The sequence below is a fragment of the Arthrobacter sp. SO3 genome, assembly GCF_020532825.1.
GTDB lineage: Bacteria > Actinomycetota > Actinomycetes > Actinomycetales > Micrococcaceae > Arthrobacter.
Window position 1 is genome coordinate 1 of the sequence record NZ_MQTS01000040.1, and the last position, 43,301, is coordinate 43,301.

At 61.2% G+C, this 43,301-nt stretch carries 40 protein-coding genes; 24 read left to right on the forward strand and 16 right to left on the reverse strand.

All coding sequences use genetic code 11. The annotated features are described in order from the left end of the window. Positions 1-59: 59 nt before the first annotated feature. Genes BJQ90_RS04545 through BJQ90_RS04570 form a run of 6 tightly spaced genes read right to left on the reverse strand, consistent with a single transcriptional unit; the run spans position 60 to position 6,002 of the window. A complete protein-coding gene (locus tag BJQ90_RS04545) occupies positions 60-1,658 on the reverse strand; it encodes an ATP/GTP-binding protein (RefSeq protein ID WP_226759118.1) in 1,599 nt (532 codons plus the stop codon). Next, on the reverse strand, positions 1,658-3,169 hold the full coding sequence (locus BJQ90_RS04550) for an SCO6880 family protein (protein WP_226759119.1): 1,512 nt from the start codon (positions 3,167-3,169) through the stop codon (positions 1,658-1,660). Before BJQ90_RS04550 ends, BJQ90_RS04545 begins: the two co-directional genes overlap by 1 nt. Position 3,170: 1 nt before the next feature. Beyond that, a complete protein-coding gene (locus BJQ90_RS04555; protein ID WP_226759120.1) occupies positions 3,171-4,535 on the reverse strand; it encodes a hypothetical protein in 1,365 nt (454 codons plus the stop codon). Next, a complete protein-coding gene (locus tag BJQ90_RS04560) occupies positions 4,535-5,260 on the reverse strand; it encodes a hypothetical protein (protein WP_226759121.1) in 726 nt (241 codons plus the stop codon). The genes BJQ90_RS04555 and BJQ90_RS04560 overlap by 1 nt, the downstream gene beginning before the upstream one ends. 11 nt (positions 5,261-5,271) lie before the next feature. After that, positions 5,272-5,559 carry a hypothetical protein gene (locus BJQ90_RS04565; protein ID WP_024366463.1) on the reverse strand — a complete coding sequence of 96 codons (288 nt, stop codon included), beginning with the start codon at positions 5,557-5,559 and terminating at the stop codon, positions 5,272-5,274. A 14-nt stretch (positions 5,560-5,573) separates the two neighbouring features. Further along, positions 5,574-6,002 carry a DUF6668 family protein gene (locus BJQ90_RS04570; protein ID WP_226759122.1) on the reverse strand — a complete coding sequence of 143 codons (429 nt, stop codon included), beginning with the start codon at positions 6,000-6,002 and terminating at the stop codon, positions 5,574-5,576. A gap of 308 nt (positions 6,003-6,310) precedes the next feature. Between BJQ90_RS04570 and BJQ90_RS04575 the strand changes: the two genes are divergently transcribed. From BJQ90_RS04575 to BJQ90_RS04640, 14 genes are all read left to right on the forward strand, one after another. Further along, positions 6,311-6,580 carry a helix-turn-helix domain-containing protein gene (locus tag BJQ90_RS04575; protein WP_024366461.1) on the forward strand — a complete coding sequence of 90 codons (270 nt, stop codon included), beginning with the start codon at positions 6,311-6,313 and terminating at the stop codon, positions 6,578-6,580. Positions 6,581-6,604: 24 nt separating this feature from the next. After that, complete coding sequence (locus tag BJQ90_RS04580; RefSeq protein WP_226759123.1) at positions 6,605-7,672, forward strand: CHAP domain-containing protein; 1,068 nt, start codon at positions 6,605-6,607, stop codon at positions 7,670-7,672. A gap of 11 nt (positions 7,673-7,683) precedes the next feature. Then, positions 7,684-8,199 (forward strand): hypothetical protein, encoded by a 516-nt coding sequence (locus BJQ90_RS04585; RefSeq protein ID WP_226759124.1) that lies wholly within the window; start codon positions 7,684-7,686, stop codon positions 8,197-8,199. Between the two features lie 10 nt (positions 8,200-8,209). Continuing rightward, positions 8,210-9,664, forward strand: coding sequence for a MinD/ParA family protein (locus BJQ90_RS04590; RefSeq protein ID WP_226759125.1), 1,455 nt, complete (start codon positions 8,210-8,212; stop codon positions 9,662-9,664). Between the two features lie 55 nt (positions 9,665-9,719). Continuing rightward, entirely contained in the window at positions 9,720-9,941 is a 222-nt protein-coding gene (locus BJQ90_RS04595; protein ID WP_226759126.1) for a hypothetical protein, read from the forward strand. A gap of 857 nt (positions 9,942-10,798) precedes the next feature. Then, complete coding sequence (locus BJQ90_RS04600) at positions 10,799-11,239, forward strand: hypothetical protein (protein ID WP_226759127.1); 441 nt, start codon at positions 10,799-10,801, stop codon at positions 11,237-11,239. A gap of 774 nt (positions 11,240-12,013) precedes the next feature. Further along, entirely contained in the window at positions 12,014-12,280 is a 267-nt protein-coding gene (locus BJQ90_RS04605) for a glutaredoxin family protein (RefSeq protein WP_226759128.1), read from the forward strand. 30 nt (positions 12,281-12,310) lie between these two features. Continuing rightward, the gene (locus BJQ90_RS04610; protein ID WP_226759129.1) at positions 12,311-12,715 is read left to right on the forward strand and encodes a hypothetical protein; all 405 of its coding nucleotides are present in this window, start codon (positions 12,311-12,313) and stop codon (positions 12,713-12,715) included. Between the two features lie 55 nt (positions 12,716-12,770). Continuing rightward, a complete protein-coding gene (locus BJQ90_RS04615) occupies positions 12,771-13,730 on the forward strand; it encodes a DUF3560 domain-containing protein (RefSeq protein WP_226759130.1) in 960 nt (319 codons plus the stop codon). Between the two features lie 143 nt (positions 13,731-13,873). Further along, positions 13,874-14,689, forward strand: coding sequence for a ParA family protein (locus tag BJQ90_RS04620; RefSeq protein ID WP_226759131.1), 816 nt, complete (start codon positions 13,874-13,876; stop codon positions 14,687-14,689). A gap of 4 nt (positions 14,690-14,693) precedes the next feature. After that, on the forward strand, positions 14,694-15,116 hold the full coding sequence (locus BJQ90_RS04625; protein ID WP_226759132.1) for a ParB family protein: 423 nt from the start codon (positions 14,694-14,696) through the stop codon (positions 15,114-15,116). 121 nt (positions 15,117-15,237) lie between these two features. After that, positions 15,238-15,840 (forward strand): DNA-binding protein, encoded by a 603-nt coding sequence (locus BJQ90_RS04630; RefSeq protein WP_226759133.1) that lies wholly within the window; start codon positions 15,238-15,240, stop codon positions 15,838-15,840. Between the two features lie 97 nt (positions 15,841-15,937). Beyond that, entirely contained in the window at positions 15,938-16,426 is a 489-nt protein-coding gene (locus BJQ90_RS04635; RefSeq protein WP_226759134.1) for a hypothetical protein, read from the forward strand. Between the two features lie 14 nt (positions 16,427-16,440). Continuing rightward, the gene (locus tag BJQ90_RS04640; protein ID WP_226759135.1) at positions 16,441-17,463 is read left to right on the forward strand and encodes a zeta toxin family protein; all 1,023 of its coding nucleotides are present in this window, start codon (positions 16,441-16,443) and stop codon (positions 17,461-17,463) included. Between the two features lie 170 nt (positions 17,464-17,633). On the opposite strand, the gene BJQ90_RS04645 is transcribed toward BJQ90_RS04640, so the two are convergent. The 4 genes from BJQ90_RS04645 to BJQ90_RS04660 form a co-directional block, all read right to left on the reverse strand. Next, positions 17,634-19,058 (reverse strand): hypothetical protein, encoded by a 1,425-nt coding sequence (locus BJQ90_RS04645; RefSeq protein WP_226759136.1) that lies wholly within the window; start codon positions 19,056-19,058, stop codon positions 17,634-17,636. After that, positions 19,055-19,627 (reverse strand): hypothetical protein, encoded by a 573-nt coding sequence (locus tag BJQ90_RS04650; protein WP_226759137.1) that lies wholly within the window; start codon positions 19,625-19,627, stop codon positions 19,055-19,057. Before BJQ90_RS04650 ends, BJQ90_RS04645 begins: the two co-directional genes overlap by 4 nt. 344 nt (positions 19,628-19,971) lie before the next feature. Continuing rightward, positions 19,972-20,928, reverse strand: a complete 957-nt coding sequence (locus BJQ90_RS04655; RefSeq protein WP_226759138.1) for a hypothetical protein — start codon at positions 20,926-20,928, stop codon at positions 19,972-19,974. 559 nt (positions 20,929-21,487) lie between these two features. Next, positions 21,488-22,099: a recombinase family protein gene (locus BJQ90_RS04660; RefSeq protein ID WP_226759139.1), complete on the reverse strand. Its 612-nt coding sequence runs from the start codon at positions 22,097-22,099 to the stop codon at positions 21,488-21,490. A 431-nt stretch (positions 22,100-22,530) separates the two neighbouring features. Here BJQ90_RS04660 and BJQ90_RS04665 point away from each other — a divergent pair, with 431 nt between their 5' ends. Next, positions 22,531-23,529, forward strand: a complete 999-nt coding sequence (locus BJQ90_RS04665) for a hypothetical protein (RefSeq protein WP_226759140.1) — start codon at positions 22,531-22,533, stop codon at positions 23,527-23,529. Between the two features lie 106 nt (positions 23,530-23,635). Here BJQ90_RS04665 and BJQ90_RS04670 read toward each other — a convergent pair whose 3' ends face one another. Beyond that, positions 23,636-25,000, reverse strand: a complete 1,365-nt coding sequence (locus BJQ90_RS04670) for a hypothetical protein (protein ID WP_226759141.1) — start codon at positions 24,998-25,000, stop codon at positions 23,636-23,638. 220 nt (positions 25,001-25,220) lie between these two features. Then, positions 25,221-25,544 carry a hypothetical protein gene (locus BJQ90_RS04675; RefSeq protein WP_226759142.1) on the reverse strand — a complete coding sequence of 108 codons (324 nt, stop codon included), beginning with the start codon at positions 25,542-25,544 and terminating at the stop codon, positions 25,221-25,223. A 338-nt stretch (positions 25,545-25,882) separates the two neighbouring features. On the opposite strand from BJQ90_RS04675, the gene BJQ90_RS04680 reads away from it, so the two are divergent. The 3 genes from BJQ90_RS04680 (at position 25,883) to BJQ90_RS04690 (ending at position 28,511) form a co-directional block, all read left to right on the forward strand. After that, positions 25,883-26,467 carry a recombinase family protein gene (locus BJQ90_RS04680; protein WP_226759143.1) on the forward strand — a complete coding sequence of 195 codons (585 nt, stop codon included), beginning with the start codon at positions 25,883-25,885 and terminating at the stop codon, positions 26,465-26,467. A 346-nt stretch (positions 26,468-26,813) separates the two neighbouring features. Next, positions 26,814-27,767 (forward strand): abortive infection family protein, encoded by a 954-nt coding sequence (locus BJQ90_RS04685; protein WP_226759144.1) that lies wholly within the window; start codon positions 26,814-26,816, stop codon positions 27,765-27,767. Between the two features lie 126 nt (positions 27,768-27,893). Further along, positions 27,894-28,511, forward strand: coding sequence for a hypothetical protein (locus tag BJQ90_RS04690; RefSeq protein ID WP_226759145.1), 618 nt, complete (start codon positions 27,894-27,896; stop codon positions 28,509-28,511). Positions 28,512-29,450: 939 nt separating this feature from the next. Here BJQ90_RS04690 and BJQ90_RS04695 read toward each other — a convergent pair. Further along, positions 29,451-29,762, reverse strand: coding sequence for a hypothetical protein (locus BJQ90_RS04695; RefSeq protein ID WP_226759146.1), 312 nt, complete (start codon positions 29,760-29,762; stop codon positions 29,451-29,453). Between the two features lie 250 nt (positions 29,763-30,012). Between BJQ90_RS04695 and mobC the strand changes: the two genes are divergently transcribed. From mobC to BJQ90_RS04715, 4 genes are read left to right on the forward strand one after another with little or no spacing between them, the layout of a single operon-like run. Beyond that, positions 30,013-30,405 (forward strand): plasmid mobilization relaxosome protein MobC, encoded by a 393-nt coding sequence (gene mobC / locus BJQ90_RS04700; RefSeq protein ID WP_226759147.1) that lies wholly within the window; start codon positions 30,013-30,015, stop codon positions 30,403-30,405. Further along, a complete protein-coding gene (locus tag BJQ90_RS04705) occupies positions 30,405-31,964 on the forward strand; it encodes a relaxase/mobilization nuclease domain-containing protein (RefSeq protein ID WP_226759148.1) in 1,560 nt (519 codons plus the stop codon). Before mobC ends, BJQ90_RS04705 begins: the two co-directional genes overlap by 1 nt. An 18-nt stretch (positions 31,965-31,982) precedes the next feature. Further along, entirely contained in the window at positions 31,983-32,771 is a 789-nt protein-coding gene (locus tag BJQ90_RS04710; RefSeq protein WP_226759149.1) for a hypothetical protein, read from the forward strand. A gap of 33 nt (positions 32,772-32,804) precedes the next feature. Then, entirely contained in the window at positions 32,805-33,071 is a 267-nt protein-coding gene (locus BJQ90_RS04715) for a hypothetical protein (RefSeq protein WP_226759150.1), read from the forward strand. Positions 33,072-33,214: 143 nt separating this feature from the next. Here BJQ90_RS04715 and BJQ90_RS04720 read toward each other — a convergent pair whose 3' ends face one another. Continuing rightward, on the reverse strand, positions 33,215-34,060 hold the full coding sequence (locus BJQ90_RS04720; RefSeq protein WP_226759151.1) for a hypothetical protein: 846 nt from the start codon (positions 34,058-34,060) through the stop codon (positions 33,215-33,217). 260 nt (positions 34,061-34,320) lie between these two features. Here BJQ90_RS04720 and BJQ90_RS04725 point away from each other — a divergent pair, with 260 nt between their 5' ends. Together BJQ90_RS04725 and BJQ90_RS04730 are read left to right on the forward strand one after the other, a co-directional pair. Continuing rightward, complete coding sequence (locus tag BJQ90_RS04725; RefSeq protein WP_226759152.1) at positions 34,321-39,108, forward strand: DEAD/DEAH box helicase; 4,788 nt, start codon at positions 34,321-34,323, stop codon at positions 39,106-39,108. A 5-nt stretch (positions 39,109-39,113) separates the two neighbouring features. Further along, entirely contained in the window at positions 39,114-40,811 is a 1,698-nt protein-coding gene (locus BJQ90_RS04730; RefSeq protein ID WP_226759153.1) for a DUF262 domain-containing protein, read from the forward strand. A 208-nt stretch (positions 40,812-41,019) separates the two neighbouring features. Here the strand turns inward: BJQ90_RS04730 and BJQ90_RS04735 are convergent, their stop codons facing one another. Together BJQ90_RS04735 and BJQ90_RS04740 are read right to left on the reverse strand one after the other, a co-directional pair. Continuing rightward, entirely contained in the window at positions 41,020-41,445 is a 426-nt protein-coding gene (locus BJQ90_RS04735; protein ID WP_226759154.1) for a DUF4913 domain-containing protein, read from the reverse strand. Further along, entirely contained in the window at positions 41,438-43,207 is a 1,770-nt protein-coding gene (locus BJQ90_RS04740) for a type IV secretory system conjugative DNA transfer family protein (protein ID WP_226759155.1), read from the reverse strand. The genes BJQ90_RS04735 and BJQ90_RS04740 overlap by 8 nt, the downstream gene beginning before the upstream one ends. Positions 43,208-43,301 lie beyond the last annotated feature (94 nt).

Sequence of the window (43,301 nt, forward strand, 5' to 3'; positions counted from 1 at the left end):
GCATCCACACCGGCTGCAACCCCCGGGCATGCTCAAGTTCACGCCGAAAGCGTCAAAATTCACGCGAACTTCTCACTGTTATCGTGCCAGCGCTTATTTGTATCGTGCAGTGATTTTTCAACACTGGTTAGCTTCAACGCCACGGGAATCCCGGGGCGGCCGCCGACCTTGAAAAGGAACTTTCCCAGCCCGGGCCGTACCTGCTTGCGGGAGCCGCCAACGTCCGTCCACGATCCGGGGTCAGCCCAGGAAATGAGGCGGGCCTGTTCGGCGCGGGAGAGCGTGACAGCCTTGTTCAGCTTCTCCATCTCACCGCTGGGGAGCGCCCCGCAGACCACCATGCCCGAGCGCTCCACAAATCCGCGGGCCTTCATCCGTTCGGATTCGGTAGGCAGCGCCTCCAAGTCGCTCATGGTGTGAGTGATCATGGCCTGCCCCACACCCTCGGTACGGTTCAGGCGGGTCAGGGAGTCCACCCGGTCCACCATGCCTTCACCGGAGCGCAGCGCCCGCCACAGCTCATCCATCACCACAAAGTAGTTACGGCGCGGTTCCAGCCCGGCGTCTGCCAGGGCATGGGCAACCTGCACCGTGGCAAAGCCGGTAGACCAGCAGGCAAGCAGCGAAGCTGCCTGAATGTCCCGCTGGGTATCGGAGATCCCCGAGAGGTCGAAGACCACCGGCTTGGACAGGTTCATCGGCTGGTCCGTCGGCTGAGAGAACATGTCTCCGAACCGGCCCGAGCCGTTGAGGGAGTAGAGCGAGGTGCGCAGCTGGTCCGTGGCGTCCAGGTAGCGGGACATATCGCCACGGTCCAGGGCAATGTCGCGCAGCTCGTCGGGAGCGTCCTTAATGACCTCGATCAGATCCCCGATCAATGGCACCCGGTCCAGCCGTTCGTCCAGGATGTGCAGCGCCCGGTCGATCATGGATTCCTCGTGAGCACTAGGCTTCTGGTTCCGCACAATCGTAATCAGCGCTGTCACCATGTTCAGCCGCCGGTTGTGGGCGTCAGCCATGAGTTCTTCGGCCAGCTTCTCCGCTTTCGTCGCGTTGCCCAGCAGACGCTTCTTCTCGTTCTCATCCGTGGCCCTATTGGCCTTGGCCCGGTTCTCTTCAGCGGCGGTGAGCAGCCGGACCGCCGCGCCCGTTGCTTCCCCGGGATCAAGGACGTTCAGGTGGCCACGGCCAGGCCCCAGGCTAATGACCTGGCCGCCCATTGCCTTGATCAGGTCAACGTAGTCCGGCTTCAAGTCCCCCAGGATCAGGGGGTTAATGCTTCGGCCGGCGAGGCCCAGAACGATGTGCCTCACCAGCGTGGACTTGCCGTAGTGCGGCAGGCCCAGGACGAACATGGACGGGTTGTTGATCATCCCGTGCATGAACCAGCTGATCGGGTCTCCGCCGAACGGTGCGCCCGTGTCCGTGTGGACACCAATGGGCACACCGAGAATCGGTGTACCGCTGCCGCCAACAAAGGGCCACAGCCCGCAGACCTGCACGGAGGTGCCGCGCCACTCGTCGGCGGCCGTTACGTAGGCCGCTTCACCCTGGCCACGGCCGCGCCAGCCACGCAAGCCCGGGCGGCGAACGACGGCGGCAGATAGCGTTCGCGGGCCGGCGGTGGTCCTCTTGTGCTTGGTCTTGCTACCGAACATCACATGGCCTCGCGGATCTCTTCGGGAACCTTCAAATGCTTAGGCAGGACAAGACCGAGCGGCAGCGACGCCGCAAAAGCCGAATCCTGGGAGCCGTAGGCGCGGCGCATGAGCAGCCTGGCCGACGGGCCGAGGTTGCCTTCGACCGTGGCCACTGCATCGTCCAAGCCGTGAGCCGACAGCACCGTGGCCGTGACCACCATGCCGAAGTTGACCAGTCCGGCCCCTTTGGCCTCTTCCGCTGCGGTGGCCTGCGCTGCGCGGGCATCCACGAGTGAACGGGCCGTGGGCCGGTTCGTCGATGATGCCCTGGTCAATGCGTTTGTCTGGTCCGACTCGACAATGGCGGCCGCCCGTCCCGACTCAATGGGTCGGTACAGCAGCGTGACGCGCTTACGGTCGATTTCCGCATGCGGGGCAACCAGACGGGCCAGCACGGAGGACAGGATGTGGCCGCGCGGTGCGCCGGTCATGGTCCAGGACACCGAGTGCCCGGAGTCATGCCGGTACCCGGCCCAGTCCGCCTGATGGGCGGAAGGGCCAACCTCGCCCCACGTCAGGTCAACGGGCGTGCCCTGGTAGTGCGCTTCATCAATGAGGCGGGCGGCCGCCGGATCATAGGCAACCCGTACCACCTCGCAGAGCTCCTGAGCATTCAACGGAGCGCAGGCACCGGCACCCGTGGATTCGAGGCGTTCCGTCAACCCGGGAAGGCGGGAGGCCAGATCCCGTGCGATTTCTTCGGCCGTGCGGCGCTTACCACCCGACCGAGCCGCGGCACTGAATGTCAGCGCTACCCAAGCCCGGATCGTGGCCGATCCCTGCGGGTACGTTTCCAAGGCCTCGCGCAGCATGGCCTTGGCAATCGCCGGGGCATCGTCGTGAATGTTCGACTCGACTTCCCGGCGCAGGCGGGCGCCGGAATCCGGTGCCGTTTCGACCGTGACGGACGCAGCTACCACAGCGGGCTCATTGGACAGGCTGGCCAGCCAGCCGCCCCAGTTGGCCACCCAGGCATCCACCTGTTCGGGATCGACTAGCGACGCGCCGTCAGGCTGCGTGCCGAATACAACCGTGTAGTGGGCTGTTGACGGAAGGTGGATCAAGGCGAACGGGCGGCCGTAGGAGTCGTGGAACTCGTACAGCTTTGAGCCGGCCGCGATACCCGGCAGCTGGAACTCTCCCCAAGGCGTCAGCCCGAGCGGGCCGGAACGGTAGATGTTGGTCTTCTTACGGCGGGCCGAGTGGAACGCCAGACGGCCGAAGGCACGTTCGCCCAATGACTTGTTGTGCTTGTCGTTCACAGAGACGACAGCCAGGGCCAGGCCCAGCACAATCAAGGCAATCAGACCGGCCAGCCAGCCGCCGATGAAGAAGCAGATAACGGTAACGATCAGCCCCAGGAACAAGCCGGCCGTGGCCAAGCCTCCCAGTGTGCCGATGCCGGCCCTGCGCGGCCGCCGCCAGTTGCCGTATGTCGGTTCACGGTACGTATTTTCGATAGCCGCCATGTCAGGCACCCCCTGTTGATTCTTCACTCATGGTCTTGGCCGCCCCTGCGGCCGCCTTTCCTACCTCAACACCCGCAGCCACAGCAACACCTGCCGGCCCGGCCGCTGCGGCCGCACCACCTGCAGCTGCACCACCGCCACCAGCTGCGGCACCGCCGCCACCAGCTGCGGCACCGCCGCCACCAGCTGCGGCAGCTCCACCGCCTGCCGATCCGGCAGAAGACGCCTCAGCACCCGAGGCAGCAGGCGCACCGCCACTGGTCCCGGAACCGCCAGACTTGCCGGCCGTCCCAGAGGACCCGGCGTCGCCCTGGCTACCAGTGCCAGACGGCCCTTGCGATCCAGACGAATTGCTAGAACCAGCGTTGGAAACGCTGCCGGCAGAACCGCCACCACCTCGGCCAGCACTACCCATGTTGATTGCCCCCGAAGCCAGCCCGCCTACGGCTCCGGCAGCCATTCCGCCGCCCCCAGACGCTACGGCTCCAACCATCGGTGTAACGAACCGCATCAGGGCCGGCATGGCAAACAGGGCAACAACCATCAATGCCAACCCTGTGACCGTGGCCAATAAGGCAGAGCCGAACGTTGCACCGTCTCCCCCGCCTCCAAAGATGTCTGTTCCAACCAGCCTGAAAGCTGTTGCGTAGACGATTGCCGCCGCCGGCTTATAGAGAATGAAAGCAATCAGCCACGCCGTGCACTTCTGGAACCAGCTCTTGCCTGCCTCCGTATTCGTGAAGGCAGCCGCTGTAGGGAAGATGCCCGTCAGAATGACTAGCAGGCCGCCCCGAACAACCATGAGAACGATCTGGATCACAGAGGCAAAGATCGCGATTAGGCCGAGCAAAATAATCATGATCGAGCCAAGCGGGCTCGTAGACGAAAGTGCCAACATCGTCCCGATCTTGTCGTTGAACGACGTTCCTTGGGTGGAGTTGGTGATGATCCACGCGGAGAATTGATCGGCCGCAACGGTCAGCAGTCCTACGGCTGCAACACCCGCGCCGGATACGACAACGAGAGTCGCCAGGGACCGGCCCAGATCACGCATTGGTGCGCCCCTGCGCTCAATGATCATCTTGGCCGACCCCACCAGCACAGACAGAACCGCCAGAGCAGCCGTCCAGAACCACAAGCTGTTCTGCAAGAACTGAACGGGATCGCTCGCAGTGCTTCCTCCAGGCGAGGCAGTGAGATTCGGAGTGCCGACGTTGACCCAGAACGTACCCAGAGTCTTGACAGTCTGTCCCACCGCATCAGCAATGGCTTTGGCCATGTTCTTGATGGCATCCCCGGCAGCGTCCTGGACGACTTGGCCGACCTGGCAGCCCGGATTAAAGAAGTCCCAGCCAGTGCAAGCCATTACACACCGGCCCACGGGACATAGCCGCTGATATCTGGAATCTGGCCCGCGCCGGTACTACCGGTTGCTGGGACAATGATCTTCCAATCGCCGGCATGCCACTGGAGGGGAACAGGGATGGAAACAAACGCCCCGTTGTCTCCCTTAAAGGCCAAGTCGATTACTGCCTTATCAGAGCTATAAGAACGAATCGCAAATCCGGCCAGTTGAGCCGTAGAAGTGGACAATGCAGGCTCTTGCTGCTTGAGAAGGGCATCTCTTTCCGCACTGGGAACGGCCAGATTTTCCAACACGAGCCGTGTTTTGCCGACTGCTGAAAGAGTCGTGACATTCGCAGCTGCGTACAGCGCTCCCGTGGGCGAATGTGCAAAGCAGGTGCGAAGTCCGGTGGGCGCCGTCTTGCCCGGGCCGTAGCGTTCGGGCGAAGTCGGAGCCGCAACCTTCCCTACAAGTTCCCACTTCGTGTCTGTCGGGGCCGTCGCCGGCTTGGACTGGTCCCCGTCGGGAAGCCCACAAACACTCGCCGCAGGTCCAGCACTGGACTGTGCGCTGGTGGACGGGCTGTTGCTGGAAGATGCAGCTGGCGCGGCTGTCCCTCCGCCCTTCGGAAGTACCGCCAGGATGATGCCCAATGCAACAATTATCGCCACGACAACGGCCGAGATGATGAACTTAGGCTTCGTCAGTGGATTCTGGTCTTCGTTCGTTTCTGCCGGTTCAGTCATGGCTCTACTCCTTAGACCAGTGCGCCTACAACGCCGGATGCGACGCTGGCGAGAATGCAGCCGCCGAGCACCCAGGCCAGTCGGCCCGCGTGCTCGCCACCTTCACCGCGACGGTTGTTCACCATCATGGTTCCGGCACAAGTGAGGATGCCGACGACGGCGAGGGCAAAGACAATCCAGGCGATCCACTTCAAGATCGTCAGAAGGCCGGCTGAGCCGGGAGGTGCCTCACCCGTTCCTGGGTTGGGAACCTCCGTGATCACGTAGCTGGACCAGTACATGGCCTTGGAGAGCAACATGGTTTTCCTGCTTTCTATTTGGCCGGGAATCCGGCTGTGGTTGTTGTGGCAGCGATACGCACCTGTTCAAGCACGATGCGCATATCTTTGGGGAGCAGTTCTTTGGGGACCTCGTGGCCCAAGCGCCACTCCTCGACCCAGGGGACGTTCCACAGATGTGGCACTCCCCCGCCGACGACCCGGGCGAATTCGCGGATCTCTTTGGGAAGCCTGCCCGGAGCGTCGGCCATGACGACAAGGCCGGCTACACGGATGCCCGGCAATGAGCCGGAGGCCCATTCAGTCGCGGCCCGTTGGGCGGCCCTGAGGCCGTGCATATTGGATCGGGCTACGAGGACGACGGTTGAGCCGGCAGCGGTCTGCGGCCAGTGATGTTCAGCCGCCCTGGTGTGCTTGCCCAGACGGGCCAGCGAGGATTCGCCCGCCCCGCCATGGACGCCCAACCACCAGTACTCCGGTGTGCCGTCAGAGACGTTTCGGCGTGGAAGCCGGTCAACGTGGTCCGGCTGCGGAACACTGAGCTGGGGTCTTGTTGGTCCCGTGGGTAGGAGCGCTGAGGGCTCATCTATTTCTCCGGGTGCTGGATCGTCAACGGATTCACTGCTGACACTTACCCAGCGGTTCTTTGAGACTGGCATTTAACATCCCCCTGTTATGTCCGCAATGATCGTATCTGTAAGCACCGTCAGCAGGAGGCCCCCATGTACTCAATCATACTAGATCGTACTGATTTATGCTGTATTATCTATCCATGGAGTGGAGTAATGCCCTAATGGATAGGAAGTACTTGGATGCGTTATTCGCTGCTTACCCCGAACGCATCAACGTCCAGCAACTAGCAGAAGCGCTCAACCAGTCGAAGCAGACGACGTACAAGTGGCTTCAGCACGGGGTCATTCCTGCCTATCAAATCGAGAAGACATGGCTCATCTCGCGCGACGAGGTCAGGGACTGGGTGTGGGAGAACCGCAATACGCTCCGCGAAGGGAAGACCCCGGAGCCGAACGCGGATCAGGTCTAACGCCAATGAATGTGAGGGGGACACATGCAATCTCATAAGGGCGGACCATTACTGATCATCGCGGCAATCGCCATGCCGGTCGTCCTGGTTCTATCCATCATTCTGTTCGGCGGCGGCTCCAAAGCCGCCGCCGATGTCTGCACACCCGGCGGCGGCAGCGTCACCGTAGACGAAAGCAAGCTCCCCAAGGTCCCAGTGGCCGGCTACCAGGGCGAACAGCTGAAAAACGCTGCCCTGGTCATCAACGCCGGCAAGACTCTCAAACTCTCCGCCCGTGGCCAGACCATCGGCGTCATGACCGCCATGGGCGAATCCAGCCTGAGAGTCCTCGACAACGGGGACGGCCCCGGCCCGGACTCCCGAGGCCTGTTCCAGCAGCGCGCCAACGGCGCATGGGGCAGCTACGCGGACCGCATGAACCCCACTATTTCAGCCGCGAACTTCTTCAAGGCCCTGCAAAAGGTCGACGGCTGGGAACAACTCGACCCCACCACGGCAGCCCACCGAGTCCAGCGGAACGCGGACCCCTACCACTACCAGAGCTACTGGCCGGCAGCCGTAGAAGTCGTGGCCGCCCTTGCCGGCGTTCCGGCCACTGATGCAGGCGGGGAAAGCTCCTGCGGCATCCCCGGCGAGTCCGGCAAGGGTGACGACCTTCCGTGGCCCAACGCCCCTATCTACCAGCCCAGCCCACTGGGCATGTACAACCGCGAATGCGTTGACTTCGCCCTGTGGCGCGTCAACCAACAACTGGGCAGCACCAGCGCACCGTACAAGGTACTTAACGGCACCTTCCGGCCCGATAGTGCCGTGCTCGGCTCGGCCCTGACGTGGAAAGACGGCTGGGATGCCAAGGGTTGGCCCACCGGCAACACACCCCGCGTCGGCGCAGTCGTCTGGTACGCCCCCGGAGCCGGCGGCGCAGACGCCACGTTTGGCCACGTGGCCGTCGTCAAGGCAGTCAACGGCGACGGAAGCTATCTGGAAGAGGGCTACAACGGCAACCCCGCCCCCAACGATCACAACTATTACACCCGCACGGTCCAGAACGGCGTTCCTAGCGCTTTCCTGTATCTGCCCGGCAGCAAGTAAACGGAGGAACCATGAAACGACCACTGACAGTCTTGGCAGCCGTGCTGCTGTGCACAGCTTGCGCGCCAGCATCCAACACCACGCCCGCGGAACAGTCCCCGACAGGCACAGCGACGGCCCCGGCCTCACTCAGTGCCGGCGGCAAGTCCCAGGCCCCTGGCGGAACAGCCCCGGCAACCTTGGGTATCGCCTGGGACGAGACGAGCAAGAAAGCGGCACTGGACACCGCTACCCGGGCCATGACCCTCTACGCGCGCCCCACAGTCACAGACAAGGTGTGGATTCAGGAGCTCGGACAGATTCTGACTTCCCAAGCCGTGGCTGATTACCAGTACGTTGACCCGGCCAACATTCCGGTGAAGAAGATCACCGGCCCCGGCCAGTTGAAGGTCGATGAGAACAACGGTTTCGGCTGCCATGTCGTGTTCGCGACCGACGTCGGCAACTATGACGTGCAGCTGCTGCGCAGCGCGGCCGACAAGCCATGGCAGGTCAACCGATTCACACCCCCAAACGGCACCAAGTAAAGGAATGACGATGGAAACCCAAACACTGGACTTCCCCAAGATCGCCGCCGTTCTGCGGGCCAACGGAACCGGCGAAGTCACCATCAATGGCACGTCGCACCCCATTCAGGCAGCTGACGAAGCGGCCGTGCTGCGCGAAGCGCTGCGCCTCATCACCGACACAGCTGCCCAGTTGGGCAGGCCCGTGAAAGTCACCACCACAGATCCCGACGGCCAAGGGCAGATCGTTGTCTCCCCCGAGGGCACCGTGAGCGAACACGCCCCGGTTAAGACCACGCCACGGCGGCAGAAAGACCCCGTGGTGGCCCCTCCGATCACTTCCGTACCGGAAGCCACCCCCGCTCCCGTTGAGCCTGCGCCGGCCTCTGTGGCCGTCCCTGTGGAAGCAGTGCCGGCCCCGGCAGTCGTGCCCGCTCCTGAACCGGCCGCGCCGGTCACGTTCGCCTCAGCCGTGGACCGGACCCAGGAACCCGCCCACGCAGCAGCGCCGGCGGCGCCGGATGTAGTCACCAGGCGCAGCCTCAAGGAAACCTCCTTCCTTGTCAGCGCCCCCGTGCTGGAACCGGCCTCAAGCGGCTGGCGTGGCGCGCTCACCCGGCTTGGATTCCGCATGGAACCCTCCCCCGAAGAACTGGCAGAGCGTGAAGACATTCGCACCGTAAGCCAGCACTGGCCCGGCCCCCGCACGGTGGCCGTCGTCAACCGCAAGGGCGGAGCGAACAAGACACCCACCGTCGTTATGCTCTCGGCAGTCCTGGCCCGCTACAGCGGGGCCGCCACCGTCGCTTGGGACAACAACGAGTCCCAAGGCACGCTGGGCTGGCGCACCGAAAAGGGCGGCCACGACAACAGCGTTCTTGACCTCATCGACTCATCCCAGACGCTGCTCTCCCCCAGCACCAACGCCGCCGAAATCGCCCAGTTCGTCCACCACCAGACATCGGACAAGTTCGACGTCCTGCGCTCGGACGAAAACGAAGAGGGCGACCACGAAGTGACCGCCGAGGAAGTGGATATTGCCCACCAGGTACTGACCCGCTATTACCGGCTCATCGTCATGGACTCCGGCAACACGGCGAGGGCCGCGAACTGGCGGCAAATGATCCACCACACCAACCAGCTGGTGGTGCCCGTGACGGCCATTGAAGACCGGGCCGAAGCGGCACGACTGACGTTGCAGACGCTGGAATCCCGTGGTGGCCACGACGCCGAACTGGCCCGCAACGCCGTCGTGATCGTCTCCGAATCCACCGACGCCAAGCGCACCATGAGCGGCGACGCCCTCAAACGCGCCAAAGCAGAAGCCCAGCGGATCGCTGACGGATTCGCACCCCACGTCCGGGCCGTCGTCCGCATCCCCTACGACCCGGCCCTAGTGAACGGACCCATCCGGTATGACGCGCTCCAACCGGCCACGCAGCGGGCATGGCTCGCAGCTGCGGCCGCCGTCGCCAAAGGATTCTGACGACACGCAGGTAGAAATCACTTTGATCTTACGAAAGTTAAGCAAGGATCGATCTATGGCACCGATGAAGAAGCGAATGGGCAGGCCCAGTCTCGGCCCGCGTGACGTCTTCACCGTCAAGCTCACCCTGAGCGACGGCGAACGGCTCCGCGAACTAGCGGACCTGCAAAACCTGTCGTATCAGGATCTCCTTGAAATGATCGTGAGCCGGTCCCTAGCCGACGTCGATCTGGAAAAGCTCAAAGACCAGGGGGCCTTATTCAGTAAGGCCAGTTAAACGAGGAAGGCCCGCCTAGGGCGGGCCTTCGTATCAAGTTATTCAAGCTCTTCACCCTCTTGCTTGGCGGCCGAGGTGAAGGGCTCCCATCCGCACACCCTCAAGTGTTAGGAATTATCGCTATTCTACATGCCCATGTTCTGGACGGTAGCCCCCCCGTCTCCGCGCCGCGCCTGCGCCGCGTCAACCGCGCACGTGAGACCGAATCGGCCGTGGTCCTGGCCGCCGTGCCTAAGGGCAGCGTGCGGGCCGCCCACGGCCGCCAGACCATGGCAGCGCTGCGGCACCATGAGTCTTTTGCCGTCCGCAACCGCAATGGCCAGGCCACCATCGTGGCCGTACTCCGTGCCTTGGTCGAGCGCACGGACTACGACACCATGACTACCCGCCCCGGCTGGGAAGCGCTCATAACGGCCACGGGGACGTCCAGGACGACCGTGGCGCGTGTCCTACGGCTTCTAGTCGCCTGGGGCATCATCGGCCGCGTTGCAGCCGGGCGGCAGGCCAAGTACGCCGCCGCCGGCCCCGATGGGGAGCGCATCAACGAAGCAGCCGTGTACGTGCTGTGCACGCCCTCGCCGCTGGCGCTTGTGGGCAAAGTTGGCACCCCTCCCGCCCTAGGCGGTTCTCACCTTAATAAGAAAGAGTTAACCCATACACGCGCACGAGAAAAACGCTTCAATCACGACATGGCTTCGCCACGACTCATTGTCGAAGGCGCCACAAACGGCGCACCTACCGCCCGGGTGCCATGGCGGCCAGAAATCCAGTGGCCAGCGCACCGAACGCCAAGACGCCGGATACAGCGTGTGGCCGCCGCTGCCGAGATTCGCAACCGGAGTTTTCCGCTGCGTTGCATGACGTCCAAGGACGTGGCCAGCTCGTGCCGAGACTTCTTCCTAGCCGGCTGGACTGTCGCTGACGTCCTGCACGCCCTGGACTGGATGCCTGACGGCACCCAGTGGCCGCACAGCGGTGCCCCCGATACCCGGGAGCCCTGGCGGATGCGCGGCTGGCTACGTCACCGTCTCGGAGCCTGGTGCACGGATGCCGGCGAGCCGCTGCGCTCCCGTGACCAGCAGGCAGCCGACCGCCACGCAGAGCAACGCCGGCAACAGGACGCCGAGCGCCGTCGGGTGCTGGAACGCCAGGCAGAACGCGCCGCCCGGCTCAGCCAGGGCGACACTCCCGCTAAGGTCACCGCTCTGGCGCAGATCCGGGCCATCTTCGACACCGGCCGCCGAAGCCACGGATCACCACTAGCTGCCTCTCGCCCACCTGTGCACAGCAAAAGCTAAATCCTCCGGGCTTTTCCTGCACACACATGGACGACAGGGACCACCTGACCAGCTGCACACAACCGCCAGGTCACCACGCGCAGGAACCTCACCGAAGACAACCGGCGGATGTGCACAGCTTCCTGAGAGGGGCTTATACCTCCGGCACTCCTGCTGCTCGCGCGGTCACGTTCCACTCGTCAATCCGAGAGCTGAGCATATCGCTCAGCTCTCGGGCAGTGGATGAGTGGAGGTAGTGCCGGACACCGTGGATCGTAACCTCGATGCATTCCCCCAGCTCGTCGCCGGTCAGCGCGACCCCCACATGGCCGTCCGGCCAATTGCGAGGTTCTGACGGCTCATGCGTCACTGTGACCTGCGTACGTTCGCTGTTTAGCCAGCTTGCGTTGCCCATCGTGCTCCCTCTTGAGATTCGGTCTAGCAAGTATCACTGACGGCGGAACAGTTCCCCATGGTCCACCACTCAACGTGGCCGGCTCCCCCGCCGCCTGGGCCGGGTTTTTTCAGCTTTGGACGACACGGGGAGGCAGGCCGCAGATACCCTGACCACGCACAGGAACCACCGGGCGGGATGAGTTTTCAGGCGCTGGGGGATTTGCGCTGAGGTTCTATCCGTTCTGACTCCGCACCTACCGAGCGCCGCGCACACCAGAAACGACACCACCAAGACCAGGTGCGGAGAAGAAAAGGCCCGGGAAATCAAGGAAAATCATTGACGTCTAATACTTCTAATAGTACTATTAGAAGTGAAAGGGAAACCAGAGGGAGATTGCCATGAACACGGAAACAGCAGTTGTCACGGTCTACACCAAACCGAGTTGCCCGCAGTGCCGCATGACGTACCTGGCGTTGGACAAGAAGGGCATCCGCTACGAGTCCGTGGACGTCACCACCTCCCCCGCAGCGCTGGAATACATCACGGAAGAACTCGGATACTCACAAGCCCCCGTTGTGGTGGTGGACGACGAAACCCATTGGTCAGGGTTCCGGCCCGACAAGATCGACCAGGTAGCCGCAGCACTCGCCGCCGCAGGCCACTAACAGTTCTATTAGAAGCGAAAGAGGCAAACCGTGAGTGACGCAATGCAGCAACTCACCCAAGCGGAAACCAACCGGCTGATCCGTGCAGACCTCAAAGCCACCCACACCGGAACCACCTTCACAGTCCGCGCTGCCAACGGTGCCGGCATCACGCACACCGTGATCGGCTGGGAAATCGGCTACCGGCCGACATCAGCAGACTTTGACGGCTACTACTCTCCCAATACGTGCGCCCTTGTCCCCGGCCCGACGGAATCCGACATCGACACCCTCGCAGCCCGCTACAGCTCCTGGGAATGGACCGGCGACGACGGCGTGAGGGACCACGCCGCCGACCGCCTGGTGGCCACCGCCCCCGGCCAGCTCCCCGCCGTCATCCACTACGGCGCCGGCAACGTCACCGCACGACCCCATTACAGAAACCTTGACCTCTAACACTTCTAATAGTACTATTAGAAGTGTTAGAGGTGCTTTCGAAAGGAAAAACGAAATGACGATCATCACCCACTCCCGCGAGACGGGAACACTCATCCGGGGCACCGCCAAGGGCGACGGCTCCAACACCATCCTTAAGGCCGGCGGCTGGCGATGGTCCCGCAACCTGGGCACCTGGTACGTGCCCAACACCCGCGACCGCGCCGCACGCGGCCACATCATCAACGGCACCGCCGAGCAGCTGCGCGCAGCCGGCTTCACCGTAGAAGTGGACATTGACGACACCGCCCGGCCGACGGCCGATGTCGAGCAGGACAAGGCCAGGCGTGCAGGGGAGAGGGCCGAAGCGCTGGCCGACAAGGCAGAGCGCAGGGCGGCAGCAGCCGACCAGGCGCAAGAAAGCGCACGCGCAGCAGACGCACGGCTGCCCGAAGGCGGGGAGCCTATCAAGATCGGCCACCACTCAGAGAGCCGGCACCGCAACGCAATCGCCAGGGCGGACCGAGCCACGCGCAGAGCAATGGATGCCGGCACCGAAGCCACGCAGGCAGCCGAGCGGGCCGAAACGGCAGCCCTGGCCACCGAACGCAGATACAACCCCGTTACTGTCGCCAACCGGATTGAGGCACTACAGGCTGACCAGCGCCGGGCAGAGCGCCGGCTCAACGGCCACAGTCGGACACTGTTCACGGTAGGGGAGCAGCGCTACACCGAGGACCACGACCCCGCCCAGGGGGAAGAGGCCCAACGCCTGCGGGCACGCATCCAGGAACTGACGGATCAGATCAACCACTGGGAAGGCGTACGGGCCGAGCAGATCGCCGCCGGCCACGCCAACAGCTACGGCCACGAGAACATCAACAAAGGGGACCAGGTGAAGTTTCGGGGCGGCTGGTACGAAGTCCGGCGCGTCAACCGCAAGTCGGTAACCATCCCATCCATGATCGGCGGCAGCTGGACGGACACCGTCCCCTATCACGAGCTGTCCGGACACCAGCCGGCGGCAGTGTTTTAAAAATTAACCTCTTACGCTTCTAATAGTACTATTAGAAGCGTAAGAGGTTCCCGGTAGAGTTTGCGTAACAATGGCGGAATGGCGCGGAATTGCTCGACACTTCCACTCCTAACGCTACTAATAGAAGTATTGGAGGTATTTATATGAGCGCGCAAATCATTGCCGTATGTAACCAGAAGGGCGGCGTCGGTAAAACCACCGTCACCGCAGGCCTGGCCGAAGTTCTTGCCCACCGGATGGGAAAGCGGGTGCTGCTTATTGACGTTGACCCGCAGTTCAACGCCACAAGCACTCTGGGAGTCAGCGACGCCGAGTTCACCCTGAACGACGTTTTGGCCGGGGGAGAGGGCAACGAGGTTATCCCCGGCGTCATGGCCGACGCGGCCGTCCACGCCAGCTCTGACTGGCAGGCCAACGCCGACAAAGGCCAAGAATGGCCGGCGGTTCACCTGGTAGCCTCCGAGCGCGCCCTCGCGGGCCGCGAGCAGGACCAGATGATGGGAAGGGAACACCGGCTACGGATTGCCCTGGACGGAGCCACGGAGGCCTACGACGTCGTTCTGCTGGATTGCCCGCCGTCGCTGGGGCAGCTGACCATCAACGCCCTGGTGGCCGCTGACAGCGCCCTCCTGGTCACGGAACCGCGCGCCTCATCCGTCGAGGGACTGTCGGAGATCGTCAAGACCCTTGGCAGCGTCCGCAGCCTGTTCAACCCGGGCCTGTCTCTGGCCGGCATCATCGTCAACCGCGTGAGCAAGCGCAAGAGCGACCAAGCCGAATGGATTGAGAAGCTGGAAGCTGACTACGGCCCCCAGCTGCTGCCGCCGTACCTGCCCGAACGTGAGGCGTTCGCCAAGGCGAATTCGGCTGCCGTGCCGTTGCGCAACTACGGCCCGAACGGGCGCGAGCTGCTGGACCGGCTGGAAGAAATCGCACGCACCATCACGAAGGAAGACTAGGACCATGGCAGAGAACCGACGCCGGGGGAGCGCCCCGGACAAGGAAGCCCTGGCAGCCCTGGGAACCGCCGGCACGTCACGGCTGCGCAAGGCGGCCGCAAGCGACGTCGTGACCGAGCTGGCAGGACAGCAAACCGCTGCGCCGGCTGCCCCCGCGCCCGCCACCCCCTCGCCGGCCAAGACGGCCCGGCCAGCGAAGGCCACGCCGAAGAAGACCAGCTTCTACCAAATGGAAGAGGACGCCGACCGGATGCGCGCCGCGTACCTGAACACGCAGATGCACACCCGCTACCGCTCCCTGAGCGAGTTCATCAACGCCGCCATTGACGAGAAAGTCAGTGCCCTGGAGAAGGATTACAACGGCGGCCAGGAATGGCCGCCCCTTGCCGCCCGCGAGATCCCCCAGGGAAAGCCCCTCGGCAGCTGACGCCCCCCCGCTGGCGTTGTGAAGACCAAGCCCCCATTTAAGGATGGCGGTGTGCCATCGGTGGTAACATGGGAAACGGGAAACATCGTAACTATTGTTTCCGACAACGAAGGAGAAGCAGATGACCGAACAGCAGATGACCGAACAGCAGACGCCGGAACAGCGCGCCACGGAGGCCGCCGAGGTTCTGGCTGCCGAAGGCGCCCCGGTCACTGCCCGCGCCGTGCGGGAGCGGTCCGGCGTGCGCATGACTGTGGCCGCCGAGGCGGCGCGTGCGTGGAATGAGCGGGAGGCGCAGGCCGAAGCGGTGCCCGGGCCGCCGGCCGCCGTTGAGGCGCGTTTCGCTGCACTGTGGCGCGAGGCCGTGGCAGTGGCCCGCAGCGAATTCGCGGAGGCCCGTACAGGCTGGCAAGCCAAGGTTGAGCAGGTAGAGGCCGAACGGGAGGCCCTGGCGGAAGAGGTTGAGCAGGTAGAGGCCGAGCGCGATCAGGCCAGGGCGGAGGCGGCTGCCATCAGGGATCAGGCTGCCGCAGAACGCAATCAGGCAGCCGCGGACGCCGCTTCGGTCTCAGAGGCTTTGGCCGAGCAGCGTTCCCGCGCCGACAAGTCGGAGGCTCGTGCTGAGGCCGTCGAGGGGGAGCGTGACCGTCTTATCTCGGAACGTGACCGGCTCCTGGTCGAGCGAGATGAGTTGCGGGATGCGATCCGCAAGCAGAAGGACTGACCCCGGGGGGAGGGCACCCCGAAATTCACCCCGATAAGTCGCTCGGCAATTAACCGGTTCGGGGGCTGATAAGCTTACTAATATAGGAGGTTTGGATATGACGATTACCAGCCCCGACCACGCAATTGACATGGCTCGCCGTGCGTTGGCCCGTGAGGACCTGGGCCGTCTGGACTATTTCAGGGCCTTGCGGGAAGCGGTGCAGCAGGGATTGCCGCAGCGCGACATAGCCAGTGCTCTGCACATCACCCAGTCCGCCATCAGCCAGGCGCTGACGAAGGCTGAATCCAGGGGCGTGAAGGCGATCCCGGAAGGTTTCAGCGGAGCCAGCCCCTACGAAATCGCGGAGCGTTACGCTGCCGGCGACATTGACCGTAACGAGATGATTCGCCAGCTGTCCGCGTGGCCCTATGTGAAAGCCCCGGACCACACGGAGCAGCTGGCCATGGAGTGGAAGGCGATCCTTCCCCCGAACCCTCCCGGAACATTCGAAGAGGTGGGGGAGGCTTTCGATAAGGGTCTGATCGATGGCGAGGCATACGACATCATCCTGGACGCGTCGGAGGACGCTCCTGACGGGCCGTGACTACGCTGTAGAGCGTGACTACTGACGATCAGGCCGCAGCGCACCGTGCCCATCTGGAACGCCTGTGCGCTGACGGCGGACCGCTGACGGCCCACTCCCGGTACGCGACGACCCAGAATCCGGAATGGTTTAACGTCAAGCGGCAGCAGCCGCGCCAGGTGCGACGCGGCCTGCATAACGAGATCCTTGCGGCCTTCGTCGCATCGCATCCGGAAGTGCTTCGGAACCGCAAAGCAATCGTCCTTGCCGGTCCCCCGGGGGCGGGGAAGTCCACCGCGCGAAATGCGCTTATCGCCGAGACACGGACGCGGCCGGAGCACTGGCTGTCAGTCAACCCCGATGACTTCAAAGACGAGCTGCTGGTGAAAGCCCTTGCCGACGGCAGTTATGACAGCTACATGGTTCCGGATGAGGTGCGCGAGCTGGAAGCAACGGGGGAAAAGTTCTACCCGCGCGAGTTGGCGGCTCTGGTCCACAATGAATCCTCAATCCTGGCCAAGAAAGCGATCAGGGACGCCATTGACCGGGGGGACAACATCGTCATTGACGGCACGCTGTCAGGTGAGAAGAACGCCCGTGCGCAGCTGGACGCTTTGCAGGTCGCCGGCTACGACGTGAAGGTGGCCGACGTCGAGACCATCCGGGCGGTCAGCGAGGCCCGCACCCTGGGGCGTTGGGAACGCGGCTACCTCGAGGCTGAGAACGCCACGGCCACAGGCCTTGACGCCGAGCTGGGAGGCCGTTGGGTTCCGCAGTCTTTCCCGGCCTCGCTCTTCACCACTGCCGATGCCAAGGAGTCCATCTGCGCGGCCAACGCCGCCGCCGTGGCAGCAGACTACGGATGCGTCAGCGAATACGTCGTGTACCGCGTGGCCGGCAAGGATGCCAGCCCCAAGCTGGAAACTACGAAGGGCCGCGCCAAGCCTGACGGGCCGCTGGTGGATGGGGAGACACTGGCGGCCGTGAGGGCCGCCTCAACGGTGCGTGCCGCATCACCTACAGCTCGCAGATCGTCCAGCAATGACTTCGGCAGATGAACCTACGTATAGTAGTCCCTTTTCGGATCGCATTGAAGCCGAGATCGGCGCGAGGAAAGATTGGCTCACCGGCGCACCTGAGGAACGCGCAATGCTGGGAGCCGCCCGGCCAACTGCCGCAGGCGGAGGTGGGCCATTCCTGCTTCGCGGGAGCAGTCAGGATCCAGTGTTTAGTAGCGAACTTGGCCGACGGACGATGTCCCGCCTGAATCCGAGCCCAGCACCTTTGTGAGATCCTCACCGCGCTGCTCGCGACCGTAACCAATTACATTGAGTCCAACTCGAGTAAGCGAGGCTAGTTCGGCTGGCTTATTTGTGGAGGCCAGAGAGCCTGCGAAATCCACCTCGACAGAAGTGAACTCGTTCTCCTCACCACCGGGGACGGATAAGTTCAGTTCAACTTTTTCGACAAAGTAGTCGTCCTCGACTGAGTCGGCTACTTTCGCAACGTCCTTGTTAATGTCGTCGCTTTGCTTGGCTTCAACTCTTAGCGAACGCTCAATTCCTGACAGACTGACTGACTGGAGTTTGTACTCGCTGAGGTGAGATTTAACCGTCTCCCAGCGCGGGGACGATGAACCGGGACGGCTCTTCAACTTGTTGCCGCTGTAACTCACCCTGACCATAAGTTCCCGTATCCCGAGCCCAAGCGTCCCGCCACTGAAACTCCATGTGGGATTTGCCGGGTAGGTCCCGTCCTCCGTTACGTTCAGACCCAGGTAGCACCTTCTGGCGGACCAGCGGTGCGCGTTGGCGCGAACCAGCGGCGTGACGTCGATGCCCTCTATATCAGAGGCTATTTGTTCGAGCTGCTCAAAGGTCATCATTGCGCCCAAGCGCTCCCAGAAGGTGGAATTTTTATTCGAGGTCTCTTGGCGAAGTATCCAAGGCAGCACGTTTCTGAGTTCTTCGGTAGACATGTGGCCTTCAAGGGCCAGGGAGTCTACGGCGCTGTCGTCTTCCGCATCTGCGAGAGCCCATTGCACAAGGGCAGCAGTTCGTTCCATCCGGAACACTGCATCGTCAAAGAACCTATCGCGAATTAGATCACTTACCCCCGTGCCTCCGACATGAGGAAGGCCGTGCACCAGCGCTTCGGCCACAGGCTCATCCACAAGGCCGCGTGCTCCGCGGAGGAAGTTCGACTTGACCACAGAAGCCAAGGGATTGGAGTTGTCTGCCGGAGCTGATATCTCCATCAATGCCGAAGGATCAGTAAGGAGGGTGTGCTTTGCGTTCTTAGTGGCTGCGACCAAATCTTGCTGAGTTATCTCAAAGCCTGGTTCGGCGTAGGTCTGCTGCTCATCCAGGGAAACGAAGATCGGGTCGCCAGTACGGATCTGTTCCGGCTCATTGGCGGCCATAATGGCCGCGTACGATGACCGAATATAGACGTCGCGGCGGTTCTTGCCGCCGTCCCAGGTCATGACAAAATCCGGTATGGCGCTGTGGTTGAAGTACAAAGTGTCTTCAATCTTTGCCCCATTTTGTAAGCCAGTGAGGTGATCTTCAACCAAGCGTTTAACTCGGGTTGAGTACTCGTCGCGGACGTGGCTACTGCGAACTTCTCGTAGCGCCTGTACTAAATCGTTCACAGCGTGCGCACCTTTCTTGCCAAGATTGGACGGATCTTTTCGAGCTCGAGTCGCGTTAGGCTCAGGTCCTCTTGTTTCGGGTTGAATACCAAAACGGTTACTCGCGTGGCGACCTGGGCGACAAGGTCATCATCGACGCTGTGGCCATTGACATACTCGGGATGCTTTGTCAGTGCCATCTTCATATGACTGACAGTCTCGAACTTTGACCAGTTATCGAGGTTGAAAGGATGAAAAGTTACCCAGAAGTAACGAGCCTCGCGAGAAGTGCCATACTCCTCGACCTCCTTCGCAGTGTGGGCGTATGCGATCGCGAGGAATTTTACGAACTCGTTGTACTGGCCGCCGGCGGACGTGTAGTTCTTAGATTCGATGATTACCGGGTTCTTGTCGCCTGCGAGCATATAGCCAACAAGATCGAACTGCTTCTTCCCCCCGAAGGTGTCGACCATGCAATCAATCTTGTTATTATACGCGTCGAACGGTAATTCGATGTACGTTGTGGCCTCTAACCATCGCTTGAGCGTTGCCGCACCTCGCCGACCAATCTCTTGGATTTCCTCTGCCATAGCATCACATTAGCGTGCGGAAACGTGTAGAGAGGTAGGAAAGCACCCGCCGCGGCGGCTCGTGCTGTCAGTCCCCTGCCAATTATCTGCGGACGGTGGCCCGGCTTAGACCGAGCATCCTGGCAATGTCGCTAGCGGGCCAGCGCCACGTGCGCCCGTTGGCGCGGCGCGTAGGTTTTTACGGCCAGCATCCGGGATAGGTGTATCTTTTGCCCGCCAGATCGTTGGGGTCAACCGAGCCGTCCTGCAGCCAGGGTTGTCCCACATGTGGATCCTTTATCGGGCACTTTGACAGCTTGGCGGGTGGCGTCAACGAAGCTGTGCGGGTCCTTAATCATTGAGTCTCAGTAGTCCATGTTTACAGCACGGTCATCAAGGTACGCGTTGTAGTCGACGTATTTTGAAAATCGTTCAGGGCTTTCCATGGCGTCGACGAGTTCAGCCCGGAAAGCAGGATCGAATCGGACCTGCAGGCCAGAGGTGATCCACTCCATGGCGTAACGCATACGAGTGTCACTGAGCCATGCGTCGAACTCATCGAACAGCTCGAAAACGGGGTTGATGTCTTCATCTGTCGCGTGCATGAAGAAGATGCCGACGCGCTCAGTTGCGGAGCTCAGCCCCACGGGGATGGCCCCAATCCCTTCATAGTGAAGGTAGACCGAAGAGCCGTGACCCTTCTCAAACCCCCCGTGAGAATAGGTGTTGCGCCAGCGCTCGACTACCTCAACCAGCCTGTCGTAGTAGCGTTTGTCATCCTTTCGCGTTAGATCAAAAATTTGCCCGTACTTATCTCCCCACCGGAAACCTATGAACTTTTCGAGAGAGTGCTTGGAAGGGTCGAAGCCTTGGAAAGGCAACGCCAGAACCATGTGGTGTTCGAGAAGACTGAGGTAGGCGTTAACCGAGGCAACCAAGTCATGGAACGAATTCAGCTGCATCAGCAGCTTCCCTGATTGAAAGGTCGTTCCACGTGCAATCCCATCCCCCGCACCGAAATGCTTCACCTCGTCTTCGATGACGGACGGATTTGATGCACGCTCACGAAAATACTCATAGGTCCGACGCAGACTCGTGTGCTGGTTGATTACAGTAGCCTCGCCGTTACGGAAGAGCCCGGAGGCAGTCGGGGCCAGGACTAAGCTCTCAACAGCCCGCATGCTGGAGCTGAGCTTCTTGACGATTTTGTTTGCCACTTGATTAGCCTGCGTTTCGTCGTTGTCGACGAGTTCGACGTACAACCGTAAGCCAAACTTCTCTAACGCAAGTTCGCATTGGCGGCCCTGAAACAGGAAGTTCACCCACCACGCCACCTTCTCACCAGGCCCGGCCGAAGGCAGACCGACTAGTTTTAGTGCGTACCGCGCCAACCCGGGAAGTGCTATCTCGTCGCGGGAAACTGGCCGCCGGTATCGCCGGTATCGTCTGGTCGTGTCCTTATCATTTTTAGGGTCTAGAAACTCGCGCAACGACGTCGCACTTAGCCGCTTCGCGGCATCCTCTGATCCGGCTAGTCGCGCTGATGTCATACAGGCAGTTTATTGGTGCCCTATGTCGCGAAAGGCATGAAAGGCATCCGTCGCCGTCATTCGATACGGGACGGAAGCAACCCAGAGATTAGTGCCCGCAAGCCGGTCCCCCGGCGGCGCAAGCAGCACCCAAATTTTGCGGATTAAAAATTGTCAGTTTCAGAAGTCGTCTGCACTGGATCCCGCGGAAGTACGGGGCGAGTGCAGAGGACTCCTGACACGGAGGCGTTCGAAGTCGTCTGCACCAACCGTCGTCTTGTCTGAAGTCGTGTGCACCAACCGTCATTCTGTCCGAAGTCGCCTGCACGAAACGCCGCCGACGTCCGGGATTTTAGGCGCTCGGCTGGGTCTCGGCGGTCAGCGTTTCCGGTGGACGGGGCGGGAGGTAGCGGTAGAGGCTGGAGCGTGTAATACCGGTGGCTTGGACGATCTTGGAGATGGACTGATTTTCCTGGTCGCGAAGGTGTGCGGCGTAGGCGAGTTTCGCTGGATCGACGACGCTGGGCCGGCCGATTCTTTTGCCCTTAGTAACAGCGACGGCGCGCGCGTGGGCTGCGCGTTCGATCGCGTAGGTTCGTTCCATTTGGCCGAAGAGCGCGAGCATCACCACTGCCAGCTGCGACATGGGATCCTCTGGATTGGCGGAATCAACCCGGATCGGGTCAGCCAGGTTCCGGACTCCGACGCCGCGGCCTGCTAGGTCGTGGATAAGGTTCAGGGTGTCCCGGACAGTGCGGCCCAACCGGTCTAGGGTGTGCACCACGATCACGTCGCCCTTGCGGGCCTGGTCGAGGGCTTCATGCAGTCCGGGCCGGTTTGTTGTGGATCCGGATTTCTTGTCCACGTAGATATGTTTGGCGGGGATCCCCTCGCCGCGCAGCGCTTCGATCTGCCGGTCGAGGTCCTGTTTCGCGGTCGAGACGCGGGCGTACCCAATATCCATGGGACCACTGTACCGATACTTATCCTGCACGCTCGGGGCGGGACACCGAAGTGAACATAGTTGTGGAACGAATTTTTGTGGCGTGTTGCAAATTTTTGAATGACCTCCCCAGGGCGTTCCACTTCCTAGGAACTGAGACGCCATACCTGCGTCGTAGGTCCGCATGGCGCGCTGAGTTCGCGGAGCAGACCGGGATGGAGACAGAGGCTACCGCCGAGTGTGAAGATGTCCGCATGACGGAGTCGCATGAAAGACCGCGGATGCCATGGCGGTTCAAACCGCGTTTTTGGTGGATCAGCGCCAGCACTCGGCTGAAATTGTGGCGTGTTCCCCGGCTAAATAGCACAGGCGGGGGGAGGAAGGGACGAGGAGCGTGGTCGAAAGCCACCCGTGCATGGTTCCGACGCGCCAGCCTCTTCTCGGCGGTAATCTTGTCCGTCGGACTTTCGCTCGCCATCGCCTTCGCGGCCTACCTCACCTTGAGGAGCCTCCTTCCTGCAGGCACGGATCCAATCCAGCCAAAAGATCTGACACAGTTCTCCTTGGTCATTGCGGCAGGCATCGGCGGAGTGGTGGCGTTGGTCGTCGCTTACCGACGGCAACAGGGCATTGAACTGGGTCGTTTCATTGAGCGGTTCGGCGCAGCTGCGGGCCAGTTGGGCCATCCAGACGTTGCTGTGCGCCTGGCAGGGGTGTATGCAATGGCCGGTGTTGCCGACGATACGCTGGGGCATGAGCGCCAGCAATGCATTGATGTCCTTTGCGGTTACCTGCGGCTGGCCTACTTCTCCGCGACTGGTGAGAATCATGAAAGCGAGCTCGTGCACAAGGTTCCTGCACGCGGCGGGGAAGTCCTAGAACACCGCTATCAGTACCGTCTGAACGATAAAGAAGTCCGGCAGACCGTCTTGCGCATCATCACCGCACATCTCCAGCTAGAAGCCCGAGAATCCTGGTCAGCCTGCGACTTCGATTTCACCGGCGTCTATTTTGAAGATGCCGACTTCTTTCACGCCATCTTCCGCGGCGGCACTACGTCATTCGCGCGGGCATCGTTAGCGGGCAAAGAGTCATCATTCGAGAACACGACCTTCGACTCTGGCTTTACTGATTTTTCCGATGCAACCTTTACCGCCCAGCGCACATCGTTCATGCTGGCAAATTTCCGCAACATAGTTGCCTTCGACAGGGCAACATTTGGCGGGAAGGAGACGCTCTTCAACCTGACGACCTTTAGCGGCACTAGCTTCTCGTTTCGGGCAGTCAACTTCGGCAAAGGAACGGTTTCATTTGTCCCACTGCACTGGACTCCGGCCCCAAAATTCGACTGGGACGAAGAACTTTCGGAAGCTGAGAGAAGACCGAAGCCCGACAATGTGGCTTTCCGCGATCGGGGGGATGGCGCTCGTTCCGTCAGGAGCGACAACTAGACGAACTGCGGAAAAGCGGTGCTGACACGACGCTTCTGCACAGACACGGATGAGACCAGGCCAAGCCCGCCAACATGAACAGCGGGCGGCGGCGTCCCAGGACCACTCATAAGTACTCGCGCCAAAAAAGTACTTGAGTCTCCAGCCGGTCACGGAGGGTGATGACTAGGACCTTTTCACCGCAGATAACGTACTGAGACCACAGGGCGTCCCGTCTCCATTTTCGCTCAGATGACGGGGGCTCGAACTCCTCATAGAGGCCGGCGTCGTTCTTCGCACAGTCCTCCTCGGGTACGTCATCTCCCCAGTCGCCTCGTTGGTGCCTTCTCAGTGCTTCATCGATTCCGCGGGCAAAGTCCGTGTCTGTACTGTAACGCGCGTAAACGCCCGGCAAAGCATGAATGCTCCCTAACTCGAACTTGTGCTCACCGGCAGTGCGGTTCACCCCGCGATAGTCCGCAGAAACCCTCATAAACATGAACCCACCCAGAACAAGCACCCCATTTTCGTTCAGGGCCTTACTTTCGGCGCTGGGGGGCACGTGATCAATCGTTGACAGTGCAGCGTGCATCCTGTCTCCGTATCTGTTCTCGACCATGTGCATGACCGAATGAACGTCGCCTATCTCTAATTTCGAGCCCCGGCCATGCATCTCAAGAACCTTCGGTAACACCTGGGGGAGAAGCACATTCAAGCAACGCTGACGCGTGGTGACAGAAGCCTGCGGCGTCTTCGCTCCCGGCGCTCTGCCCGCCACCCACTCATCAATTCCCAGAATCGTTTCGAGATTCGAGAGTGCCAGGCGAGAGCACGCTGCGGCCATGATGGCCGTCCATCCGCGCTCATTGTTGTGGGCTTCGAGTGCAACTGCTAGACCGCTGAGCAGATCGCAGATGACTTCCTCTTTGGTTGTGATCGGACCGGCCTCCAGGACCTCGACCGCTAAGGCGGCCTCTTCTGCCCAACTTTGGCACGAGATGACTTGTCGAGAGTAACGATTGTTGTCGAAGAGATACCACGCATAAGGGTCCAAATCTCTTGCGTAAAGAGCGGTCATCTCCGCGGACTCGATGTCAGTCGATAAATCAGCAGAAAAAATCGTGGGAGGATCGCTCATTTGCAGCGCGTTGCGCGCTGTTTCCAAGGCATATCGGGTGAACGTTTCGAACGCGGCGGGGTCGACTTCCTTCAAAAAGTGGGCCAATTCATGGCCGAGTGCAAACCGTTCCTGCATCTCCGTCAGGAGGAAAACCTCAAACTGGTCTTCCGCGTCAACCCTCATTTGATATGTGCGGTCAATGGGCGTCATTTCAAGTAGTACCCGTGCCTCAACAACTTGCGCCGCGGCTTCCTGCAGACGGCCCACCAGAAGGAAGCGGATACCTGTGATCCTTCGGAGCAGAGCTTCGATGACTGGAAGCGGCTGGTCATAGGGCATCGGGAAAGCCAGTGCCTCGAAAAGAGTTCCCAAGCCGGCGTCCCAGACCAGTACCGGTCGCTCACCCGGAGGTCTTAATAGAGCAGGAAGAGCACGGGGGCTATGCACTTCCGTAGTCTGTGGTTCTTCGACCTGGCTTTGGAGTATGAGAGACAGTGCCCCCCAAACATCCCTCAGCCGCGCGTCGCACCGCTGAAGCTGTTCCGCGGGGAGGTCGTCGAACGCATGGATGCCCCATCGCGCTTCGATGAAGTCACTCGTCGCCATCTTCAACTGTCACATTTTCGGACAGCATACTGATGATGCGCTCCGAGTCCTTGGCGGTCATACCTGTGATCTCAATTCCTCGACAGGCGACGCGGGTTGCCTTGAGGATGTCGGCCCTTGCACGTATCCAGGCCCGTAGCGTTGCCCATGCAGCCGCAGAGAGAACCATGGGAACTATCACCTCGATATAGGCCGCGCCATCGAAGTATCGCTGCTCGGAAAAGTCCTGCGAGGTGCCAAGTTGATCACTCAACTTTGACAGATCGTCGGATTCGCTAACGGGTACTCCGATGATGAAAATATCGCTCATGTCAAAAGCAAAGCACAGCGACGGGAACAATCGCGGTAAAGGCACTTGGGAATAGCGAGGCGGATTCGAACGATCGTCGCATCGGAGCCAGCCGCGACACCAGGTACCGGTACCGTGAGCATGAAGGTCTGAAAGCAAATACGCATGGTGAAGCGTTGGATCTCAGATGGCTCGTCGGGCCGCTCCGCGTCATCCGCGGTGCAGAGGACTTCGGACATCCTGTGCAGACGACTTCTGAAACTGACAAAAATCGGCGCGTTTCCGCAGCCCTTCGATTCCCGTAAGACCCGCCCGCAAAAATGCCCGGTGAAGGGGGGACAACCGGTACATTCAAAACCATGACCGGACTGCTGATCGGATACGCGCGTGTATCCACCAACGACCAAGACCTCACCGCCCAAAAGAATGCCTTGGTTGCCCTTGGGGTGGCGCCGGAGAAGACGTTCACAGATCAGGGCCTGACCGGCGCCAACCGGGCGCGTCCCGGACTCAGGGAAGCGTTGGCTGCCTGCCGGGACGGGGACACCCTGGTTGTGACCAAACTCGACCGCCTTGCCCGGTCGCTGCGCGATGCGAAGGACATTGTCGATGAACTCACCCGCCGCGAGGTCAAGCTGAGTATTGGCGGCTCCGTCCATGACCCGGCCGATCCCGTGGGCCGGCTCCTCTTCAATGTCCTGGCCATGGTCGCGGAATTCGAAGCCGACTTGATCCGGGCGCGTACCCGGGAAGGCATGGCCGTTGCCAAGGCGAAGGGCCGGCTGCGGGGGAAGCAACCCAAACTCTCCAAGAAGCAGGAAGCCCACCTGGTCTCGGTTCACCGAGCCGGGACACACACGACGGCGGAACTTGCCGAACTCTTTGCCGTCGCCCGTTCAACCGTTTACCGCTCCATCAAACGCGCGGGCGACGCCACCGGTTAGATCCGCAAAATTTCACCGTTCACGCCGGAAACCACACCAATCCACCCTTAGCGTGAATTTTCGTACCGATCCTCCTCAGACCCCAGGGCTCCAACGACGTTCCACCTGAAGACCGATGTGGTCGCCAACTGCTAAGGGCACCACTTAGCGCTGCGGAAAGAAGGCCATTTAGAGCTGCGATTCACACGGGACCCACGAAGGAAATAATCGAGGTGTGTCAAAAACGGCCGACCGTTTTTGACCCCATCGCGGTTTAACCGCCTCCTCGATGTCAACGCAACTAGATTTGGAAGCAACAGAGGTCTCCCGTGCCGGGCGCCTCGCTTCTATGGAGGTCGCAGGAGCAGTGTCAGGTCAGATCACGGAAGTCACTAGACGCCACATAATCGACGCCTTCCCTTTGCAGCGCATTGGCTGGTCAGGAAGGCTTTCTGAGCCCGAGTTCTTGGCGCGGATTTACAACCTGAGTGAACTTCCAAGCAATGATCGCCGTTACGACAATGCTTATGAGGACATTCAGCAGCACCGGGTCCGGAACCCTAACGACTGGGAAGACGACTACGTCTTCACGGATGGCCGGTTCAATATCTTGTGGGGAACCGACGAGAACTTCCTTCGCTTCCTGGAGATGACCGTCCACCCTCTAGTCCGTAGCGCTGAGGCCGCTGCACAGGTCTTGGACGTCTACAACACGGCTCTCCGCCCTGATGGCTACCATCTTGTGCAGGAGGGGGATATCAGCGGCCAGCCTGTATTCAAGGCTCGGCTCGTCCAAGGCTCCTTCCACGGCGACATGCCAAAGGCGATTGCGACGCAACCGCTGCTGACGGATGACGGTGTCCTTCATGAGCATCTCCGGCGAATCAACGACAGCCTGACACGAGATCCGGCCAACGCGATCGCTTCGTCGAAGGAGCTGCTGGAAAGCTTGTTTAAGTTGATTCTTAACCAGGAGAACGTGGAGTTTGCCCGGTCAGACGAGCTCCCAGCGCTTTACAAGAAGGTTGGCGAAGCCTTGAACGTCAATGCCGAGAGCGTCCCAGCCAGCGCACGGGGAAGCCAAACTATTCAGAAGCTGCTGCGCACCCTCGCGACCACGGTGCAGTCCATTGCTGAGTTGCGGAACGAGATCGGCACGGGTCACGGACGTACAGTTCCCAGTATCGCAACGGAGGTGCACGCAAGGCTGGCCCTGAATGGCACCGTGGCAGTAGCGGAGTTCCTCCTGGGCACCTTGCACCAGCGACGTACGAACACGCTGAGAGAGACAGCGGGGCGGCAAAGGACGGGCAGTCCATAAACGCGTTGTGAATTGCCCTGGCACCCGTGGGGAGAGACTGCCGGCGCACCTGGGTTTCTTGGCGAGGCTGCTGTCCGTCAGCTTGGGTTCATATTTGTGCCTCGGCACACGAAGGAGACGAGAACAATGACGGAGTCCGCAGAGCCATTCGGCGGTCGTTCCCCAGAAGAGTATGAACAGCGGCTGATGGCAAAGCTGCAGCCCGCGGCCATTCGTTCGACACTGTCGTTCGCCGGGCTCTACCAAATGACTCACGAGATGCTCAAGCACGCCATTCTGGAGAAAGTACGCAACTTCTACTGCATAGGCTTCGACCAGAGCGGGTTTACTTTCGACGAGCGCGAATATCAGGGTCACGTCATTGACGCGGCACGTACTGAAGGGTGGATCAAGAACAACAACCAAAAGTTCGATGCCTCCGCCGCGTGGCTTGTCCGTATGGACGCCATCACGGCTGAGCAGGCCAAACGCCTCCAAGACATTTACAACCACCGCCATGAACTGACTCATGATCTGATGAGCTTCATCGTTGACCCCGATCGAGACCTCGACACGCAGATGTTCATCGACGCCGTTACGATCCTCCATGACGTCCACCGCTTCTGGGTAAGCGTTGAGAGGGATATTGGGATGTTCGAGCACCTGGGCGATGTCTCACTGGACGACGTCACCCCGGCGTCCCTGGCGCTGCTCCAGCAGTGCATCAACGCCTACATCGAGGATCCCCAGAACCAGAAGGCATAGGGCCGTGGGACCTTCAATTTCGTGGGCGACGAGAACCCTTGGAAGCATCCAAAAGGTTGGTTCAGAGAATATCTACGCAATCGCCAGAACTTGGATCTGTTCCTTGCACTTGCATTAGGACGAAGGAACCCAGCCATCAGCGCGATACTACGCCGCAACGCCGCCAGCCTCGCCCTGGAACCGCCATTTCAAGCTGCGCTTTAACCGCCAAATGGAGTTAACAGTCACAGCGGGGGAGTGGTGGTCTGGTTGGTGTCCCGGAACCAAGGAAATAAGACGCGCCCCGTTGTACTCGCAGCCAGCGTAGTCTCACAGGCATGGAAGCTAAGTCCTTGGAACAAGAGCCGGTCGGCTGGTGCCACGGCTGCGGCACCATGCAGCTCAAATCTGAGATGCCAACTGATTATGTGGAATGGAAAGATGACGTGGTTCCCGTGTGCCTGGATTGCGGCGCGGAGCTTTGGTCTACGGGAGTCTGGGATAAAGGGACGCATGACCCTTCCTGCTCCTGGCATGCCGCAGCACGTCAGCGGGTGGTCGATTGGACACCTGCCTTTAGCTGCACCTGCTAGGAGACCATCTACGGCCCGGACCCCGCCATCACAAGGGGCCTCTCTTGTGAACTCATGCAGTCTTGCCCGCATCCCGATACAGGCCGTCCTGTCTGTTCCTGGCGCGCGGTCCAGGGTGGGCCGGCGGCCCATCACGCAGTGACGCGAAGCGCCCTTGACGGTGCACCAGGAACAGCGAAAATGTGAGGCCGGGATGTGGCAGACCCAAGGGAGGCTGTGCACATCCGCTGGTTGCGTTGGTGACGTTCGCGCCCGTGGCGACCTGGCGGTTGTGTGCAGCTGGTCAGGTGGTCCCTGTCGTCCATCATGGGTGCAGGAAAAGCCCGGAGGATTTAGCTTTTGCTGTGCACATGTGGGCGAGAGGCAACTAGTAGTGATCCGTGGATTCTGCGGCCGGCGGCTGCTCGGCAGCCGCCGGCCGACGCGTTGCGCGCTTGCGGACACGGAGCTTCTTTTCGGGTTCCGGGAGGCCCGAGGCGCGTAGTTCGTCAGCGGTCCAGCCCGCGCTCAGTGCTGCCTGGTAGTGGCGTGCGTCTTCGTCTTCTGCGTTGCTTAGCGTGTCCCGGGCGTTCGCCACGGACTGGCGGGATTTCACCAGTGCTCGCACCGAGTCCATGCGGTTGTTGAGCCGCTGTTGCAGCTCCCGTTCGATCTTCTCTGCATCAATGTGAGTAGCCATAGCGGCCAGTCTAGTAGAGCGGGTTTTCAGGCCTGTCGGGGCTGCTAAAGAGAAAGAGCACAGCGAAGCAGTCCACTTACCATCCACGAAGGCTGATTTTCCATAGTGCCAGTTTCAGACGGAGCAAGCTATACACTTATGTGCCATAAGTTGGCTTGATCCTCGACTTCGTGTCGAGGATGCGTCACACTACAGGTGTGATCCCGGAGATTCCGGGGCGCTGCGCTGGGCATGGAGAGGCGGTACGGCAATGGCTGAGGAACAGAGTTCCAGCCGTCGTTTGAACCGTCGTCGCCGTGCGAACATTGACGGTCTGACCCAGTACGTGCGCGTGTCCATGTCGGAGCAGGAGCGGACCCGCCTTTACGTTCTGGAAGAACGGACGGGACGCAGCCCCTCAGAGATCCTGGTCAGCGCCGCCCTTTATGCGCAGTCCTCCGATTCATTGGCGGAGCGGCGCGCCCTGGCTACCGAGTTCATGGCAGCCCGCCGCTACCTGGCCGCGCTGTCCAACAACGTGAACCAGATTGCCAAGCATGCCAACGCCACTGACGAGTTCCCGGAGGAAGCCCGTGTGGCCCTGGGCCGTGTGCGTGCGATTGCCGAGCGCATGAACGGAATCGTTGACGGGTTGGCCGGCTGATGATTCCGAACATCACCAAGGGTGACCGCATGTCGGGTTTGTTGGTGTATCTGGCAGGTCCGGGCCGCGCCAACGAACACACCGAGCCGCACCTGGTGGCAGGTTCGGCGCCGATCATGGCGTGGCACAATGACGACGAGCTGGGCCGTGATGCCGCCCTGTCGATCGCGCACCAACTGGACCAGGCAAAGAACGTTCTTGGTGTCGAGGTCACAGGCGGCCATGTGTGGCATTGCTCTTTGAGCCTGCGGGCCGAGGAAGGCGACCTTACCGACCAGAAGTGGGCAGAGATCGCCAACGACTTCATGGACGAGATGGGATTCGCGGAGGCCAGCGGCAAGGCCCCGGTTTCGTGGGTGGCTATCCGCCACGGCCACAGCAAGGCCGGCAATGACCACATACACATTGCAGCTTCCATGGTGCGTGAAGACGGCACCAAATGGAGCAGCCACCTCGACTTCAAGAGGGCGCAGGAAAGTGCACGCTCGTTGGAGAAGAAGCACGGGCTGGAGGAGCTGTCACCGGTCTACGCCATGCGCGGTTTGCGACCGGGCGAACGCGAGGCCGCCGAGCGCCGGGGCGCACCGGAGCCGGAACGCCGTTCACTGGCCCGCAAGGTCCGTGCCTGTGCCACTTCGGCACAGGATGAGGCGGCGTTTGTGCGCCGGTTCCGCCGCACCGGGGCCATGATCAAACCGCGCTATGCGGCAGGCCGGGACGATGTGGTGGTGGGCTACTCCGTCGCCGAACGACCGGCCAAGGGCGTGCGCCCTGTCTGGTACGGTGGCGGCCACCTTGCCAAGGACCTGACCCTGCCCCGGCTGCGCGGCGAGTGGAACGACAGCCCGCAGCTGGCCACGGATGCCGTGGCCGAATGGGGCGCTGCCGCACGCGGACGCCGCCCCGTCAATGTCGGCAAGGAAGCGAACGAACCAGACCCGCAGATGTGGGAGCGGTACAGCGACGAGATTGCACAGTTACGCGAGAACCTGCGCAACGTCCCGCTGGACGATCACGACACCTGGGCGCAGGTGGCGCGTCAGACGTCGGGTGCGTTCGCGGCGTGGTCCACGGCCACAGAATCGACGCCAGGGCCACTGGCCGCAGCCGCCGATGAGCTGTCCAAGACTGCGCAGCTGCGCCGCTACCCGGTGCGGCCCATCAAGAGCGTCGGGCCGTCCGCCCGGGGCGCGTCCATGGTTCTCATGGCGGCCACCATGGGAGGGACGGGAACAGCCGCCCAGGCAATCATGCTGCGCCAGCTGTTGAACGTTGCCAAGGCCGTCCATGACATGCACATGGCATCCAACGACCTACGCCGTGCAGGGCAGATCAGTGACCTGGTGCGCAAGCAGCTCAGCCAGGTTGCCGCCTCCCTGTCGAGCGTCCCCGGACCTGTGCAGATGGTGGATGCCGAGGCGGCCGAAGCTGTACGCAGGAGCGCCGCAGGGCAGGCTCCGGAACGCGCCGCCGGTTCCGTTGTGCCGCCCACGTACGAACAGGCACGCACGCACGCAACCACCCTTGGCGGAACCGTCCGCCCGGACATCGGGAGATAGCAACCAGGAGGGAAGACCATGAGCGAATCAGACGGCATCGAGGAAGCTATCGAAGGGATGTCCCGTGTCGGGCTGACCGTAGCCGGCCGACTCGGAGAGCAGCTGGCCCGGGCACACGAAACGGCCCTACGTCGCGCCCAGGCGGCCGAGGAACAGCAGGGCCAGGAACTGCAAGCGAGGTTCGACGCTGAGCGTGCAGGAGCGCGTGCACAGCTCGCCCCGGCCATGGACAACCGATGGTGGGACACGGCCGGCGGCCGCGACATTGAGCGCGTCCACGAAACGGCAACCGCGTGGAAGGACCACGACCCGACGGCACGCAACGCGGCCGACACCATCCGGGACCAGGTGCAGAGCCGGTATGGGCTGGACGTGAACAACTTGGGAGCTGATGAATCGTCCGTGGCGGCCGCCCTGGCCAAAGCCGAACGTGACCGGGAACAGGTAGGCCAGGAACGCGGCACCGGGCGGGAAGAGACGGCGCAGGCAGCGCAGCTGCTGGCTGAGGCCGACCGCGAAGACCGGGACCGCCAGCAGGCCACGGCGGAAGAGAACGAACGCCCCGAGGCACTGCGCGAAGAGGCCGGCCTCAAATACGACTCGGCCGAGCGGCGCGAGGGACTGGCAGCCAGCCTTGACGGCGTTGCAGACCGGGAAGCCGTAGAGGCACGATTGAGTGCAGACCAGGACCAGGGAACGCCACCGAGTGCGGCCGTTGCCAAGGCCTTGGGCAACGCTCCGAAGGCGCGCAAGACGCGCGGAGCCACCGGGCCAGCCAAGATCCTGCAAAAGGGCATGAGCCGCTAGCCTGAGGGTCCAGTAACCACACGGAGGTATGACATGCAGGATCAGTCAAAAGTCATCGAGCAACTCTCGGCCATTGAAGGTCTCTCCGAGGTCTCTCACGTTACGCACTTCAGTGCGTACGTGGGCACGGACGAAGTGGATATCAAGGTTTTCGATCGCGGCTTCGCTGATCCCTACCGATACACGGTTTTCGCCAGCACGGTTGATGCCGAGCCACGAAGGACAGCGACCGGAAACGGGGCCGATGATCTGGATACGGCAATTGCTACAACCCACTGGGGTCAGCTCACGAAGAAGTAGTACCCAAGGCGCACGGAAGGGGCCGACACCAAATGGTCCCTAAAGCCGGACTCACTCACAGATTTCCTAATTCTTTAGCTGAGGGAAAACGGGGACGGTCGGCACCAGGGTGCCGGCCTGCCCTATTTCAGGGTTCGGCGGGTTCAGGCCTGATCAGGAGATATCCGCCGCAGTATGTTGGCTAGCTGAATTACGCCGTCCGCAGCGATACCGGCGTCCCTTCTAGAACCCGATCCGCGGTGTTTTACGGCCTGGGCGAACTCGATAGAAGCCCGGACAAGCTTCCGCAGCTCGGCACTAGATGCTCCATCCAGTTCCACTTCCACATAGCGTTCAATCCGCATCTTTGTGTTGCCGATCGGAGGTTCGGTTTCCCCGTCCCTGAGGTGCCGCTCCCGGTTGTAAACCGTCGCGCTCAGGCATTCAAGGACGATGACACAGTCATTTCCCACGTTGCGGAAGTCTTGCTCGGAGCGGGCATCGCCAAAATGACGGCGCAATTCAGCTAGTTCTTCATCGATCCTGGGCCACCCGGTCGTTCGCCGTGGAGACACTGGATTGCTGAGCGTTGATTCGATAGCGGACAGCTCAAGTTCTACTAAGCGTTCGTGAATGTTGTCGAATAGCTCGTTTAGGAGGTCACGCCGTGCCTGGTAGCTGTTGCTTGCGCCGGATCTGATCCAAAACTGGCGAAACGTCCGGAAGTCTCTGAACGGTGGGTTGAACTCGATTCGCAGTCTCTTAAGCACTTGGCGCAGGGCGAGCAATGCCCGAGCGGAATCGTCTTCCTCCATGTGCTCGTCGGCATGGGGATTGCCGCCAGTTCCGAATGATTCAAACTCGTCATGAACGAGCCGAGCCAGCGCCACAGCGGCGTCAACATCCTTGACGCCGTTCAGCGAACCGGTCAGCACTTGTTCGATCATGTCTCGGTTCAGGACCCGAAATCCCTCCAGTGGGTTGTCGATCCAATAATCATTCGCTCGCATTGAATCAGGTTACTTCCCGCCGGTGAACCCTCACTGGCATAGCCAAAACGATTCCTTTGTGGGATCCAAGCGTCCATGGGTATGACTCCTCCGGCGGCCGTCCACCATGTCCGGCGCCGGTGGCCGGCGTAGAAGATCATATGATCAGAGGCACCGGTTTAGTCCGGTTCCGCATGCTTCTCTTCTCCGGGGGTCTTTCTTTGGCAACGACGTTCGATGTTCTGCTTGATTCGTACCGTGAGCTTGCGGATTCGGAGCGGATGAAGGGCAACTACTTCGAGCAGCTTGTCGGCCGGTATCTGGAGAACGACGGCGTCCAGGCGCCGCAGTACAAAAACGTGTGGCTGTGGAGGGACTGGCCCGGACGCGACGGCAAGAAGGACAACGGCATCGACCTGGTGGCCGAGCGCCAGGACGGCGGTTTCACGGCCATCCAGTGCAAGTTCTACGCGGAGGGGCACCGTATCCAGAAGCAGGACATTGATTCGTTCATTTCCGCGTCCGGAAAGCAGACCTTCACGCACCGGCTCATCGTGGACACGACCGGCCGGGACTGGTCCCCGAACGCGGAGGAGATGCTGGACAACCAGCACCTGCCGATCCAGCGCATCGGCCTCACGGATTTCCGGAACTCCAACATTGACTGGGCTACTTACGAACTCACGGACCCGTCCCAGGCACCGCGGCTGCATGAGAAGAAACAGCTGCGCACCCACCAGCACGAGGCCGTCAACGCCGCACTGACAGGCTTCGAAACCAACCACCGGGGCAAGCTCATCATGGCCTGCGGCACCGGCAAGACCTTCACGGCCCTGAAGATCGCCGAACGGGTCGCGGAACAGGAAGGCCATGCCCGGATCCTGTTCCTGGTCCCATCCCTGGCGCTGATGTCCCAGTCGCTGAAGGAATGGTCGGATGAGACCACGATGACCATGCACGCCTACGCCGTCTGCTCCGACACCAAGGTCGGCCGGCAGAAAAACTCCGATTTCACGGACGTGGCCATCCATGACCTGCAGATTCCGGCCACCACGGACGGGGCCACCCTGCTGGAAGCGATGGGGACCCGGGAGCTGGACGAGGGCATGACGGTGGTGTTTTCGACCTACCAGTCCATCGACGCTGTGTCCCAGGCCCAGAAGGCCGGCCTGCCGGACTTCGACCTGATCATCTGCGACGAGGCGCACCGCACGACCGGCGCCACCCTGGCCGGCACGGAGGAGTCCCACTTCGTTAGGGTCCACCGCAACGACGTCGTCGTCGGTGCCAAGCGCCTGTACATGACAGCGACGCCGCGCCTGTTCAACGACGACACCAAGAACAAGGCGCTGGAGCGTGATGCGATCCTTTGTTCCATGGATGACGAGACCATGTACGGGCCGGTCTTCTACCGGATCGGTTTCGGAGAAGCCGTCACCAAGAAGCTCCTGACCGACTACAAAGTCCTGGTCCTGGGCGTGGACGAAACCCAGGTCGTCTCCAGCTTCCAGGACCAGCTGGCGGATTCGGACATGGAACTGCAGATCGACGACGTCGCCAAACTCATCGGTTGCTGGAACGGCCTGGCCAAACGCCGCTCCGGCACCCACGAAGTATCCTTCGGGAACGATCTGGCCCCGATGCGGAGGGCGGTGGCGTTCAACCGGGACATCAAATCCTCCAAGCTTGTCGAGTCGGAATTCCCTGAGCTGGTCCGGGTCCACCTGACCAACCTGGACAACGATGACCCCACAGATGACCTGAAAGTCGAGGTCAAGCACGTGGACGGCGGCTTCAACGCCATCACACGGGCAGAACGCCTCGACTGGCTCAAAGAAGACGTCGACGGCGACCAGCCCAGCTGCCGGATACTCACCAACGCCCGCTGCCTCACCGAAGGCGTGGACGTCCCGTCCCTGGATGCCGTCCTCTTCCTGAACCCGCGCAATTCCATGGTCGACGTCATCCAGGCCGTCGGCCGTGTCATGCGCATCGCCAAGGGCAAACAATTCGGCTACATCATCCTGCCCATCGCCATCCCGGAGGGCATGTCCACGTCCGAGGCGCTGCGGGACAACACCCGCTACAAGGTCGTCTGGCAGGTCCTGCAAGCGTTGCGTGCCCACGATGAGCGCATGGACGCCGCGATCAACCAGATCGAACTCAATGCCAAGGCGCCCGAATCCATCCTGGTGGACACCGTGGACCTGTCCACGAAGAAGAAGGCCCGTACGAACGTGGGCGGGAACGCCGGCGGGGGAGAGCCCGGGTCGGGTGATGGCGACGGCGACCAGCCGGATCCGGGCTTTGTGCAGCCGGCCCTGCAGTTCCCGGCCGAAGAGTGGAAGGACTCCGTCTACGCCAAGATCGTGGACAAGTGCGGCAACAGGATGTATTGGGAAGACTGGTCCAAGGACATCGCGGCCATCGCGAACAAGCACATCGCGCTCATCAACAACCTCCTGGCCGGGGCGAATCCGGAGCACCGTGCGGCGTTCGATGACTTCATCCAGGGCCTGCAGGAGAACCTGAATCCGGAGATTGACCAGGCCCAGGCCGTGGAGATGCTCGCGCAGCACCTGGTCACCAAACCTGTCTTTGACGCCATGTTCGCGGATTCGAACTTCACAGAACATAACCCTGTGTCGCTGGCGATGCAGAACATCCTGAATCAGCTGGATGAGAACTCCGCGTTCGAGAAGGAACGCGCCGGGCTGGAGAAGTTCTATGATTCCGTCCGGGCCCGGGTGAAGTCCATCGACAACGCCGAGGCTAAACAGAAGATCATCCTGGAGCTGTACGACAACTTCTTCCGCAACGCCTTCCCACGAGTTGCCGACCGTCTTGGCATCGTCTTTACCCCCGTCCCCGTAGTGGACTACATCCTTCGCTCAGCGGACGCCGCCCTTCGCCTGGAGTTCGGCAAGTCACTCTCGGATGAAGGTGTGTCCATCCTGGAACCCTTCGTTGGAACAGGCACGTTCGTCACCCGTCTGCTGCAATCGGGCCTGATCAAGCCAGAGGACCTGCACCGTAAGTACACCCATGAGCTATTCGCCAACGAAATCGTCCTCCTCAGCTATTACATTGCTGCGATAAACATCGAAACCGTCTTTGCCGAGGTATCCAAGAACCAAAACCTCGACCACGGCTATGTCCCCTTTGATGGCATCGCTCTGACAGACACGTTCCAGCTCAACGAGTCTGATGATCAAATCGAATCAAGCGAGTTCTTTCCAGAGAACTCCGAACGGGTCAAGCGGCAGAAGAACCAGGAGATCCGGGTCATCGTCATGAACCCGCCCTACTCGGTCGGCCAAACCAGTGCTAATGACGACAATATGAATCAGAACTATCCACGACTGGACGCCTCGCTGGCTGCAACTTACGTTGCTGCTTCTACTGCCTCATCGACCAAAGGCCTCTACGACTCATACATTCGGGGGATCCGCTGGGCTTCTGACCGTATCAAGACTGATGGCGTCATCGCCTTCGTTTCCAACGGCAGCTTCATCGATGGACAGTCGATGGATGGAATTAGGAAGACGTTCGCACGTGAGTTCAGCCGTATCTTCATATACAACCTGCGCGGCAATCAGCGGACTGCGGGCGAGATCTCTCGTAAAGAGGGAGGAAAGATCTTTGGCAGCGGCGCCAGGACCCCAATCGCAATAGCGATTCTTATAAAAAACTCATCGCATACTGGACCCGCTGATATTCAGTATCGAGACATCGGTGACTACCTTACTCGCGAACAAAAGCTCGACATCCTTGAGATAGAGCAGTCGCTCGAGGGTACGGAGTGGCAGGGGATCCAGCCCAGCGAGCAAGGGGACTGGATAAACCTGCGCGATGTGGATTTTGAGACATACCAACCCATGGGCGTCAAGAAGGGCCAGCTGGGAACGCCGCTATTTGAGCATTTCAGTTTGGGCGTGGCCACGGGACGCGACGCCTGGGTTTCAGGTTTCTCCCGGGAGGTAGTCGCAGGGAAAGTGCAGCAACTCGTCAGCGCCTACGCGTTAGAGCTGGAGCGATACCAAGGAGACAGCAGGTATAGACCGGACCTGGATCCAACGCGGATAGCTTGGAACGCCAACATGCAGGCAGACTTGAAGCGCGGACGCCTATACGAGTTCGACGAATCGAACATTCGGGTGTTTAGCTACCGGCCGTACACAAAATGCTCCCTCTACTTCCACGAATCTCTGATAGCGCGACGCTACCAACTTCCTAGGATGTTTCCTCGCTCTACTTCCAGCAACCTGGTGATTTCATGCAGTACTGACTACAGAAAAGACTGGTCTGCCCTCATCACTGACGCAGTCCCCGATCTTACGTTCACTGCCAGTTCACAGAATTTTGCCTTATATACCTACGAACCAGTCGGGGGACGCCAAGGAGACTTGTTCTCTGACAGCGACGTCGTTGTCATCGATGGCTACCGGCGCAAGGACAACATCACTGATTCCACCTTGGCGGCCTATCGCACCCTCTACGAGGATGGGCGAATCACTAAGGAAGACATTTTTTACTACGTCTACGGCTTGCTGCACAGCCCGACCTACAAAGAGCAGTACAAAGCCGACCTCATGAAAATGCTGCCACGCATTCCGAAAGTTAAAGACTTCTGGGGTTTTAGCTCATCCGGACGGAAACTCGCTGAGCTGCACCTCGGCTATGAGACCGCCGAGCCATATCCGCTCGAGGAGATCTGCAAGGGATCGGCCCAGGGTGAGGATTATGAGTTCTACCGCATCACCAAGTTGTCATTCGGAGCCCGCAAGGACCGCTCCCGGATCATCTACAACGCCAGAATTACGCTTGCAGGCGTTCCTGACGAGGCTTTCGATTACCAAGTCAACGGTAAGTCAGCGCTGGAGTGGATCGTAGACCGGTATCAAGTAACTACCCACAAGGATTCGCAGATCATCAATGACCCTAATGATTACTGCCGCGAAGTCGAAAATCCGCGCTACATCCTGGACCTCATCAAGCGCATCGTCACAGTGTCGGTGGAGAACAATAAGATCGTCGCAAACCTGCCCGCCCTAGAGATCGCTGAGTAGCAGCCATGGTTGATAAGACAGTCAAGAGCAAGATCCATGCTGCTGAACAGCCCCTGAACCAGATATTCAGTCCCCAGTTCGAGTTCTCGATTCCCGATTATCAACGGCCTTACGCGTGGGGCGGCGAGCAGACCAGCCAGTTGCTGTCCGACATCATGGAGGCCCAGCAGCGCAACCCTGAAGAGCCTTATTTCCTGGGGTCTCTCGTCTTGGTCAAGGAGGAGGGTAACCCCCGGGCAGATGTCATTGATGGTCAGCAACGGCTCACGACGCTGTCGATTCTTCTCGCTGTGCTTCGAGAGCTAAGCGAAAACCCTCAAGTCCGCTCCGAGATGCACGAGTACATTGTGGAACCGGGGCGGATCACGTCGGGCATTGCGAGTAACCCCCGGCTTCATCTGCGCGCCCGCGATCGTGAGTTCTTCACCCGGTACATCCAGGATCAGGGCAAGCTCCAAGAGCTCTTCGGCTTATCGGACGTCCAGCTCAAAACAGACGCTCAAGCGGCCATCCGTGACAACGCGAAGCTCCTCCGTGATCAGCTGGTGACGCTGAGCGAGGAACAGCGCATGGCGCTCATCATGATGCTTACACTGCGGACATTTCTGGTGATGGTTTCGACCGAAGATCTGGACAGCGCACACCGGATCTTCAGCGTCATGAACGCCCGGGGCCTTGATCTGTCGGCCGCGGATATTTTCAAGGCTGAACTCATCGGACGGGTTCCCGAGCACATGCGCGGTGGCTATGCGGACAAATGGGAAGTGGCAGAGGTGGAGCTCGGTCGGGATGGCTTCGCCGACCTGTTCCAGCACATAAGGATGATCGTGACGAAAGTGCGCGGGCGCCAGGAGATCCTCAAGGAATTCCGCGAACAGGTCCTGGACCCTTACCTAAAAAAGGGTACGGCCGCATCGTTCATCGATGACGTCCTCCTGCCGTACGCCGAAGCGTACGGCACCGTGATCGACAGAAGCTATCAGTCCTCCGGATCGGCCGACCGGATCAACAAGTGGCTGGTCCGGTTCGGCCAGTTGGACAACCAGGACTGGGTTCCTCCGGTCCTTTGGGCCCTCAAGAATCACGGAAATGATGAGCAGTGGTTGGATACGTTTCTGCAGAAGCTGGAGCGGCTGGCGGCCAGTATGCTCATTCGACGGGAATACCAGACGCCACGTGCCCAGCGCTACGCAAATCTCTTGAAGGATCTGGATGCAGGGCTCGGTCTGGAGGCTCCGAGCCTGGATCTCGAGCCCTTTGAGCGTCGCGAAACGTTGCTCAGTCTGGACGGACCGATCTACGAGGCAAAGAGGGTCGTCAAATACGTGCTCCTCCGCTTGGACGAGACGCTAACAGGCAACTCGGGTGTGACATACGATCATCCGATCATCACTGTTGAACACGTTTTGCCGCAGAATCCACACGCGTCATCCGAGTGGAGGGGCACATTCACCGATGAGGATCGCCTGGAATGGACGCATCGGCTGGCGAACCTTGTGTTGCTGAATCGACGTAAGAACGCCGAGGCGTCCAACCGCGAGTTCGACCACAAGAAATCCCGGTACTTCTCGGGGCCTAACGGTTCGGCCCCGTTCACCTTGACGATTCAAGTCAACGGAACGTCCCAGTGGACTCCGGACATTCTGGAGGCCCGTCAGCAGAAGTTGATGGACAAGCTTGCGAGCCTTTGGTCCCTTTCGTAGGGAACATTGGAACGGAAACCATCGGTAGCGTGGCTATGTCGGTCTCCTCTGACACCGGATGTCGGTGGGATCCAACACCACTTGATGGCCTGTCGGGGCTGAAACGTCGGTTTGGCCTTCTTCCGCTTACGCAGAACTTCGGCTACATCGCTGAGCGACCGCCGGTCAGGCCGCACCCGGAGAACCAGCCACTTGATCAGCGTGTGCATCAGAACAACCCTGCGGGCGGTTTTTCGCACGGTAGCGGCGGCAGCTTGGCCTTGTGCCCGTCGTCGGGGCTGCAGCCCTTGAATGGGCCGTCTGCGGACAGCAGGACGGACATGTGGTGGTCTGCGTGGTCACGCCACCACACACTCATGCCGGTGGCCCCTTCCAGGCGCAAGAACTCCCAGGCACGCCAGAGAGCTTCCAGCCGGCTGATCGCTTCGGAGTGTTTCCACCACTGCGGGCACCAGGTGATCCCGCCGCCGGGGTTGATGTACCGGCGATACGTGGGGGCCAGCTTCTCCCCCACGAACTCAGCCACGTTGGCATAGAACAGTTCGGGGGCGTCCTCTTCGGTTTTCGCCGGCTCGGCGACGTCCGTAGCTGCACCGTCCAGCTCGTCGTCCCACTCCCCCAGGCTGTCACTCATCGGAGGCTCCCGCAGCAACCCAGCGATTGCCGGCAGCGGCCGGCGGCCGGTTTGCCGGATCATGGGCAGCAATGGAGGCCCTGACCGCTTCGGCGTGCGGGCCGCTCATCCAGGGCACCGTTTCCAGCAGCGCTGCAGGGGCACCGGAAGCGAACATGATTGCGCGGCCGCGAGGGAACGCGGCGAGGTCCGAGACGTCCAGAGTGCGTTCCTTGCGGTCGTCGTCGTGGCTGTAAGACGTGCCCTGTTTAGAACGGCTCTTGGTCATGTTGGAGTACCGGTACTCCCCCACCAGCTGCGCGAGCTCGTTCAGGAACTCCGCTTCGGCGACACCGCCGCCGTACACCTTTATATTGGCCGCCGACCAGAGCTTGCGCATCCCTTCGCGTCCCCAGACCTCCACGCCCTGCGACCAGGATTGAAGGATGGTCATCAGGACGATGCCACGGGAACCGTAGTGGCTGTAGAGGTTGGGCAGTTCGCGCCAGCGGCAGACGTTGGCGGCCTCGTCCAGGACACCGATCATGGGCGTGGCCAGGCGCCCGCCAGGGGAATGGACGGCCAGTTCTTCGGCCGCTTCCACCGTGGCCACCGTCAGGGCCGTCACCAGCGGGCCGGCGGTTCCCTTGCCCTCCTTGGACAGGCTGTACAGCGTGCCCTTGGACCGCACGAACTCGGCCGGATCAAACTGCGGCCGCGTGTCCGTCTCACCCTGCGGAGTGACCCACTGGGCCACCTGGCGGTTGGTCAGGCACGAGGCCATTTGCAGCGCCGTGCCGTAGACACCGCCGCGCTGCTTATCGGGAGCGTTCACGACGCCGGCCACGGCGTTGGACGTTTGGGCGAACCCGTGGGTTTTGAGAATGTCCACGGCCTCATCGTCCGTCGGCCGCGTCAACCAGGTATGCACCTGCGTGATGGGCCGGCCGTCGAGGGCCGCAGCCAGCAGCAGGCCAGCGAGAAGATCCTGCCCGGCTGGATCGAAATAGGCATCCGTCTTTGCGTCGGGACCGCGAGAGCCGGCGGCAAAGTGGTCCGCGAGCCGTGCGGCCCGCACCTCGTCCGTCACGTAACTCAACGGATTCCACCACCAGGCCGGTTCCTCCAAGGCCACAGACTGCGGATCGAAGACCCACACTGGCCCGTTCGCGGCCCGGACGTCGCGTGTACCGTCCACAATGTCGCGCTTGTTGGAGGTGACCAGGGCAGCGCCCGGAGCGGCGAGGATCGCCGGGATCGCCCTCGAGGTGGTCTTGCCCGTTCGCGGTCCCCAAATGTCGATGTGCATGTCTTCCCACGACCCAAAGACCAGCTGACGGCCCAGGACCGTTTTACCGACCGGAACACCAGGTGAGCCTTTCACGCCCAGGCGTTCGGCGGTGGCCGTCGCGCCTCGCAGGCTCAGCGCCCGCAAGTCCCGGCCTTTGGCCATGTGCTGGGCAGCGACGTCCACGCGGGACCGCTTGGAACGGCGGCGCAGCACCGAACGCAGCACCAGCACTGCCAGAGCCAGAACGACAACGCCCATACCGATCAGCACCCATGTGGCGGCCGCCGGCCAGAGCACTGTGCCTTTGAAGAGGCCGACGACGAGGGCGAACGGATTGCCCGGGAGCTGCTGGCCGTCACCGGCCAGCAGCGACCCCAGATGCACGGCCCCGGTGACGGAGCCGACGCCGAGCACCACGGCGGTGATGATCACCCAGAGAATGATCGTTTCGCCGCCCAGCTGGGAACGCTTGTTGCTACTCGGTGCACCCATTATTCTTCCCCCTCTATCTCTATTCGCTCAGGTTCGTTGGCCTGTTCTGCGGTGGGGATTCGCGTTTGAGCAGGTGATGTCGGTTCGGAGCCCC

What these genes read in the sequence shown, in the direction of transcription:
- BJQ90_RS04660 (WP_226759139.1), bottom strand. Translation starts at nt 22,099, where the DNA reads ATGGATATTGGGTACGCCCGCGTCTCGACCGCGAAACAGGACCTCGAC.
- BJQ90_RS04580 (WP_226759123.1), top strand. Translation starts at nt 6,605, where the DNA reads ATGCAATCTCATAAGGGCGGACCATTACTGATCATCGCGGCAATCGCC.
- BJQ90_RS04740 (WP_226759155.1), bottom strand. Translation starts at nt 43,207, where the DNA reads ATGGGTGCACCGAGTAGCAACAAGCGTTCCCAGCTGGGCGGCGAAACG.
- BJQ90_RS04630 (WP_226759133.1), top strand. Translation starts at nt 15,238, where the DNA reads ATGACCGAACAGCAGATGACCGAACAGCAGACGCCGGAACAGCGCGCC.
- BJQ90_RS04735 (WP_226759154.1), bottom strand. Translation starts at nt 41,445, where the DNA reads ATGAGTGACAGCCTGGGGGAGTGGGACGACGAGCTGGACGGTGCAGCT.
- BJQ90_RS04650 (WP_226759137.1), bottom strand. Translation starts at nt 19,627, where the DNA reads ATGGCAGAGGAAATCCAAGAGATTGGTCGGCGAGGTGCGGCAACGCTC.
- BJQ90_RS04585 (WP_226759124.1), top strand. Translation starts at nt 7,684, where the DNA reads ATGAAACGACCACTGACAGTCTTGGCAGCCGTGCTGCTGTGCACAGCT.
- BJQ90_RS04710 (WP_226759149.1), top strand. Translation starts at nt 31,983, where the DNA reads ATGAGCGAATCAGACGGCATCGAGGAAGCTATCGAAGGGATGTCCCGT.
- BJQ90_RS04620 (WP_226759131.1), top strand. Translation starts at nt 13,874, where the DNA reads ATGAGCGCGCAAATCATTGCCGTATGTAACCAGAAGGGCGGCGTCGGT.
- BJQ90_RS04635 (WP_226759134.1), top strand. Translation starts at nt 15,938, where the DNA reads ATGACGATTACCAGCCCCGACCACGCAATTGACATGGCTCGCCGTGCG.
- BJQ90_RS04560 (WP_226759121.1), bottom strand. Translation starts at nt 5,260, where the DNA reads ATGACTGAACCGGCAGAAACGAACGAAGACCAGAATCCACTGACGAAG.
- BJQ90_RS04695 (WP_226759146.1), bottom strand. Translation starts at nt 29,762, where the DNA reads ATGGCTACTCACATTGATGCAGAGAAGATCGAACGGGAGCTGCAACAG.
- BJQ90_RS04625 (WP_226759132.1), top strand. Translation starts at nt 14,694, where the DNA reads ATGGCAGAGAACCGACGCCGGGGGAGCGCCCCGGACAAGGAAGCCCTG.
- BJQ90_RS04550 (WP_226759119.1), bottom strand. Translation starts at nt 3,169, where the DNA reads ATGGCGGCTATCGAAAATACGTACCGTGAACCGACATACGGCAACTGG.
- BJQ90_RS04730 (WP_226759153.1), top strand. Translation starts at nt 39,114, where the DNA reads ATGGTTGATAAGACAGTCAAGAGCAAGATCCATGCTGCTGAACAGCCC.
- BJQ90_RS04545 (WP_226759118.1), bottom strand. Translation starts at nt 1,658, where the DNA reads ATGTTCGGTAGCAAGACCAAGCACAAGAGGACCACCGCCGGCCCGCGA.
- BJQ90_RS04565 (WP_024366463.1), bottom strand. Translation starts at nt 5,559, where the DNA reads ATGTTGCTCTCCAAGGCCATGTACTGGTCCAGCTACGTGATCACGGAG.
- BJQ90_RS04600 (WP_226759127.1), top strand. Translation starts at nt 10,799, where the DNA reads ATGACGTCCAAGGACGTGGCCAGCTCGTGCCGAGACTTCTTCCTAGCC.
- BJQ90_RS04615 (WP_226759130.1), top strand. Translation starts at nt 12,771, where the DNA reads ATGACGATCATCACCCACTCCCGCGAGACGGGAACACTCATCCGGGGC.
- BJQ90_RS04690 (WP_226759145.1), top strand. Translation starts at nt 27,894, where the DNA reads ATGACGGAGTCCGCAGAGCCATTCGGCGGTCGTTCCCCAGAAGAGTAT.
- BJQ90_RS04720 (WP_226759151.1), bottom strand. Translation starts at nt 34,060, where the DNA reads ATGCGAGCGAATGATTATTGGATCGACAACCCACTGGAGGGATTTCGG.
- BJQ90_RS04675 (WP_226759142.1), bottom strand. Translation starts at nt 25,544, where the DNA reads ATGAGCGATATTTTCATCATCGGAGTACCCGTTAGCGAATCCGACGAT.
- BJQ90_RS04595 (WP_226759126.1), top strand. Translation starts at nt 9,720, where the DNA reads ATGGCACCGATGAAGAAGCGAATGGGCAGGCCCAGTCTCGGCCCGCGT.
- BJQ90_RS04555 (WP_226759120.1), bottom strand. Translation starts at nt 4,535, where the DNA reads ATGGCTTGCACTGGCTGGGACTTCTTTAATCCGGGCTGCCAGGTCGGC.
- BJQ90_RS04705 (WP_226759148.1), top strand. Translation starts at nt 30,405, where the DNA reads ATGATTCCGAACATCACCAAGGGTGACCGCATGTCGGGTTTGTTGGTG.
- BJQ90_RS04605 (WP_226759128.1), top strand. Translation starts at nt 12,014, where the DNA reads ATGAACACGGAAACAGCAGTTGTCACGGTCTACACCAAACCGAGTTGC.
- BJQ90_RS04680 (WP_226759143.1), top strand. Translation starts at nt 25,883, where the DNA reads ATGACCGGACTGCTGATCGGATACGCGCGTGTATCCACCAACGACCAA.
- mobC (WP_226759147.1), top strand. Translation starts at nt 30,013, where the DNA reads ATGGCTGAGGAACAGAGTTCCAGCCGTCGTTTGAACCGTCGTCGCCGT.
- BJQ90_RS04590 (WP_226759125.1), top strand. Translation starts at nt 8,210, where the DNA reads ATGGAAACCCAAACACTGGACTTCCCCAAGATCGCCGCCGTTCTGCGG.
- BJQ90_RS04575 (WP_024366461.1), top strand. Translation starts at nt 6,311, where the DNA reads ATGGAGTGGAGTAATGCCCTAATGGATAGGAAGTACTTGGATGCGTTA.
- BJQ90_RS04725 (WP_226759152.1), top strand. Translation starts at nt 34,321, where the DNA reads ATGAAGGGCAACTACTTCGAGCAGCTTGTCGGCCGGTATCTGGAGAAC.
- BJQ90_RS04715 (WP_226759150.1), top strand. Translation starts at nt 32,805, where the DNA reads ATGCAGGATCAGTCAAAAGTCATCGAGCAACTCTCGGCCATTGAAGGT.